This window comes from Proteus sp. G2618 (assembly GCF_009915995.1).
Classification (GTDB): Bacteria; Pseudomonadota; Gammaproteobacteria; order Enterobacterales; family Enterobacteriaceae; genus Proteus; species Proteus terrae.
Map to the genome: position 1 here is coordinate 1 of NZ_JAABNI010000016.1, position 57,671 is coordinate 57,671.

The 57,671-nt window shown below is 39.6% G+C and carries 48 protein-coding genes and 1 tRNA gene (1 of these 49 running past the window's edge); 32 read left to right on the forward strand and 17 right to left on the reverse strand.

Translation table 11 applies throughout. From position 1 onward, the window contains the following. From tnpA to caiF, 3 genes are all read left to right on the forward strand, one after another. A partial coding sequence (gene tnpA / locus GWJ01_RS08370) for an IS200/IS605 family transposase (RefSeq protein ID WP_161710604.1) occupies positions 1-303 on the forward strand: 303 nt, incomplete at its 5' end. 210 nt (positions 304-513) lie between these two features. Further along, positions 514-1,176 (forward strand): fructose-6-phosphate aldolase, encoded by a 663-nt coding sequence (gene fsa / locus GWJ01_RS08375; protein ID WP_109394930.1) that lies wholly within the window; start codon positions 514-516, stop codon positions 1,174-1,176. A gap of 817 nt (positions 1,177-1,993) precedes the next feature. Next, the gene (caiF, locus tag GWJ01_RS08380; protein WP_161710963.1) at positions 1,994-2,386 is read left to right on the forward strand and encodes a carnitine metabolism transcriptional regulator CaiF; all 393 of its coding nucleotides are present in this window, start codon (positions 1,994-1,996) and stop codon (positions 2,384-2,386) included. Between the two features lie 73 nt (positions 2,387-2,459). Here the strand turns inward: caiF and caiE are convergent, their stop codons facing one another. The 6 genes from caiE to caiT form a co-directional block, all read right to left on the reverse strand. Beyond that, on the reverse strand, positions 2,460-3,053 hold the full coding sequence (gene caiE / locus GWJ01_RS08385; protein WP_161710964.1) for a carnitine operon protein CaiE: 594 nt from the start codon (positions 3,051-3,053) through the stop codon (positions 2,460-2,462). A 39-nt stretch (positions 3,054-3,092) separates the two neighbouring features. Beyond that, on the reverse strand, positions 3,093-3,878 hold the full coding sequence (gene caiD / locus GWJ01_RS08390) for a crotonobetainyl-CoA hydratase (protein WP_098941836.1): 786 nt from the start codon (positions 3,876-3,878) through the stop codon (positions 3,093-3,095). A gap of 76 nt (positions 3,879-3,954) precedes the next feature. Continuing rightward, positions 3,955-5,511, reverse strand: coding sequence for a crotonobetaine/carnitine-CoA ligase (gene caiC, locus GWJ01_RS08395; protein WP_161710965.1), 1,557 nt, complete (start codon positions 5,509-5,511; stop codon positions 3,955-3,957). Positions 5,512-5,584: 73 nt separating this feature from the next. Further along, positions 5,585-6,805, reverse strand: a complete 1,221-nt coding sequence (gene caiB / locus GWJ01_RS08400; protein WP_109402394.1) for an L-carnitine CoA-transferase — start codon at positions 6,803-6,805, stop codon at positions 5,585-5,587. A 69-nt stretch (positions 6,806-6,874) separates the two neighbouring features. Then, complete coding sequence (gene caiA, locus GWJ01_RS08405; RefSeq protein ID WP_023582983.1) at positions 6,875-8,017, reverse strand: crotonobetainyl-CoA dehydrogenase; 1,143 nt, start codon at positions 8,015-8,017, stop codon at positions 6,875-6,877. A gap of 41 nt (positions 8,018-8,058) precedes the next feature. Further along, positions 8,059-9,573, reverse strand: coding sequence for an L-carnitine/gamma-butyrobetaine antiporter (gene caiT, locus GWJ01_RS08410; RefSeq protein WP_161710966.1), 1,515 nt, complete (start codon positions 9,571-9,573; stop codon positions 8,059-8,061). A 600-nt stretch (positions 9,574-10,173) separates the two neighbouring features. Between caiT and GWJ01_RS08415 the strand changes: the two genes are divergently transcribed. The 16 genes from GWJ01_RS08415 (at position 10,174) to GWJ01_RS08490 (ending at position 27,629) form a co-directional block, all read left to right on the forward strand. Then, positions 10,174-10,947, forward strand: a complete 774-nt coding sequence (locus GWJ01_RS08415) for an electron transfer flavoprotein FixA (RefSeq protein ID WP_109402393.1) — start codon at positions 10,174-10,176, stop codon at positions 10,945-10,947. 11 nt (positions 10,948-10,958) lie between these two features. Then, the gene (locus GWJ01_RS08420; RefSeq protein WP_109402392.1) at positions 10,959-11,897 is read left to right on the forward strand and encodes an FAD-binding protein; all 939 of its coding nucleotides are present in this window, start codon (positions 10,959-10,961) and stop codon (positions 11,895-11,897) included. A gap of 57 nt (positions 11,898-11,954) precedes the next feature. Further along, positions 11,955-13,247 carry an FAD-dependent oxidoreductase FixC gene (gene fixC / locus GWJ01_RS08425; RefSeq protein WP_161710967.1) on the forward strand — a complete coding sequence of 431 codons (1,293 nt, stop codon included), beginning with the start codon at positions 11,955-11,957 and terminating at the stop codon, positions 13,245-13,247. Then, entirely contained in the window at positions 13,244-13,531 is a 288-nt protein-coding gene (gene fixX / locus GWJ01_RS08430; protein ID WP_023582978.1) for a ferredoxin-like protein FixX, read from the forward strand. The genes fixC and fixX overlap by 4 nt, the downstream gene beginning before the upstream one ends. 85 nt (positions 13,532-13,616) lie before the next feature. Beyond that, entirely contained in the window at positions 13,617-14,939 is a 1,323-nt protein-coding gene (locus GWJ01_RS08435; protein ID WP_161710968.1) for an MFS transporter, read from the forward strand. A gap of 471 nt (positions 14,940-15,410) precedes the next feature. Further along, positions 15,411-17,048 (forward strand): AMP-binding protein, encoded by a 1,638-nt coding sequence (locus GWJ01_RS08440; protein ID WP_161710969.1) that lies wholly within the window; start codon positions 15,411-15,413, stop codon positions 17,046-17,048. 66 nt (positions 17,049-17,114) lie between these two features. Further along, complete coding sequence (locus tag GWJ01_RS08445; protein WP_075673865.1) at positions 17,115-18,350, forward strand: CaiB/BaiF CoA transferase family protein; 1,236 nt, start codon at positions 17,115-17,117, stop codon at positions 18,348-18,350. Positions 18,351-18,386: 36 nt separating this feature from the next. Further along, positions 18,387-19,214, forward strand: coding sequence for an acyl-CoA dehydratase activase (locus tag GWJ01_RS08450; protein ID WP_109394950.1), 828 nt, complete (start codon positions 18,387-18,389; stop codon positions 19,212-19,214). Continuing rightward, positions 19,211-20,452, forward strand: coding sequence for a 2-hydroxyacyl-CoA dehydratase subunit D (locus GWJ01_RS08455; RefSeq protein ID WP_109394952.1), 1,242 nt, complete (start codon positions 19,211-19,213; stop codon positions 20,450-20,452). The genes GWJ01_RS08450 and GWJ01_RS08455 overlap by 4 nt, the downstream gene beginning before the upstream one ends. After that, positions 20,452-21,585, forward strand: a complete 1,134-nt coding sequence (locus GWJ01_RS08460) for a 2-hydroxyacyl-CoA dehydratase subunit D (RefSeq protein WP_161710970.1) — start codon at positions 20,452-20,454, stop codon at positions 21,583-21,585. Before GWJ01_RS08455 ends, GWJ01_RS08460 begins: the two co-directional genes overlap by 1 nt. 80 nt (positions 21,586-21,665) lie before the next feature. Then, on the forward strand, positions 21,666-22,985 hold the full coding sequence (locus GWJ01_RS08465; RefSeq protein ID WP_072069069.1) for a GntP family permease: 1,320 nt from the start codon (positions 21,666-21,668) through the stop codon (positions 22,983-22,985). 90 nt (positions 22,986-23,075) lie between these two features. Further along, on the forward strand, positions 23,076-24,215 hold the full coding sequence (locus GWJ01_RS08470) for an acyl-CoA dehydrogenase family protein (protein ID WP_109402387.1): 1,140 nt from the start codon (positions 23,076-23,078) through the stop codon (positions 24,213-24,215). 53 nt (positions 24,216-24,268) lie between these two features. Further along, on the forward strand, positions 24,269-25,045 hold the full coding sequence (fixA, locus tag GWJ01_RS08475) for a putative electron transfer flavoprotein FixA (RefSeq protein ID WP_109402386.1): 777 nt from the start codon (positions 24,269-24,271) through the stop codon (positions 25,043-25,045). A gap of 11 nt (positions 25,046-25,056) precedes the next feature. Next, on the forward strand, positions 25,057-25,998 hold the full coding sequence (locus GWJ01_RS08480; RefSeq protein ID WP_109394960.1) for an FAD-binding protein: 942 nt from the start codon (positions 25,057-25,059) through the stop codon (positions 25,996-25,998). A gap of 63 nt (positions 25,999-26,061) precedes the next feature. After that, positions 26,062-27,348 (forward strand): FAD-dependent oxidoreductase, encoded by a 1,287-nt coding sequence (locus GWJ01_RS08485; RefSeq protein ID WP_109394962.1) that lies wholly within the window; start codon positions 26,062-26,064, stop codon positions 27,346-27,348. Beyond that, positions 27,345-27,629 carry a ferredoxin family protein gene (locus GWJ01_RS08490; protein WP_075673872.1) on the forward strand — a complete coding sequence of 95 codons (285 nt, stop codon included), beginning with the start codon at positions 27,345-27,347 and terminating at the stop codon, positions 27,627-27,629. The genes GWJ01_RS08485 and GWJ01_RS08490 overlap by 4 nt, the downstream gene beginning before the upstream one ends. A gap of 73 nt (positions 27,630-27,702) precedes the next feature. Here GWJ01_RS08490 and GWJ01_RS08495 read toward each other — a convergent pair whose 3' ends face one another. The 5 genes from GWJ01_RS08495 to GWJ01_RS08515 form a co-directional block, all read right to left on the reverse strand. Further along, positions 27,703-28,668 (reverse strand): helix-turn-helix domain-containing protein, encoded by a 966-nt coding sequence (locus tag GWJ01_RS08495; protein WP_161710971.1) that lies wholly within the window; start codon positions 28,666-28,668, stop codon positions 27,703-27,705. A 708-nt stretch (positions 28,669-29,376) separates the two neighbouring features. Further along, the gene (locus GWJ01_RS08500; RefSeq protein ID WP_161710972.1) at positions 29,377-34,311 is read right to left on the reverse strand and encodes a DNA repair ATPase; all 4,935 of its coding nucleotides are present in this window, start codon (positions 34,309-34,311) and stop codon (positions 29,377-29,379) included. 90 nt (positions 34,312-34,401) lie between these two features. Next, positions 34,402-36,597 (reverse strand): hypothetical protein, encoded by a 2,196-nt coding sequence (locus GWJ01_RS08505; protein WP_161710973.1) that lies wholly within the window; start codon positions 36,595-36,597, stop codon positions 34,402-34,404. A gap of 87 nt (positions 36,598-36,684) precedes the next feature. Beyond that, complete coding sequence (locus tag GWJ01_RS08510) at positions 36,685-37,320, reverse strand: OB-fold-containig protein (RefSeq protein WP_109402380.1); 636 nt, start codon at positions 37,318-37,320, stop codon at positions 36,685-36,687. Positions 37,321-37,609: 289 nt separating this feature from the next. Next, positions 37,610-38,257, reverse strand: a complete 648-nt coding sequence (locus tag GWJ01_RS08515; protein WP_109394968.1) for a CPBP family intramembrane glutamic endopeptidase — start codon at positions 38,255-38,257, stop codon at positions 37,610-37,612. A gap of 26 nt (positions 38,258-38,283) precedes the next feature. Between GWJ01_RS08515 and GWJ01_RS08520 the strand changes: the two genes are divergently transcribed. Then, a complete protein-coding gene (locus GWJ01_RS08520; protein ID WP_109394969.1) occupies positions 38,284-38,619 on the forward strand; it encodes a DUF4225 domain-containing protein in 336 nt (111 codons plus the stop codon). Between the two features lie 400 nt (positions 38,620-39,019). Here GWJ01_RS08520 and GWJ01_RS08525 read toward each other — a convergent pair. The 4 genes from GWJ01_RS08525 to aspA all read right to left on the reverse strand — a co-directional run bounded on the left by GWJ01_RS08525 (position 39,020) and on the right by aspA (position 43,057). Next, a tRNA-Phe gene (locus tag GWJ01_RS08525) sits at positions 39,020-39,095 on the reverse strand. A gap of 296 nt (positions 39,096-39,391) precedes the next feature. Next, on the reverse strand, positions 39,392-39,964 hold the full coding sequence (gene dicD / locus GWJ01_RS08530; RefSeq protein WP_109394970.1) for a division control transcriptional repressor DicD: 573 nt from the start codon (positions 39,962-39,964) through the stop codon (positions 39,392-39,394). Positions 39,965-40,148: 184 nt separating this feature from the next. After that, positions 40,149-41,474 carry an anaerobic C4-dicarboxylate transporter gene (locus tag GWJ01_RS08535; RefSeq protein WP_109394971.1) on the reverse strand — a complete coding sequence of 442 codons (1,326 nt, stop codon included), beginning with the start codon at positions 41,472-41,474 and terminating at the stop codon, positions 40,149-40,151. Positions 41,475-41,632: 158 nt separating this feature from the next. Further along, positions 41,633-43,057: an aspartate ammonia-lyase gene (aspA, locus tag GWJ01_RS08540; protein WP_109394972.1), complete on the reverse strand. Its 1,425-nt coding sequence runs from the start codon at positions 43,055-43,057 to the stop codon at positions 41,633-41,635. 374 nt (positions 43,058-43,431) lie between these two features. On the opposite strand from aspA, the gene GWJ01_RS08545 reads away from it, so the two are divergent. The 5 genes from GWJ01_RS08545 to GWJ01_RS08565 all read left to right on the forward strand — a co-directional run bounded on the left by GWJ01_RS08545 (position 43,432) and on the right by GWJ01_RS08565 (position 47,431). Next, positions 43,432-43,938, forward strand: a complete 507-nt coding sequence (locus tag GWJ01_RS08545) for an FxsA family protein (protein WP_109394973.1) — start codon at positions 43,432-43,434, stop codon at positions 43,936-43,938. A 169-nt stretch (positions 43,939-44,107) separates the two neighbouring features. Further along, entirely contained in the window at positions 44,108-44,401 is a 294-nt protein-coding gene (locus GWJ01_RS08550; protein ID WP_036914050.1) for a co-chaperone GroES, read from the forward strand. Between the two features lie 52 nt (positions 44,402-44,453). Continuing rightward, positions 44,454-46,100 (forward strand): chaperonin GroEL, encoded by a 1,647-nt coding sequence (gene groL / locus GWJ01_RS08555; RefSeq protein ID WP_036934353.1) that lies wholly within the window; start codon positions 44,454-44,456, stop codon positions 46,098-46,100. A 311-nt stretch (positions 46,101-46,411) separates the two neighbouring features. After that, a complete protein-coding gene (locus tag GWJ01_RS08560) occupies positions 46,412-46,762 on the forward strand; it encodes a hypothetical protein (RefSeq protein WP_109402379.1) in 351 nt (116 codons plus the stop codon). 324 nt (positions 46,763-47,086) lie between these two features. Next, a complete protein-coding gene (locus GWJ01_RS08565; RefSeq protein WP_023582946.1) occupies positions 47,087-47,431 on the forward strand; it encodes a DUF4156 domain-containing protein in 345 nt (114 codons plus the stop codon). Between the two features lie 104 nt (positions 47,432-47,535). Here GWJ01_RS08565 and GWJ01_RS08570 read toward each other — a convergent pair whose 3' ends face one another. Both GWJ01_RS08570 and epmB read right to left on the reverse strand, forming a co-directional pair. Then, positions 47,536-48,174: an NAD(P)H-binding protein gene (locus GWJ01_RS08570; RefSeq protein ID WP_161710974.1), complete on the reverse strand. Its 639-nt coding sequence runs from the start codon at positions 48,172-48,174 to the stop codon at positions 47,536-47,538. A 223-nt stretch (positions 48,175-48,397) separates the two neighbouring features. After that, positions 48,398-49,426: an EF-P beta-lysylation protein EpmB gene (epmB, locus tag GWJ01_RS08575; protein ID WP_161710975.1), complete on the reverse strand. Its 1,029-nt coding sequence runs from the start codon at positions 49,424-49,426 to the stop codon at positions 48,398-48,400. 44 nt (positions 49,427-49,470) lie between these two features. Here epmB and efp point away from each other — a divergent pair, with 44 nt between their 5' ends. The 7 genes from efp to GWJ01_RS08610 form a co-directional block, all read left to right on the forward strand. Continuing rightward, entirely contained in the window at positions 49,471-50,037 is a 567-nt protein-coding gene (gene efp, locus GWJ01_RS08580; protein ID WP_006536168.1) for an elongation factor P, read from the forward strand. Positions 50,038-50,765: 728 nt separating this feature from the next. After that, complete coding sequence (locus tag GWJ01_RS08585; protein WP_109394978.1) at positions 50,766-51,242, forward strand: RpiB/LacA/LacB family sugar-phosphate isomerase; 477 nt, start codon at positions 50,766-50,768, stop codon at positions 51,240-51,242. 159 nt (positions 51,243-51,401) lie between these two features. Continuing rightward, entirely contained in the window at positions 51,402-52,298 is an 897-nt protein-coding gene (locus GWJ01_RS08590) for a pirin family protein (protein WP_161710976.1), read from the forward strand. 320 nt (positions 52,299-52,618) lie between these two features. Beyond that, entirely contained in the window at positions 52,619-53,239 is a 621-nt protein-coding gene (locus tag GWJ01_RS08595; RefSeq protein WP_075673437.1) for a 4Fe-4S dicluster domain-containing protein, read from the forward strand. 1 nt (position 53,240) lies between these two features. Continuing rightward, positions 53,241-55,256 (forward strand): hydrogenase 4 subunit B, encoded by a 2,016-nt coding sequence (hyfB, locus tag GWJ01_RS08600; protein WP_161710977.1) that lies wholly within the window; start codon positions 53,241-53,243, stop codon positions 55,254-55,256. A gap of 12 nt (positions 55,257-55,268) precedes the next feature. Next, positions 55,269-56,219, forward strand: a complete 951-nt coding sequence (locus tag GWJ01_RS08605; protein WP_109394981.1) for a respiratory chain complex I subunit 1 family protein — start codon at positions 55,269-55,271, stop codon at positions 56,217-56,219. Between the two features lie 6 nt (positions 56,220-56,225). Then, a protein-coding gene (locus tag GWJ01_RS08610) for a hydrogenase 4 subunit D (RefSeq protein ID WP_075673439.1) crosses the window boundary here: on the forward strand, positions 56,226-57,671 show its 5' portion. 6 nt of this gene lie beyond the right edge of the window; the window shows 1,446 of its 1,452 coding nt (coding positions 1-1,446); it begins with the start codon at positions 56,226-56,228; its stop codon lies beyond the right edge, outside the window.

Sequence of the window (57,671 nt, forward strand, 5' to 3'; positions counted from 1 at the left end):
GAAATAATCGAAGGGCACCTTATGCCAGATCATGTTCATATGTTAGTGAGTATTCCACCGAAGATATGCGTATCAAGCTTCATGGGATATTTGAAAGATAAAAGTTCGTTGATGATCTTTGATAGACATGCCAATCTCAAATATAAATTTGGCAACAGAAAGTTTTGGGCGGAAGGGTTCTATGTCACAACAGTTGGACTCAATGAAGCCACAATTCAAAAGTATATCAGAGAGCAAGAAAAGTCGAATTTAATCTCGGATAAATTGAGCAATAAAGAATATGAAAACCCCTTCAAGGGGTAAGCCAAAGTAGCAAAGACACTGAGCTTGAACGAAGAGAAAGCAGCGTCATTTAGGCGCAGTCGGTAACAAGCCCTTATAGGGCAAGAGCAAACCACCCGTTTTACGGGTGGTTATGATTGGAACCACTAGAAATCCATCGCGCACAATGCTACTTTTTACGTTATACCTATAATTATTTAGCTTAAAAACCAACATTATTGAGGCGCGATTATGGAAATTTATTTAGATACAGCGGATATCGAAGAAGTCAGAAAACTCTCTCAAGTTCTTCCTATTGCAGGTGTCACTACCAATCCGTCTATTATTGCTAAATCAGCACAAGATATTGAAACGTTGTTACCTGAGTTAAAAGCGGCTATGGGTGGTAAAGGTCGGGTATTTGCACAGGTCATTGCCAGTGATGTCGATACCATGATTGAAGAAGCATTGCGTATCGGAAATATTGCGGATAATACCGTGATTAAAATTCCTGTTACAGAAGCAGGGCTTGTCGCTATTAAACAATTAAAGCAAAAAAATATGCTGGTATTGGGCACTGCAATTTACAGTGTGTCTCAAGGGTTAATGGCGGCATTAGCAGGCGCTGATTATATTGCTCCTTATGTGCATCGAATGGATAGACAAGGCTCTGATGGCGTAAGAGTGGTAAAAGAGTTACAAACTCTAATTACTATGCATAATTTACCCACAAAAATCCTAGCAGCGAGTTTTAAAACACCACGACAAGTGGTCGATTGTTTATTAGCAGGCGCTTCTTCAGTGACATTACCGATTGAGCTTGCTTACTCTATTATTCGTTCTCCGGTTGTGGATGATGCGGTAAATAGATTCGCCGATGATTGGCAAACTGCATTTGATCGTCGCCTTCTTTAGTAGGATCTACTTAGATGTTATATGATCAAGCGCTATTCTATTTATATAGCGCTTAATTGATATTTATTTGAGATAAGCGTAAATGAGTCTTATTTGAAATAATATTTCATTATTTTTAAATGAAAATAAATAGATAATCTTTATTGAAATAATCTTCTTTTATTAGTGATTTTAAATAGAGCGATCATCTGCTTATTCTTGCTAATTTTATAGGATTATATTATAGATGTATGATTTATAATTATTATTATCTGGGCTGATTATTGATAATATAATAGGTAAATGGGTATTAAAATTAAATTCTTTCCTATCACTCTATTTAATCTTTAATTTTTCTAATGAATATTTTATAGGCCTATCAGCAAGCGAAGATAAACAATTATTGATTTATATCTAATAATAAGCCACCTTTCTGGCAATCTAAATTAAAATCTATTATTATAATCTTAGTCTATAAATGGATTATTAATATAATCTATTTCTTTTTTATTTTGTTGATTAAAATGCTTTTAAAATCAATGTGATAAATCATGTTTTTAACGGTGTGTTTTATATTTTAATATTTAATTAATTTTTTGTTTTTACTCGGTTTAATTGTTATTACTTTTGATTTAATAACAAAATAATAAATTGTGACGGGCGTGTTAATTAAAGAGTTTGGTTGTTAAAAATAAACTAAGTATTATTTTGATGAGTCTGTTAACTTATCAAATTAACAGGGAAAACCGATACTCCGCGGTGCAATGATAATTAACATATATAGTTATTATCTTTATTTAGCGATAAATAAAATTTCATTTGTGATATTGGAGTAATTATGAGTGAAGAATACATGAGTAAGCCACTCTATCTGTCAATTGCTGACTGGGTTCAAGAGCAAGAACGTTGGGTAAGTGCAAAGGAAATTGCAAAAAAATTCGATATTCCTCAATGCAATGCAATTAATATCGTTTCTTACATTCTTTCTGATGTAAAAGAAATTGAGTGTGAAACGAAAAGTGTACCTAACCAACTAGAAGGTAGAGGCTGTCAGTGCCAACGGATGATCAAAGTCAGTCATATTGATCCTCAAGTTTATTCACGTTTAAAAGGCCATATTCAAGAAAAAAGTAGTCAAAGTTCTCCTGAAAAATTAGCAGCGATGATCCCTCATGGATTGAACCATGAGCAAAAATGGCAATGGATGTTGTCAAAATCTCAACGTCGCTAATTTACGTGACTTCCTTTCATGCTAAATAATTTGAATAATGACGACAGGCGCTCACAACGCCTGTCGTAGTTTGTTACTGACCTTTCGGCTTTACATCTGTTGTACCGTGTAAACGCGGGCGATTAGGTTCTGGTGCAGTTAATGGCGTAGCTTCAACTAAATTTTGACGACAACGAACAGCCAAGTCTTGATATTCGCGTGTGTTCATACGCTTCCATTCCATGTCATTATCAGTAATATCCCGCACATGTTTTGCAGGGCTACCAATCAGCATTTGCCGAGGTTGTCCTTGAAAGCCTGCTTTTACAAAGCTCATGGCGGCAACAATACTTTCTTCGCCAATCACTGCACCATCCATAATCACGCTGTTCATACCCACTAAGCTGTCACGCCCGATAATGCAACTGTGGAGAATTGCACCGTGTCCAATATGCCCATTTTCTCTAACAATGGTATCCATATCGGTATAACCGTGCATGATACAGCCGTCTTGAAGGTTGGCACCTGCTTCAACAATCAAGCGCCCATAATCCCCTCTTAGTGATGCCAAGGGGCCGATATAAACACCCGCACCGATAATCACATCACCAATTAATACAGCAGATGGATGAACATAAGCTGTTGGATGAACCACAGGAATAAGACCTTCAAACGCGTAGATACTCATCAGTTTTCCTCTTTGTTGTATTATCGAGATTAACGATAACTATCGACCTTTCCACTCAGGTGCGCGTTTTTCAGCAAAGGCTAATGGGCCTTCTGTGGCGTCTTCTGAATGTAAAACACTTGGGTAATGTTTTAGCACACCACTGCGCATGAGCTTGTAACCTTCCTCAATAGAAAGTTCGCTGGTAGCGCGGTAAATCTCTTTTAATGCAGCAACAGCCAGTGGGGCACTGTTGGCAATTTGGTCTGCAAGCTCGCGTGCGCTGTCCATAAGTTCAGCGGAGCTGACAACACGGTTTGCAATACCCCAACGCAGCGCTTCATCGGCATTCATGCGACGACCTGTCATCAACATCTCATTGACGATAGCGGGTGGTAAACGTTTAGGTAAACGCAGAACACCGCCGCTGTCAGGTACAATACCTAACTGTGCTTCAGGTAAAGCAAAAGAAGCATTGTCTGAACAAACCATCATGTCGGCAGCAAGTGCTAATTCAAAACCACCACCAAAAGCATAGCCGTTAACCGCAGCAATGACAGGTTTATCCAGATTGAAAAGCTCAGTTAAACCCGCAAAACCACCAGCACCAAAGTCAGCATCAGGTGCTTCACCTTCAGCCGCTGCTTTTAAATCCCATCCTGCAGAGAAAAAGCGTTCACCTGCACCTGTAATAATCGCGACACGTAAGTTAGGATCATCACGAAAACGCAGAAAAACTTCGCCCATTTCATGGCTTGTTTTCGCATCAATAGCATTCGCTTTTGGTCTGTCTAATACAATTTCAAGTACTGAACCACGAGTTGTTAGGTGTAATGACTGGCTCATGTTGTATTCCTTTTCGTCATCAAAAATAAGCATTTATGATTGAGGTTATTAATTTGTGGTTAAACCTACCTATGTCTTATTTCAAATGCTTTTTAATCACTTTTCCTGAGCAGTTACGAGGTAAGCCATCTCTAAATTCAACTTCAGAGGGGACTTTGAATTTCGCCATATTTTGCTCACAGAAATGGAAGAACTCTTCTTTACTCAAGGTCTCATTTTCAACCAGTACAACAAATGCTTTGATCGCTTCATCGCGAATGTTGTCAGGAACACCAATTACAGCCACATCTTGAATTTTAGGATGTGAAGAAATGATGTTTTCAATCTCAACACAAGAGACATTCTCTCCACCGCGTTTGATCATATTGCAGCTACGATCAACGAAATAGAAAAAGCCTTCATCATCACGATAACCATAATCACCAGTATGTAACCAACCATCAGGCTCTAAGGCTTTTGCTGTAGCATCAGGTCGGTTGTAATACTCTTTAAAAATAGTTTTTCCGGGTTCGCCTTTTACGCAAATTTCACCTACAACTCCATCAGGGACTTCATTATTTTGTTTGTCCCTGATTTGAGCTTGATAGCAAAAACCAGGTCTACCAATTGAGGGCCAACGGCGTTTATCGCCAGGTCTGTCACCAATTAAACCAACAATAGTTTCTGTCATGCCATAAGAGGTGAGTAATCGCACGTTAAAGCGTTCAAGGAAGGCATCTTTTTCTTCATCAGCAAGATTGAGGTAAAACATCACTTCACGTAATTTGTGTTGCTTTTCTTCTGATGAAACAGGTTGAGCCATTAAGGTTCTCATCATCATTGGAATACATTCCGTGACCGTTGCTTGGTATTTAAGGATCTGTTTCCAAAAGGCTCTGGCACTGTATTTTTCTAACAATACAAAGGTGGCCCCCACAGAAAATGCGGCGAGTGATGCAGTGCATTGGCAGTCAATATGAAAGGCAGGCATAACCGTAAGATAAATGTCGTCTTCACGTAATGCGTTTTGCCATGATGAGTAATAACCCGCAAAGCGTAGGTTATAGTGTGTGATAACTACGCCTTTAGGTTGAGACGTTGTTCCTGAGGTAAAAAGAATTTCAGCAGTGTCATCCACACTTAATGGTGTGTGATGATTAAGCGTAACAGGGTGCTTGGCTTTCTCTTTTAAAAAGTCGATAACGCCTTTTTCAGCAGGCAGACTGTTTTCTGTTATTAAAAACAGTTGCGTTAAAGGGCATTGTTCATCCTGCAACATAGGTTGGTAAATAGGATAGAAATTATCGCGAGTGATCACGTAATGAGCTTGGCAGTGATTGATTATCCATGCGCTCTCTTCATACATAAAGCGCGCATTAATTGGCACCATAACAGCGCCAATTTTTGCCAAGCCAAACCAGCAAAAGAAAAACTCAGGACAGTTATCAAGATGTAAGGCAACGTGATCGCCTTTTTTTATGCCACCAGCATGAAAAAGATTTGCGGTTCTATTTATCTCTTCATTTAATTCACTGTAGCTAAATTGTCTCACTTGTCCTTGTGCGGATTCAAAAATTAGCGCTGTTTTTGTACCATAAACCTCTGCCAAATCATCCCACATCTGACGTAAGTTTTGTTTGCCAATCACATCCATTAAACTGTTACCCTATCTTTTGCTGTAAATTCAGACATGCTTTATGCCTACACAAGGCCTGAATTTTACAGTGTTACTTTACGATTTTAGCCAGTCCCTTATCGACCAGCCCCCTGATTTGTTCTTCGCTATAACCGATATTTTTCAAAATCGCGTTTGTATCCATGCCGTGAGATGGCATACCACGCCATATTTTTCCCGGATTATTTTTGAATTTAGGCATCACATTCGGCCCTTTGCAGGTTTCGCCATTCATGGTTTGCCATTCGGTAATCGATTCACGCGCGACATATTGCGGATTGTCTTCAAGCTCTGGAATAGTCAGCACTTTAGCGCTAGCAATATTGAGTTCTGAAAGACGTTTGAGTACTTCTGTGATGGGTTGCTTAGCTAGCCATTCATCTAATTTGTCTTCAAATAATTGACCATGAGGGCAATTAATACGGTGAATAAGTTGAGTGCCTTCAGGCACTTCCGGTGTACCAAGCAGATGAGCAAGTCCGATATCTTTGAAGATTTCTTGAATTTGAGTGATACCGACAACTTCCATCACGATATAACCATCTTGGCAACGGTAAAGCCCACAACCGGCATAGTACGGATCTTTCCCTTTGGTCATACGAGGGCAGATTTCGCCACCATTGAAATAATCCATCATGAAGTATTGCCCCATACGCAACATTACTTCATACATAGCAATATCAATACTTTCGCCTTTGCCTGTTTGTTGAACTTTATACAGTGCCGCTAACGCAGAAGTGGTTGCGGTCATCCCTGAGAAATAGTCTGCGGTATAAGGGAAGGCTGGCATTGGCTGATCTTTGTCACCGTTTTGAATAAGGTAACCACTGAAAGCCTGAGCAATGGTGTTATAAGCGGGTAAGTTGGTATATTGCGGATCGCCATATTGACCAAAACCCGATAAATGAGCGATAACTAATTTAGGGTTATGTTCCCATAATACTTCATCCGTAATACCGCGACGTGCAAAGGCAGGGCCTTTACTTGCTTCGATAAAGATGTCGGTTGTTTCCATTAATTTTAGGAACGCATCACGACCTTCGTCTTTAAAGATATTTAACGATAGTGCATGAAGATTACGGCGAGAAAGTTGAGGGTAGTGAGGTTGAACGCGAATGGTGTCAGCCCATGCAACGTTTTCAATCCAAATCACTTCAGCTCCCCATTCTGCGAACATTTGTCCTGCGAATGGCCCTGCAATTTCAATTCCTGAAAACACAACACGAACCCCTGAAAGTGGGCCGAATTGTGGCATTGGTAAATGTTCTGTCATAGCATCACCTCGTAAGTGGTCTGAGTGAAAACCCTCTCATCATTTGATGAGAGAGTTATTCGTGATTAATTAGCGATACTGTTTAAGTACTGAACGTCCTAATGTCAGGATCTGCATTTCATCAGAACCACCAGATACACGGTCAACACGAAGGTCACGCCAGAAACGAGAAATACGGTGCTCGCCAGCAATACCGACACCACCAAGCACTTGCATTGCACTATCAACTACTTCAAACGCCGCATTTGCACAGAAGTATTTACACATAGCTGCATCACCAGAAGTGATTAAGTTGTTGTCACTCTTCCATGCAGTTTCATATAACATGTTGCGCATTGAATTGAGTTTGATCGCCATATGAGCGAATTTTTCTTGAATAAGTTGGAAACGGCCGATAGCTTCACCAAATTGCACACGTTGGTTGGCATAACGCGCTGCATCTTCAAATGCACACATCGCTGTACCGTAGTTAGTGAGTGCCACTAAAAAACGCTCGTGGTCGAACTCTTCTTTCACACGGTTAAAGCCGTTACCTTCACGACCAAACATGTCTTTTTCTTCAAGTTCAACGTTGTCGAAAGTGATTTCACAGCAGCTATCCATACGTAAACCTAGTTTTTCTAACTTGTTTACTTTGATACCCGGTTTGCTCATATCCACAAACCATTCAGTGAAGATAGGTTTATCTGGAGACGCTGAATCACGGCTCATCACAACAACGTAAGGGGTATAGGCACTACTAGTGATAAAGCACTTGCTACCATTGAGGTAAACTTTGCCATCTTTACGGGTATAAGTAGTTTGTAAGCTACCTACGTCAGAGCCTGCGCCGGGTTCTGTAATTGCAGAGTTCCACATCTGTTTACCCGTACCGCGGAACGCCATAATTTTATCAATTTGCTCTTGAGTCCCTTCACGCAAGACGGTGTTAAATCCACCCGGCAATTGATAAAGCACGTAAGTTGGCGCACCTAAGCGACCTAATTCCATCCAGATTGCCGCAACAGTAACAAAACCTGCATTTAAGCCACCGTGCTCTTCAGGGATAAGCAGATTGTCAATTTCCATATCCGCTAAGGCTTTGACAAAACGTTCTGGGTATTTACTTTCGCGATCACACTGTGCGAAATAAGCTTCCCAGTTTTCACTGGCCATTAATTCGCGGACACCGTCAACAAACAGTTCCTGCTCATCATTCAATCTAAAATCCATGTTAATAACCTCTTAATATGTCATTCTTTGCGTATAGCGGATCAGTCTTTCCAATGTACTTTGGCATCTTTAATAAAGGACAAGGTGACCATGATATTGACGAAAAATAGTGGGCATCCTCCAGCGATAATGGCGGTTTGAATTGGTTTTAAACCCCCAAGTGCGAGCAGAATGATGCCGATAACACCGACCAGCACAGACCAGCCGATACGCACTAATAAAGGTGGCTCAGAGCCTTCTTTCATAGAGCGACAAGTGGACATTGCTAGTGTGTAAGAACAGGCGTTAATTAAGGTGACAGTGGCAATAAAGCAGAGGATAAAGAAGCCCCACATTGTCGCTGTGCTCAACGGTAATGCCGCCCATGTCTCGATGATTGCGCGAGGTACACCGTATTGTTCAATCAGTTGTGGAATGTTGAGGATATTTTGGTCAATCAGTTGTATGGTGTTACCACCAAGAATTGTCCAAATTAACCAAGTTCCTGCGGTTAAACCTGAAACCATCCCTAAACATAATTCACGAACAGTACGGCCTTTAGAGATACGTGCTAAGAAGATACTCATTTGGATGGCGTAAATAACCCACCATGCCCAATAGAAGACAGTCCAACCTTGAGGGAATCCACCTTTACCGATTGGGTCTGTATAGAACAGAATACGAGGCATATACATCATCAATGTACCAACAGAGTCAGTGAAGTAATTGACGATAAAGCTCGCACCACCAACGATAAAGACCCAACCCAGCATTAAGAAGCTCAGGTAAGTACGAATATCACTGGCGATTTTCACCCCTTTTTGCAGACCGAATGCCACGCAAATCGCGTTTAATAAGATCCAGCAAGAGATAATAATGGCGTCTAATTGCAGGGTATGAGGAATACCAAATAAGTATTGAATACATTCAGTAACTAATGGTGTTGCTAAACCAAGGCTAGTTCCCATTGCCAGAATTAAAGCAACAAGATAGAAGTTATCAATAATGGTTCCGACGATCCCATTAACGTGTTTTTCACCAATTAACGGGGTTAAGGTGCTACTTGGACGGATAACTTCCATTTTGCGAACAAAGAAGAAGTAAGCGAATGCCACAGAAAGGAAACTATAAGTTGCCCAAGGTAAAGGACCCCAGTGGAACAAACTGTAAGCAAGACCAATTTCTTTAGCTTGAGTTGAGTAAGCTTCCATTCCAAAAGGAGGACTTGAAATATAGTAGTATATTTCAATCGAACCCCAGAAGAGGACGGCAGCGGATGTACAAGACGCAAACATCATAAAGATCCAGCTTGCGGTACTAAATTCAGGTTTATCTTCCCCAAGGCGTTTATTGGCATAACGACCGAAGACTAACCAAAACCAACCCCCGAACATAATGACCATGTACCATTCGAAGGCCCAACCCCAGACATTGGTAACATAGCTGAATACGGCATTAATCACTTCATTTGAAGCGTCAAGATCACGTACCGTTAGCCAGCATAAAATACCAACAATGATTAATGGCGGAAAAAAAACCTTCGGTTCTATTCCTGCCTTTTTATTATCTTTGCTCATAGGTAAATTTTCCAAATATATTTAACGCAGAAGTTTAAGTAGTGTTAATTCCTAATATCTAATAAAGCATTTGAGTTTATTTATGAGTATTTCGTCTATTGGTGTTTCATCATAATAGATAAATAAACTGATTGGCTAATCCACAAATCGATTAATGATGATGAATAATGGATATTATAAGAAATCCATTCTGTTATTCACTTCACACTATTCTTTTTGTCGATTTTATGTTACGTTTTATAACGTTTCGTTTTCATTATAACTGATTGATAATTATATCTATATCTTTGTATGTAATAGGGTTGTTATATTCTGTCTTTCAATATTGTTGATCTTGGTGGCAATATTGAACGTTAAATACCGTTATATTTATTATTTTCAATATTGTTGATCGATGTAGCAATATTGAAAGTTGTTCACTTCAATTAAAACTAATTTCAATATTGGTGATATGTTTAGCAATATTGAAACCTATCCGTTATTTATTTAGTAATGTTCAATATTGGTGACCTAGGTTTAATTTTTTAATCTCTTAATTGTGTTAATTCTATATTACATTGCCAGAGCAAATGACATTATTTATTAATTTCAGGAGATGTAATGAATATTATTACATGTTACAAGAGTGTTCCCGACGAGCAGGATATTACAGTAAATAGCGCAGACAGTTCGCTGGATTTTTCTCGTGCTAACACCAAAATCAGCCAATATGATTTAAATGCGATTGAAGCCGCTAATCAGCTTAAGACTCAACTTGATGGCATTCAAATCACGGCAATGAGCGTTGGTGGTAAAGCACTGACAAACGCGAAAGCACGTAAAGACGTTCTTTCTCGTGGTGCTGACGAACTCGTAGTTGTGGTTGATGACCAATTTGAATCCTCTTTGCCTTACCAAACAGCGGTAGCATTGGCGGCGGCGGCGACTAAAAAAGGTTATGACTTAATTCTTTGCGGTGATGGCTCGGCGGATCTCAGCTCACAACAAGTTAGTTTGCTGGTGGGTGAATTCTTAAATGTTCCTGCGATCAATGGTATTAACAAAATTGTTTCTCTTTCTAATGACTCAATTACGGTTGAACGTGAGTTAGAAAATGAGATAGAAACACTGACCATTCCATTACCTGCTGTTATCGCGGTTTCTACCGACATTAACACACCTCAAATTCCTTCGATGAAAGCCATTCTTGGCGCAGCCAAGAAACCTGTTCAGCAATGGAGTGTTGCCGATCTTGGTCTGGATGCGATTACTGTGCGTTCAGAGCAAAAAGTGGCGGCACCAAAACAGAAAGTACGTCAACGCATCATTATTGAAGGTGATGGCGATGATCAGATTGCTGAGTTGGCAGAACATTTACGTAAAATTCTTAAGTAATAGGGGGAGTTATGAGCCAGTTTTCAACTGTTTGGGTATTTAGTGATGCACTTTCCCGTTTACCAGAATTAGTGGGTGGCGCTTCTTCATTAGGACAATCTATCAATGTATTTACATTGAATGATGAACAAAGCGTTGCTGCTTTTAAATTAGGGGCAACAGAGGTTTTCCAATTAGAAGGTAAACCTGACGATCGCATTATTGAAGACTATGCACAGAGCATGGTTGAAACCATCAAACAAAAAGGTGATGCAGGATTAGTGCTACTGCCTAATACACGTCGCGGAAAATTATTAGCTGCACGTTTAGGCCACCGTTTAGAAGCAGTCGTTTCTAACGACGCCCAATCTTTAAAGGCAGATGGTGATGCATTAGTGGCAAAACACATGGTTTACGGTGGCCTTGCCTTTGGTGATGAAAGCCTGAAAACCCCTTACTGTGTGGTAACTGCAAGCGTGGGTGCTTTTGATGTTGCACCAGAAACTGGCGCTACAGGTAATGCACAAAAAGTCGCATGGATTGCTCCAGCTCAAACTATCGTTCGCAATTCAGTTCAACCACGCGCAATCAATGCGGTTGATTTAGATAAAGCGCGCTTTGTTGTCAGCGTTGGTCGCGGTATCGGTAGCAAAGAAAATATCGTTATTGCAGAAGAGTTAGCGAAAGCCATTGGTGCTGAAATCGCCTGTTCTCGCCCTGTTGCTGAAAATGAGAAATGGATGGAACACGAGCGCTATGTTGGAATTTCTAACCTGATGCTAAAACCTGAACTCTATTTAGCAGCAGGTATTTCAGGACAAATTCAACATATGGTTGGCGCTAATGGTGCACAAACTATTGTTGCTATTAATAAAGACAAAAATGCACCTATCTTCCAATTCGCTGACTACGGCATTGTCGGTGATTTAATGAAGATTTTACCTGCATTAACTCGTCAATTATCTAACTGATTTATTTAAGCAGGGAAGGAAACTTCTCTGCTGTTTATCGCAAATTCTGGAGATGTTATGTCCGATTCCGAAGATATTTTCGATGCCATTATTGTTGGCGCAGGATTAGCAGGATCTGTGGCTGCACTTGTTTTGGCAAGGGAAGGCGCACAAGTATTGCTAATAGAAAGAGGTAACTACGCTGGCGGGAAAAATGTAACCGGTGGTCGTCTGTATGCACATACCCTTGAGCGCATCATTCCTGAGTTTGCGCAAGAAGCGCCAGTTGAACGCGTGATTACTCATGAAAAATTGTCATTTATGACTGAAACCGGCGCAATGACAATTGATTACCAAAATACGGAAGGAAAGAGTCCAAAAACCGCCTCTTGGTCTGTATTACGTGGCGAGTTTGACCAATGGCTGATGGAGCAAGCCGAAAACGCGGGTGCGCAATGTATTACGGGCATTCGCGTTGATAAGCTCGTTGAGCGTGATGGCAAGATTGTCGGCGTTGAGGCAGACGGTGATGTGTTAGAAGCCAAAGCCGTGATCCTCGCCGATGGTGTAAATTCTATCTTGGCTGAACAGCTAGGGATGACAAAACGTGTTGTAGCTGAAAATGTGGCTGTGGGTGTAAAAGAGATCATCGAACTGCCTGAAAGTGTCATTAAAGATCGCTTTAATCTAAAAGATAACGAAGGTGCGGCTTGGTTATTTGCAGGTTCGCCTACCGATGGATTGATGGGTGGTGGTTTCTTATATACCAATAAAACCACGCTTTCTTTAGGTCTTGTCTGTGGGCTTCACCATATTAAAGACGCAAAAAAATCAGTGCCACAAATGCTGGAAGATTTTAAACAGCATCCCGTTGTTGCTCCGCTAATTGAAGGCGGAAAAATGGTGGAATATGGTGCACACGTTGTTCCTGAAGCTGGATTAAGAATGCAAAACGAATTAGTACGTGATGGCGTATTAATTGCTGGTGATGCTGCAGGGATGTGTATGAACCTAGGCTTTACTATCCGTGGCATGGATTTAGCGATGGCATCAGGAGAAGCCGCTGCAAAAACCGTGCTCTCTGCCATGGAGAAAAATGATTTTAGCAAGCAAACGCTAAATGAATATCTCAAACATTTAGAAGATGGCCCGTTACGCGATATGAAAGCCTATCAGCGTATGCCTGATTTACTTGATAACCCTCGTATGTTCACCGCTTACCCTGAAATGGTAGTTGGTATTGCAAAAGATCTCTTCACTGTAACGGGTGAAGCGCCAGTACCGATGCGCAAAACCATGATGCGTCATACCAAAAAAGTGGGCTGGATGAATCTGATCAAAGATGGGATCAAAGGAGTAAAAGCAATATGAGTTCTCCCGTAAATGTCGATGTCAAATTAGGCATCAATAAATTTAATGTCGATGAGGAAAATCCACATATCGTCGTTAAAGAGCAGCCTGATATGCAGGTATTGGAAACCTTAGTCAAAGCATGTCCAGCAGGTCTTTATAAAAAGCAAGAAGATGGCACCATCAGCTTTGACTATGCAGGGTGCTTAGAGTGTGGAACTTGTCGAATTCTTGGTTTAGATAGTGCGCTTGAAAAATGGGAATACCCACGCGGAACGTTTGGCGTGGAATATCGTTACGGATGATGTATCGCTACTTTTCTCCCAGTGCTGCTCCGGCCTGGGAGCTTTTCTTTTTTGCTTTATTTAGAAAAAATACCAGGACGCAGTCATGCAACCCAGAAACTTTGATGACATCCGTTTTACCTCTGTGCATCGTCGAGTGATGTTATGGGGGAGTGGCGGCCCTTTTCTTGATGGCTATGTATTAGTGATTATCGGTGTGGCGTTAGAGCAACTCACACCGTTATTACAGCTTGATACACAATGGATTGGTCTGCTTGGTGCGGCAACTTTAGCAGGGCTTTTTATTGGTACGTCACTCTTTGGTTATATTTGTGACAAAGTCGGTCGCCGTAAAATGTTCCTTGTGGATATTGTGGCTATTGCCATTATTTCTATTGCGACGATGTTTGTCTCCACGCCGGTGGGTTTGTTGGTGATGCGATTCCTTATTGGGATTGTGATTGGCGCCGATTATCCTATTGCGACCTCGATGATCACTGAATTTTCTAATAAAAAACAACGCGCTTTTGCTGTCGGTTTTATTGCTGCAATGTGGTATATCGGGGCGACTTGCGCCAACTTAGTCGGCTATCTTTTATATGATATTGCAGATGGTTGGCGTTGGATGTTGGGTAGTGCCTTTATCCCTTGCGTGATTATTTTAATTGGTCGCTTTGATTTACCTGAATCACCGCTGTGGCTAATACGCAAAGGGCGCATTAAAGAGTGTAATGAGATGATGATAAAACTCTTTGGTGAACCCGTAGTATTTGAAGCGGAAGATGCCAAAACAACGCGTTTTATCGAGTTATTTAATAAACGTCACTTCTCTTTTGTTCTGTTTGTTGCGGTCATTTGGACTTGCCAAGTTATCCCGATGTTTGCCATTTATACCTTTGGGCCACAGATTGTCGGTTTATTGGGATGGGATGCGGGAAGAAGTGCGGCACTGGGGAATGTGGTGATTAGCCTGTTCTTTATGTTTGGGTGTATTCCTGCCATGTTTTGGTTAAATCAAACAGGGCGACGTCCACTATTGATTGGTAGTTTTGGCATGATGACATTGGCATTATTGGTGCTAGGGGTTTTCCCTGATTTACCTATCTTATTTGTCATCTTAGCGTTTGCGACTTACGCCTTCTTTTCTGGTGGCCCCGGAATTTTACAATGGCTCTATCCTAACGAATTGTTTCCGACTGATATTCGTGCCTCAGCAGTGGGCATTATTATGTCAATAAGTCGTATCGGTACGGTTATTTCAACGTGTGCTCTTCCTGCCTTTATCGCCACTTATGGTATTAACACCACGATGCTGGTAGGGGCTGCGATCTCTTTATTCGGCATGCTAGTCTCTGTGTTGTTTGCACCAGAAACCAAAGAATTAACACTCAATCAAACCTCAACCATGCCAATGCGACGAGGAAAATAGTCTGTTTAATCGATGATTAATAAAATAAGTTAAGTGATTTAAATTACTTTTTATTTAGATGTTATAAAATTTAATCATTATTGTATTTGTTTTTATATTATTTTGATTTAAATTATAACGTCAATGTTTATTGATAAGATTTGTTTATATCTTAAAGTTAGATAAGTATATTTATATTAAAAAGAGAGTGTTTTATTATTTTTATTTAAATAAAACGACTCTCCTTTTTCTTTATTAAAAATAACACCTTTATAACGCCTTGGTTTCAAATTTATCTCATTGTTATTAATTACTCTTCAATTACAAATTATATTTAACCCACCAAATCTAGACCTCAATCACAAATCTCTCTCAGACTATTCAAATGACGAAAAACAGTTCGTTATTTACCAAGAATGAATAATTTCCCCTACCCAGAATAAGGTCATTACAGACGTAAACACCAGCAAAGAAGCGGTTGAGTAGGTATTTATGACCTTATTAGAAACGACAGTTAAAGAATGTCTAAACAATGTAGTAAAGCAACATGCTTTACAAATAGCCTTGATTGAAAGCCAAAGTAAAAAGACACTTTCTTGGCAACAATTACAACAAGAAGTAGAAAGTGTTGCGCGTGGTTTTTTAGCCATTGGTTTAAAAAAAGGTGATCGTTTAGGTATTTGGTCTGCTAATAGTAAAGAGTGGATAATTTGTTTTCTTGCCGCTGCTCAAATTGGTGTTCCTGTTGTTTGTATTAACTTTCATTTTAAGAAAAGAGAGTTATTAGATTTATGTCGATTAACCGGAATTAAAGCACTCTGTTTTTCTGATGGTTTTAAAAGTAATCATTTTATTGAGGTTATTAATTGTCTTTCTAAAAAAGCATCTGAAAATAAAGATGTATTACCCCAGTTATTTATTAGCATGGGAAATGAACATGCAGAAAAAGGTGTCTCTTTATCTCAATTAAAAGAAGTTAGCCAAAAAATATCAGATAAAGAATATCAACATGCGGTTGCACAAGTCAGTGTAAAAGATTTGCTGACTATCCAAATGACCTCTGGCAGTACAGCAATGCCTAAAGGTGTCATGTTAAGCCAATATAATGTCATTAATAATGCCATGCTGTCAGCACAACGCTTAGGTGTTATGCATGACGATGTAATTTGTCTTGCCGTTCCTCTGTTCCACTGTTTTGGACTCTCTTCTTGCCTCTTTTTTGCATTAACAACCGGATGCCAATTAGTTCTTCTCGATAACTATTGTGCTGAAGATGTTTTAAAAGTGGTGCAAGACTATCGTTGTACCGTTATGCACGGAGTGCCAACGATTTTTAGCCGCTTAATGAAGCATGAACAGTTTTCTCACTACGATTTATCTAGTCTTGATAAAGGTATTATTGCTGGGGCGAGTTTTCCTCCTGCGTTAATCGATGACATCGAAAATATCCTCGGCATGAAAGGGATCACCGTCTCTTATGGCCAAACAGAAGCTTCACCTTGTTGCACTCAAACTCTCCCTAATGATGCTTTAGAGATCAAACGCAGCTCTATTGGTAAGCCTTTACCTTTTGTTGAAATGAAAATTATCAATCCCAAAACAGGCAAACCGGTGCCAGTGGGCACTTTAGGTGAAATTTGCACGCGTGGCTTCCATGTAATGATGGGTTATGACAATGCGCCAGATAAAACTAAAGAAGCGTTAGACGAAGAGGGTTGGTTACACACGGGGGATATTGGTTATGTCGATGAACAAGGAAATTATCACTATGCCTATCGCATGAAAGAGATTGTGGTACGTGGCGGTGAAAATATCAGTCTTTGCGAAATAGAAGAAGCGATTGCTGAATATCTCGGTGTTGATGCGACAAAAGCATTTGGGATCCCGTCTGCTGATTTAGGCGAAGAAGTGATTGCCACTATTTGTGTGCAAAAAGGCCACAGCATTGGTGAAAGTGAATTACGTGAATTTCTACAAGAGCGACTGGCTCGCTACAAAATCCCCAAAGAACTCCATTTCTTTACAGAATTTCCTCATACCCCTTGCGGAAAAATTGATGTGCAAGCACTGAAATTGCAACTGGGTTATAGCGTTTCAATCAAGGATGAAAAAACCAAAGTAGCGGGTTAAGTGACAACGGATTTATCCACATTCTGACAACAGCAGTATGAAGCCTAAAAATAATTAGGAGAAGAAATGACAAGTCATAAAGCATTGGAAGGCGTCACCGTAGTTGAGTTGGCGACCTTTATCGCAGTACCCGCAGCGGGTCGTATTTTAGCTGATATGGGGGCGAACGTAATCAAAATCGAATCTCCAAGTGGCGATAACTTACGCTATACCGCACCAACAGAAGGTCGCCCATTAGATCAACATGAAAACACCAGTTTTGATTTAGAAAACGCCAATAAACGTGGGATCGTGTTAAATACGAAAACAGAAGCAGGGAAAAAAATCCTGTTTGAACTGTTAGAAAAAGCAGACATTTTCTTAACTAACTGGCGTCCCGGTGCAAGAGCACGCGCAGGTTTAGACTATGAAACGTTAAAACAACGTTTTCCAAAGTTAGTGTACGCTAGCGTGACAGGTTATGGTGATGAAGGCCCAGATAAAGACTTACCAGGATTTGACTACACCGCATTCTTTGCGCGTGGTGGTATTTTAGGCTCGCTGTACCAAAAAGGCACAGTACCTATGAACGTGATCCCAGGACTTGGCGATCACCAATGCGCATTAGGCTTGGTTTCAGGTGTGTTAGCCGCTTATATTCGTGCTAAAAATATCGGTCAAGGTGAGTATGTTTCAACTAACTTACTGCATACCTCAATTTATACCCAAGCAATTATGATCCAAGCGGCACAATACCCTGACTATGGTCAGCCGTATCCAATCGATCGCCGTAATACCACCAGCCCATTTATTCTGGCTTATAAAACAAAAGATGACCGTTTTATTCAAGTCTGTATGCCTGTTTACGACGCTTATTATCCAACCTTTATTTCTTGTATTGGTCGCCCAGATTTAGCTGAAGACGCACGTTATACCCGTCTACAAGAAGTGGCAAAAAATAATCGTTCTCCTGAATTATATGACCTGATTTGGCAACAAGTTGAGCAAAAAACAGCGTCAGAGTGGGCAGATATTTTCACCAAAAACGATATCCCATTCAGCATTGCCCAAACTTGGGAAGAAGTGTTGGAAGACAAACAAGCTTGGGCAATTAACACCTTCTACAACATGAAATACAAAAATGGCAGTGAAAAAGCCTTAGTTCGTCCACCAATTGATTTCTTAGAGAGTGGTTTACCTGAATATCGCCGTGGTCCTTTGTTAGGTGAAGACACACCGTCTGTATTAGCTGAATTAGGGTATAGCGCTGAAGAAATAGCAAACCTTGAAGCCAATAAAGACGTGATGACGTGGAAAGAATAATCCACTTACATTTTTAATTTTCAGGAGAGCAAAGGCATGCAACAAGACATTTTCACAATGGGCGTTGATATCGGATCGTCTGCATCAAAATGTATCATCATGAAAAATGGTGACACTATTGTCGCGAAGTCGTTGGCATCAGTCGGTGCTGGGACATCTGGCCCTGAAAAAGCGATCAATGAAGTATTGTGCCAATTTGGTGGCGATCTCAGTCAGATCAGTTGGATCTGTGCAACAGGATATGGCCGTAATTCTCTGAAAGAAGCCAATAAAGAAGTGAGTGAACTGAGTTGTCATGCGAAAGGTGCACACTTTCTTTTTCCGGGCGTGAAAACGGTGATTGATATCGGGGGTCAAGACGTTAAGGCACTTCATATGGATGGTGCCGGCCGTTTATTAAACTTTGTGATGAATGATAAGTGCGCTGCTGGTACAGGACGCTTTCTCGATGTGATGTCGCGAGTATTAGAAACCAAAATTTCCGATCTTGCTCAAGAGGGCGCTAAGTCCACTAAAAAAGTCACGATTAGCTCAACCTGTACCGTGTTCTCTGAATCGGAAGTTATCTCCCATCTCGCAAATAACGAAACAATACCCGATGTGATTAATGGTATTCACCGCTCTGTAGCTAGCCGTATTGCTGGTCTGGCAAAACGGGTCGGTGTTGAAGCCCCTGTTGTTATGACAGGCGGTGTTGCCAGTAATTTTGAAGTTGTTCGTTATGTTAGCGAAGAGTTGAACGCCTCTATCTCCACCTCTCCATTATCGCAATACAACGGGGCGATAGGCGCCGCCATTTATGCCTTTGAAGCGTACCGCCATCAACTGGAAGACGATGCGTTAACAATAGGAACATCAAAATGAGCAATGTAGATATGAATGCGCCGGATTATATTCCTGCGAAAAAACGACTGCAAAAAATCGCTGCTGATGCTTATCAGCGTGCGTGGGACGCGAAAAACAGCGGTGAAAAAATAGGGTGGTGTGCCTCTAACTTCCCTCAAGAAATCGCTGAAACATTAGGTTTATGTGTGGTTTACCCTGAAAACCAAGCCGCTGCAATTGCAGCGAAAGGTGCGGGTTTAAAAATGTGTGAACACGCAGAAAGCATGGGATATTCCAACGATATCTGTGCTTATGCTCGCATCAGCCTCTCTTACATGGATATTAAACAGTGTGAAGAGATGGATATGCCACAGCCAGACTTCTTGCTGTGCTGTAACAACATCTGTAACTGCATGATCAAATGGTATGAAAATATCTCTTATGAGCTGAATATCCCGATGATCCTTATCGATATTCCTTATAAAAATGACTATGACACCGATGATGTCACGGTGAAATACGTTCAAGCTCAATTTGATGATGCGATTAAACAACTCGAAAAAGTTACTGGCAAAGTCTTCTCCGAAGAGAAATTCAAAGAAGTTTGTGAGATCTCACAACGTACAGGGCGCGCATGGTTAAAAGCGGCAGAATATTGCCAATATGAACCGTCTCCAATGAATGGTTTTGATCTCTTTAATCACATGGCTGTTGCGGTTTGTGCTCGCGGTAAATTAGAAGCTGCACTGGCTTTTGAGCAACTGTGTGAAGAGATGGAACAAAACATCAAAGAGAAAAAATCGACTTATCGCGGAGAAGAAAAATACCGTGTTCTCTTTGAAGGTATCGCCTGCTGGCCTTATTTGCGTGCTACATCGACTCCGTTAAAAGAGCAGGGTATCAACGTTACCGCTACTGTTTATGCGACCGCATTTGGTGTGATTTATCAAAACAGCGACGAGATGATGCGTGCTTACTCTTATGTTCCTAACTGTGTCTCTGTTGAGCGTGCTGCGGATATGCGTATTGACGTTAGTCGTCAGAATAAAGTGGACGGCGCGATTATTCACGTTAACCGCAGTTGTAAGCTCTGGAGTGGCATTATGCCTGAAATTGAGCGCCGTATTCGTCATGAACTTAAGATCCCAACAGTGACTTTTGATGGAGACCAAGCTGATCCTCGTGTTTTCTCTGAAGCGCAGTATGTCACCCGTGTTGAAGCATTGACTGAAATTATGGCTGCTAATAAAGCAGAAATGAAAAAGGGAGACATTTAATGAAAACATTAACGGAGTTGTTTGATGAGTTACAAGCCGTGGTGGATAACCCTGTTGCTCAATTAGAGGATTTTATTCGCAGTGGCAAAAAGGTTATTGGTTGTTTTCCTGAATATACCCCGAATGAAATTGTCTATGCGGCAGGTATGGTGCCTTTTGGTATTTGGGGTGCAGAAGGACGTGAGATCTCAGAAGCGAAGAAATATTTCCCTCCTTTTTATTGTGCGTTAGCGCTTTCTTCTCTTGAAATGGGATTAGATGGTGCGCTGAATAAACTATCAGCAGCCATAATTCCTTCTTTGTGTGACACCTTAAAATGCTTAGGGCAAAACTGGAAAGCTGGTGTGCCACAAGTGCCTTTTATCCAACTGGTGCATCCACAAAATCGCAAAACCCCAGCAGGTATTGCTTTCTTAACCGAACAATACAAAAAAATTGCACTGCAATTAGGGGAAATTTCAGGTCAGCCTGTGACAGATGATGCACTGAAAAATGCGATTCATCTGTTTAATCTGCGTCGTGCCGCGTTACGCGAATTCTCAGAGATGGCTGCACTTCATCCAAACTTAATCACACCACAACGCCGTAATACCGTGATCAAAAGTGGTTACTTTATGGATGTCGTTGAACATACAAAAGCCGTTGAAGCCATTGTTGCACAATGCAAAACCTTATCCCCAGAACCTTGGAAAGGGCACAAAGTTGTTGTGACAGGCATTATTGCGGATAGCCCTTCTATTCTACAAATTTTGGCTGATAACAAGATGGCGATTGTGGCGGATGAAGTCGCACATGAGTCTCGTCAGTTCCGCCAAGATATCCCTGAAAACAAAGCACCTTATGAAGCGATGGCAGAGCAAATCGCTCAGCTTGAAGGGTGTTCGCTTTTGTATGATCCAGAGAAAAAACGCGGTCGTTTAATTGCCGACATGGTGAAAAACACGGGTGCTGATGGTGTCGTTTATTTGCTGACGAAGTTTTGTGATCCCGAAGAGTTTGATGCCCCTATTGTGAAGAAATTCCTCGATAGAGAAGGCATTCCTTCCATCATTATCGAAATCGATCAGCAAACTAAAACATATGAACAGGCAAGAACGGCACTGCAAACTTTTGCAGATGTGCTTTCTGCTTAACAACGTTAACCAATAGTCACAAAAGACCTGCGTAATGTACGCAGGTCAATTGAACCCTAACACATATAAGTGGGGCAATCATGGGTATTATTTGTTTAATCATCGGGCTAGCGATATTAATGATTATGTGTATGAAAGGCATACATATTTTCATTTCTGTCTTTACCACTAGCCTGTTTCTTGCTGTGACTGCATGGCTTGTATCACCAGATATGCTTAATCCTGTCGATGCACTATTACAAGTGTATACCGGCGGATTAGGTGGTTATTTTGGCAGCTTCTTCTTCATTTTCGTACTCGGTGCGATTTTTGGCAAACTAACCGCTATCAGTGGCGCTGCTGATAGTGTTGCCTCTTTTATTATTGGTAAATTTGGTGAAAGAGCCGTTATTCCTTCATTAGTTGCGGCTTGTGCCATTTTAGCCTATGGCGGTGTTTCAGTGTTTGTTGCACTGTTTACCGTTTATTCAATGATGGTGAGTTTATTCCGCAAAGCGAATCTTCCTCGCAGACTTATTCCGGCTGTTTATTTTGCAGGTGCGGGTACGTTTGTGATGATAATGCCAGGATCACCACAAATCCAAAACCTTATCCCAATGAAATTCTTAGGTACTTCGGCTACTGCTGGTTTAGTACCGGGTATGTTGACTGCACTGTTCCAAGTCACCTTAGTTATTATTTATCTCACTTGGTTATTTAAGCGTGTAAAAGCAAAAGGCGAAGGCTGGGTTGAAGACGAAAAAACTGCAAAAGCAGAGGAAGGTAAGAAAGATCGTCAGCTACCTAATGTGCTAGTCGCATTACTCCCTATGCTTATTCTGCTTGTCGTGCTGAATATCCTGAAATGGGATCCTGCTATTGCACTGTTCTGCGCGATTATTGCCGCTTTAATTGTGTACTTACGCTACCTCGATTGGAAAAAACTCGTCCCTAATTTAGCCGCAGGAACGATGGAAGGGGTGACCTCCCTCTTTAACACGGCGGTTATTGTTGGGTTTGGTGCGTTAGTTATGACCTTACCTGCGTTCAAAGAATCATTCCAAGCAATTGCTCAATCGGGTCTTAATCCACTTGTTGTGACTGCAATTTCAGTCGGTGCCTTGGTATTTATCAGTGGTTCAGGCTCTGGTGCGTTAAGTATTGCTATGCCAATGATTGCGGCAATGTTCCCGGCAACTGTGGTTGATCAAGGCTCCTTACACCGTGTAGCCACAATGGCATCTATGAGTACAACACCTCCATTTAACGGATTGATTATTACTGTCTTTAGCGTCTGTGGTGTCAGCCATAAAGAGGGATACGGTCCTGTGGGTACATTAACCCTCGCTATCCCACTGTTAGCCATGATGTTTATGTTGCTGCTGTACACCTTTTTACCTGCATCTATAGCGACGATGTAGAAATAAACCCATTAATGCGTGCGATAAGACGACAAACGTGAAGTCGCACGCCATAGAGATAACCATAAATATTCTCAGAGGAAAATAAACATGGATTTTCAGCTAACAGAAGAACAAGTCCTGATCCGCGATATGGTCAGAGAGTTTGTTGAAAACGATATTAAACCAATTGCAGGTGCAATTGATAAAGAGCATCGTTTTCCAAGTGAAAGCATCGCCCCGATGGCTGAATTAGGACTCTTTGGTTTCAATATTGATGAAGCTTATGGTGGTACAGAGGCGGATGCAATTAGCTATGTATTAGCAACAGAAGAGATGGCAAAAGTCAGTGCCTCTCACGCGATGATCATGGGTTCACAATGCTCTTTAACGGGCCCAATTATTCAAAAATATGCTAATGAAGAGACTAAAGCACGCATTTTACCGGGCGTAGTGTCTGGCGAAAAATTAGGGTGCTTCTGTTTGTCTGAACCAAGCGCGGGTTGTGATGCTGCGGCTCAAGAAACAACCGCTGTTCGCCAAGGCGATAACTATGTAATTAATGGCTCTAAATTGTGGATCACCGCAGCACCTCAAGGTGCGTTCTTTATCGTATTTGCTATGACAGATAAAAGCAAAGGCGTTAAAGGGATCACTGCATTCTTAGTTGAGCGTGACAACCCAGGTATCAGCATCGGTTTACCTGAAGACAAAATGGGGATGAACGGTTCTGAAACCTGCTCTGTGAGTTTTAGTGATTGCGTTGTTTCAGCCAGCGCCATGTTAGGCGAAGAAGGTAAAGGCTTTAATATCGCGATGGAAACCTTAGATGGTGGGCGTTTAAGTTGTTCTGCGCTTGCATTAGGGATCGCGCAAAGTGCATTAGATGCCACGATTGCTTACACCAAAGAGCGTATTCAATTTGGTAAACCAATTGCTGCTAATCAAGGTATTCAATGGGTATTAGTGGATATGGCAACCCGTGTTGATTGCGCACGTATGCTGGTTTATCGCGCTGCGGCTGCCAAAATGGCAGGTCTTCCTTATACCCGTGAATCTGCTCAAGCCAAACTTTATGCAGCAGAAGCTGCCACTTATGTGACTCAAAAAGCCGTCCAATTACATGGTGGTATGGGTTACACCAAATCCTATCCTGTTGAACGTCTGATGCGTGAAGCAAAACTCACCGAAATTTTTGAAGGCACAAGTGAAGTGCAACGCATGGTTATTGCTAAACATATTTTAGCGTAATGAGATTTGAGCTTATTAATTTGTTGCATTGTGCAAAACGGAGAATGTGAATTATGAAACTTATTGCCTGCTGTAAGGTTGTTCATGACGAACAAGACATCACAACACGGCCTGATCGTACACTCGCAACCGATAATGCGGGTTTAAAAATTAGCTTGTATGACTTGAATGCCATTGAAACCGCAGTAGAAATTGCCTCTACCCTTGGTGATAGCACTGTAACTGCATTAAGTGTGGGTACAGGTGCAATGGTTGAAAACGCGAAGATCAAAAAAGATATTTTATCGCGTGGCCCTGATGCATTAACACTGGTTGCAGATGATGCATGTAGCGCTCTTTATTCAACGGATACTGCCAATATTATTGCGCAAGCGGCACAAAAAGTTGGTTTTGACTTATTAGTTTTCGGCGAAGGTTCTGGTGACTTATACGCTCAACAAACAGGTTTAGCGGTAGGTGAATATTTAGGTTTACCTTGTGTCAACGCAGTAAACAAAATCACCGTTGAAGGTGACAAAATCATTGTTGAACGTGACTTAGAAAATATCACGGAAGAACTAGAGCTGACATTACCTGCCGTTGTGTGTGTCACTTCAAGTATTAACACACCAAAGCTCCCTTCAATGAAAGCCATTTTAGCAGCAAATAAAAAGCCTGTTGAAAAGCTGGGTTTGGGAGATATCGGTATTGATATTTCTGCTCTGACTGTTGTGCAAACACAAGTTTGTGCACCAGAACAGACTGATCGCCTTGGCATTATTTTAGAAGGTGATTCAGATGAAAATATTGCCACTTTTGCTGAACATTTACGCCAAGCGGTTAATCAATAAGGAGATTAAAAATGGCTAGTTTACTACCTACTACCTTTGTTTATGCCGAAAAAGCGGATGATTTAGCAAAGCTGATTGCGTTTGCTCGTGGTCTTGGTGAAAAGGTTAATGTGCTGTTTATTGGTGATGATGAAAGTACGCGTGAATGTGTCAATTTAGGCGCTGACTGTGTTTATTGTTTCGCACCACAAGAAGGTGTAATTGCTGAAGATTATGCAGCCTCTTTTGCCGCCATTATTAAAGAAGCGGGCGCGAATGCACTGGTTCTCCTTGCTTCATCAAAACGTGCAAAAGCGATAGCAGCTCGCCTTGGCGTGACGTTAAAAGCTGGTGTTATCAGTGATGCATTAAGTCTTGCTATTGAAAACAATACCGTGATTGCGACACACCAAGTTTATGGTGGTTTAGCACATGCTAAAGCAGAAATTCGCTCACCTTATGCGATTGCCACTGTGGGCAGTGCACTTGATGTTGAACCCATCAAAGACGCACCCAATGCACCTGTGGTGCAAAGTGCCTTTATCGCCCCCGCACATACATTAAAAGTGTTAGCTCGTAAGCCAAAACAAGGCAGTACCGTTGATTTAGGTAAAGCGCATTGTGTTGTTGGTGTTGGACGTGGTTTTGCTAAGGCAGATGATATTGCATTAGCGTCAGCATTAGCGAAAGCCCTTCAAGGTGAAGTGGGTTGTTCTCGTCCAATCGCTGAAGGTGAAGGCTGGATGGAACACGATCGCTACATTGGTGTTTCAGGCGTGACTTTAGGTGCAGATGTTTATGTTGCTGTCGGCATTTCAGGGCAAATCCAACATATGGTTGGTGTGGATAGAGCAAAAATCATTGTTGGTATCAACAAAGATAAAAATGCCCCAATTTTCAACATGGTGGATTACGGTATTGTTGGCGACCTCTACAAAGTGTTACCTGCATTAACCGCGAAGCTTGGCGGCTAATCACCGTAGGTCGCTTAGTGATAATTTGCTAAGCGACCACACATAATAAAAGGATAGGAAAGTATGTCAGACGATATTTTTGACGCCATTATTGTGGGTGGTGGACTTGCTGGTGGTACTGCTGCCTATGTATTAGCACAAGCAGGGTGTGATGTTTTAGTAGTAGAGCGAGGTAATTTCGCTGGCAGTAAAAATATGACAGGTGGGCGTTTATATGCACACAGTCTTGAAAAAATCATTCCCAATTTTGCCCAAGAAGCCCCTGTTGAACGGCTTGTGACACGCGAAAAAATTTCCATGCTAACGGAAACCGATGGAGTCACTTTAGATTATCAACACACTCAACAAGAAGAGGAAGCCGCGCGCTCTTATACGGTATTGCGTTCTTCATTTGATCAATGGTTAATGGAAAAAGCAGAAGACGCTGGCGCACAAGTGATCACAGGTGTTCGTGTCGATGAAGTGTTGGTAAAAGATGGCAAGGTGTGTGGCGTAAAAGCGGGTGATGATGAAATTGAGGCTCACGTTGTTATTCTCGCTGATGGTGTTAACTCATTATTAGCAAAACAGTTAGGTATGACACAAAAAGTTAATCCTCATACCGTGGCTGTGGGTGTTAAAGAGTTATTGGAATTCTCGCCACAACAAATGGAAGATCGATTTGGTTGTACTAATGATGAAGGTTTAGCTTGGCTTTTTGCTGGCGCACCATCAGGCGGATATTTAGGTGGTGGATTCTTATATACCAATAAAAATACCGTTTCTTTAGGCCTTGTTTTAGGGCTGCATAATGTCGATAAATTTGAAAAAACGGTTCCTCAATTATTAGAAGATTTTAAACAACATCCTGTTGTTGCACCACTTATCAAAGACGGCAAATTATTAGAATACTCAGCGCATATGGTGCCCGAAGGTGGCATGAATATGGTATCTGAATTAGTTAAAGATGGTGTATTAGTTGCGGGAGATGCTGCTGGATTTTGCCTTAACGTTGGTTATACCGTAAGAGGGATGGATCTAGCAATTGCCTCTGGTGAAGCGGCTGCAAAAGCAGTATTAATGGCGAAAGAGCAAAACAGCTATAACCAAAAAGAATTAAGTTGCTACCAATCTTTATTAAATGACAGTTTCGTCATGAAAGATATGAAATTATACAAAGACTTACCTTCTTTCCTTGATAATACAAGATTCTTTACGGATTACCCGCAAATGGCTGCCAATGTCATGCATGATTTATTCGTGATTAATGGCCCAGAAAAACCTGTGCGTAAGAAAATACTGTCTCAAGTTAAGAAAGTCGGTGTGATGAACTTAATTAAAGATGGATTTAAGGGGGTACGTTCTTTATGAGTCAAGTAAACGTAGACGTTAAATTAGGCGTCAATAAATTTAATGTGGATGAGGAAAATCCACATATCGTTTTAAAGGATGATATCGATCCTGCACAATTTGAAATCTTAATGAAAGCTTGCCCCGCAGGGTTATATAAAAAAGATGAAAAAGGACAATATCTTTTTGATTATGCAGGATGTTTAGAGTGTGGTACTTGCCGTGTTTTATGTGGCGATACAATTTTAAAAAAATGGGAGTATCCGTGTGGCACATTAGGCATTGAGTTTCGTTACGGCTGATGTGATAACTTTTATCTCCTCCCTCTAGAATAACCTCCAAAATGTAAACTAGGGGGGGAGGTAATTAGTTTATTTATCTTAATGAGTGTATTTTCCGATATTCGGAAGGTGTCATAAAAAATTCGGATTTAAATTTTCGACTTAAATTAGAAATATCGCTAAATCCACATTCATAGGCTAACTGTGTAATATTTTTCTCTGCCAAGAGAGGATTCACTAAAGCCGTTTTATAATTCTCAAGACGTTTTTGGTAGATCCAACGAAGTACAGAGGTATTTTGTTCTTTAAATAACATTTGTAAATAGCGCACGGAGATCCCACAAGCATTAGCACATTCATTTACACTGAGATCAGGATCAGAAAGATGTTGCTCAAGATAATGCTGAGCAAAATAAAATAGTGTTGATCTTCCTAAGCTTTGCGGTGGTGTTGCAATACTGTATTCACTGAAAGCAGATGTAATTAAATTCAATAAAATATCAGCAAGTTGCTGTGCATGTTGTGGTGGCATTGAATCTAAGAACGGAATATAGCGCATCACAAAGCTATAAACGAGAGAGCCGGTAATACTATTACCACGTATCGCTCTTGCGGTGAGATTTTGGGTATTACCTAAACGTGATGCCAATTTCTCTCTTGGGATCAAAATTTTAAATAATGAGTAATCGTTATCAAAAGACCATGATACGGGTCTTGCCATATCAAAAATACAAAAGTCGCCTTGCCGTAAAAATGCAGTTCTTCCATCTTGAGTAAGGTGGCTGGTTCCTGAACGCTGTATCTCAATTTGAAAATGCTCTTCTAAGCTCAGTTTATGAGTTAAAGGACGGCTACTCGCCCAATGCCCATTAGACTCTAGCTGAATAAAGCGAATATTTTTCACCTTCTGCTCAACGATATTGGCATAAAATCGAGAATGAGGAGGTAATTCGACTTCATTGCATTCATAAGACGATAAAAAGCGGTCTTTTATTGTATCCCTGAATACGGAAAACCGATCTACGTCAGGGAGTTCCCGAGTCGTAAACATGCTTTTCATAGTACGCCCACTTTTATTGAAAGTATTTTGTTGTGTTGCTACTCGTCAGGTATAAAAATGGCTTAAACCAGACAAAAATAGAATAATTTTTCGATAACTTTAATCTAAAAATTAGAATAGTAAGTTTAAATAATTATTAATGAAGATATCTATTATCTTCCTTGTTAATAAATTGAAGACTATATATTTAAAATTTTTTAATCTATTTAAACTAAAGTCATGTAAATTATAGAGTTAATTTATAGCATTTTTGATGCTATCATTTCTATGCTATTAATCCTAAGTTAATTTTCTATCTTTAGAGAGAGATCTCATAAATAAATTAAGAGTGATTCTTATTAATATCTCGTTTATTTCATTCTTTTCAGAGTGTGAGTTAATATGGATTTTATGTACTGGATATAATCATTTGTTAAATAATATTGTTATTTATTGTTAATCATAGCGTTATTAATTATATAAAATATAATTAAATTTCTATAAATTTAATTATTAATAGAATTCATAATATATATTACAACAATTCTTCCTTTGATATCATGATTTATTAATAGTAAATATATTTAATCTTAACGATGTTCACGCTTTCATTTGTTGTGAACAAATCAATATAGTGAACGTGAAATAGGTTTTTCGATTTATAAAACATTATTTATGTAGTATTTAGCCCACTAAAATAAGTGGGCTAAACATGACTATTTTTTATCTTTAACGTAGACCTTGCACACTTTCCACCAAATTGGCTAACTGTGATACTACGCGGTCGCCAATATCAGCGTTATCACCACCCAATGCTTTATTACGCATAAAGTCTTTCTTGATTTGTGCCCAACGAATGGTGTCTTTTTCGGTTAATTTTCCACGTAACTCAGCAAGTTTTAATAAGTTCTCTTCAGCACCTGTTGTTAGCAGTTGTGCTTCACCAAGATAGTGATCGTCTAGCAAGCGTTCAATTTCTTCATCATTCATTACCGCAGATACTTTCTCACTTAATTTATTCATATTGCGGTAACTACCTTGCAAGCGGAATGCTGGCTCTGTGCGATATTTATCTGATTGAGCAGCGCTGGCAATATATTGCTGATTCACTTTTAAGATAACGTTTCGTAAGGTAATTAAGTGTTTAAGTACCATCACTATTTCGTTAATTTCAGCATCTGAATATGGGTAACTTAATGTGTTGGTAGAAACGGATCTCCCCATTGCTTTATCCACTAAAACATAGAGATCGTTAAGATCACGCAGAGCCAGTGGTGCTAATACCGCATTAGATGTTAGGCTGTTTTCGATATAACTGAGCGCAAAGGCTTCATCCATACCACCTAATACTTCACCTAAGTTATAAATATCAGCACGGTTAGCCAGCATATCAGGAATACGGAAGACTTCGCCTGATTCGGTATAAGGGTTTCCTGCCATCACGACACAGAATTTTTTGCCACGCATATCATAGGTTTTGGTTTTTCCTTTCCATACCCCTTCAATACGTCTTGTTCCATCACACAGTGAGATAAATTTTTGTAAGAATTCAGGGTGAGTATGCTGAATATCATCCACATACAGCATAACGTTATTACCCATTTCTAGCGCTAAGTTGAGTTTCTCAAGCTCTTGTCTTGCTGTTGCGTTGGGCGCTTGCTCCGGATCGAGCGATAGCACGTTATGTCCTAACGCAGGACCATTGATCTTCATAAAAATAAGACCTAAACGTGCGGCTGCATATTCCATTAATGTGGTTTTGCCGTAACCTGGAGGGGAGATCATTAATAATAATCCCATTAAATCGGTGCGCTTACCTTCTCCTAAAGCACCAATTTGTTTTGCCATATTGTCGCCAATAATAGGTAAATAAACATCATTAATCAGCTTGTTACGGACAAAAGAGCTTAACGGTTTGGCTTTAAATTCATGTAGTTTTAAGCGCTCACGTTCATCACTGACTATTTTCTGGCGCAAGGTGAGGTACTGTCGAAATGCAGGAATAAAGTTCTTTCTCTGCCCACGCATTCGACTGAAATAATCATCTAAACTGAGTGATAACGCTTGATTTTCAATCGTTGGGTGAGAGCCTAATAGTCCTGTTACTGTAAAGTATAAATCGGCTTCGCTATAACGGGCTGATGCGACTTTATCTAAAATAATGATAGCGATAGCACCCGGAATATAAGGCGTAAGATCGGTATAATCAGGTAGAGAGCATAACCCTTGTAGCCAATTTTGGATCAGTGCCCAACGCTGTGCGTATCGCGTACCTAAATTTTGTTGTGAACGATTAAAGTCTATCCACATATGGGCTTCTTCTAATCGACTTTGCAGTGCAATCACTAGCTCTTTAGCGTATTTGCTATAAACCAATTCAATGGGTGTTCTCGCCAACGCAAAGCTTAAATATTCAGAGGCTTGTATCGGAATATAGTGTTCGCACTCAATCGGATTATCATGAAGGAATAGGCGTATATCCGCTTCAATTTCAGCTTGCAGGTCGGTTAATGCGTCATCTGTATGGAATAATTGCTGAATATTCAGTGCTGTTCTTGCACGTTCAGGCCACAAGGCAGGGTATTGCTCATTTTGTTTGGTTTCCCAAAATAGTGCGGCTACTGCGCGTGCAGTGGGGTTATAACGTAGAAGATCGGCACTTTCACCTATTGGGATCAGCTTTTTCAATATAGCTATCGCATCGTGATCGTGGATCCCTTTTTCATAGCCTTCTTTATAACGTGGCGTTGCGAAATCACGCACGAGCTTTTCCAGCTTTTCTGGAATAGTGAGTGCTTCTTTTAGCGTTTCGTAATCAAGACCATCTTGACGTTTTGCTGCCGCATAAATAATGGAGTAAGCAAGGTATTCTGCGCGATAAACGGTGTCCGATTCAGACTCAAGTGAAGCATTCCAATAAGGTTGTAATTGGGTAAGTTCTGCATTTTCAATCGGCTCTTGGTAATCCGTTCCTGTCAGGTATAACCAGAGTTTATCTTCTTTAGGTAAGATTGTGAGATCAAGCTCTTGCGTATTAACACTAAAACGATGGCGAGGCCCTAATTTAATGATATTGCCACCGTCTTCAAAAATATCAGTTTTATCGCGCAGAATACGAATAGCCTGATCACGAGAGGATTTTAGACGCGCATCAATATCATCAGCTTTGACGTTATCATTGATTTCTCTTAGTTTTTCAATGATTTCCCGTGTTTTTAATGAGAGTGGATCGGATGCAAAAAATGCATTTAACTCATCTTGTGATTGCAAACGAGAAGTACGACGTTGCAGATTTTCCAGCAAGCGATTTGCTGCAGTAAGCAGGCTTTGTGAGCGACGTTGACGATCATCAAGCAGTACTTGTTTGTGCGACTCAAAAGTTTCTACTAACTCTTCACGTTTAGCGAGAATATCATCAAGAAATTCATCATGATGACTAAATTGGCTTTCAAGTTCTTCTAATTGAAGCAATAAGCGAGAAAGTTGATCGTCACAACGTTCAGGATCGGTTGCAAGGGATAATGCATTGGTGATCCCTTGGCTAAATAAACGAAATTGTGCGCCAAATTGTGCCACGCTTTCGACACTACTTTGTGATTTTCGTTTTTGTTGTAGTCGAGCGCGAGATTGGTTTAGTTGAGCATAGATTTGTGAAATCGCATCAATAATATGGGTTTGTTGAGTGACATCTTGGAATGTTAAAGAAGCCATTAAGTTAGAAAGCATATCCAAATCAGTGGACATTTTTTCCATGTCATTCATCGGGATATCTAGCTGTGCGCTGTTTTGCGCTTTTTCAATGAGATTTTCAAAGGTAACAAGCTGAGTTTTAAACGGTTGTAATGCTTTATCACTGGCAAGAAACAGCGCTGTAGCTTGAGAAACGCGTTGCTGAGTTTCCGTAATTTCCGTTTCCATCGCGTTGAGCTTGGTTAAATCCATATAACGGAATTCACGCAATGAAATCAGATGCCCACGATGAGTATTCAGTGAATTTAAGCTATCAACAAATTGTTGTATATCAGTCCAGCTATCAGGCAGTGTTAGGGCGAGTAGTGATTTTTGGCGATTAACGGCTTCAAGCATGGATTTCGCAGATTGCTGACGAATACTTTCTACTTTTTCATATTCATCAAGCACTAATTCGCTGGTTTGAGCGATATCTTTGAGGAGTTTTCCAATACCTAAACAGTGCTCATCGTTAAACCAATAATAGAGATCTAATAAATTTTTAGGTTGTGAACTAAGCTGTTCATAACGAGCAATAGAAACTTGATTACCTTCAATTTCTTTTGCGACATGTAATATTTCAGAGATCCCTCGTACTAAATCGGCATTACCAATACGGCCGTAAAAACCATTACGAGGAGGCTGTTTATCGGCAAATTCTTCAGAATAGAAGGGAGTTTGCCAAACTTGCATTGGATGAACGCGTGTTGCTTCTTCGCCTTCACCTTCAAACAGCACCATTTTCCCGTCTTCGAGCATCGCATAGCCATGGCCAACTAAAGGCACAGCAAGTTTGCGCTCAATCATATTGTAATTGAAAAGCGCAAGGCGACCTTGTGAAGGTGAGTAGAAAACATATAACACGTCTTCACCATTAGGCGAACGGCGTAGGCGGCGAAAATACATACCTTCCATCGGTTGATCAAAGGTTTTGTATTCACCATTTTGCAGGTAATAACCGCCAGGGAAAATAATGCCATGATCTTCAGGTAGTTGAACACAAGCTTGTCCAATTGCATCAATGCGTTGGACGGTTTGTGCCAAAATGTTGTAGACCAAATAACGCCAATTTTCTTCTCGATACGGTAAGATTTTTAACAGAATTAAACTGCCTGTTTGAGCATATTCAATTTGTGCATCATCGAGAGATTGGTTTTTATCTAATACGGCTTCACGATAAATACCTAAACCATCTTCCGTATTATTTTCACATTTGACCGTTAGATCGCCACCGGTTGTTTCGACAAAAACGGTATCAAGAATATTGATATGAGGAAAACGACCATTGACCGTATCTTCACGTTGGGTTTTCGTCCATTCAAAATCATAAGCAGGGGGAAGAGCGATATCTCGCTCACCACGATTATCAATATATTCAATATGTTGCTTATCACTTGAAATTGACCAACGAAAAACACGCACATCAGTAATACGAGCACCAATCTGGAAACTGGCGAGTAACTTTCCGTCACGCTCAACTAGCTGTAATAGTTGCGTATTTTTATAGTAAGTATAGAGCTCAGTAAAATCTTGAATAAAGCGATTGTCGTTTAAGAACGTATTTTCATAAGGTACGGCTTCAACATCAAACTCGCCCTCATTTTCAATTAAACGATAAAGTGAAAAAACATCTTCAAGATGTGTTTCACGTTTTAATCCAAGGAAAACGTTATAACCAAATAGTAACCACTCACCTACACGAACAATATCTCTGGCTTGGCAGTTATTTTCAGTGCGAATACGAATACGGCCAATAATATCCATTTGGCTTTGACCAAATTCATCTAAGCGATGCTGATTGAGCTCAGTGGCTTTTTGATGAAGTTGTTGGCCTTGTTCAGTGAGGCGTTTGCGTAAAATTTCATACGCACCACCTTGTGCAACGGCGCTATCGAGTATTTCCTGCTCGCGATTCGTATCCAGAATGTCAGACATGGTATAACGGATTTCCTTGGCTTAAACGATAAAAACAAAAGAAAAGACACAGAGATAAGCGCTATGCCTTTTCACCTCCTTTAAATGAAATTATTCTTCTTTAGAGGAGTCTGATTTAGTTGTCACATCTTTAATTAGCTGACTGGCGCCTTTTGTTGCCATAAATCCATTAATTAAATCTTGAACTTCAGGATTTTTTAATAAAGAAGCGATATCGAGTTTTTTATCTTGTTGAGTACGGTTAATCAGCTTTTCAACGTTCTCTTTGGCAAAACTGCTTTTATCCATAAAACCATCAACAGCTTTACCTAAACTTAATGCTTTAGAGAAGGTATTAAAGAAGTTGCCATCACCACCCACAATTTCAATATTGGTTTTGCTTAGAGCGGCTGCCAATACATCAGCTTGTTCGCGTGCAATTTCTTTGTTGGCTTCAATAGAGGCCATTGCTTGTTCAAATTGTTTTTCAAGGCGCATGCGGAACTCTTCATGCGAACGAGCCGTATCGCTAAGGTGATCCATCGATTTAAATTTATCAGTTAAACCATCGGCTTCTGCTTTCAAGCGTTGGCGAATAACTTCGGCTTGTGCTGAACCTAATTGGCCTTCACCGCGTGCTTGAGCTGCGAGTTTTTCTTCAAGGATCTTAGCATCCGCTAAACCGAGTTTTTCTTTCGCATTAGCTTGTTGCTCTTCACCACGCGCTTGAGCGGTTAATTTTTCTTCCAAGATTTTCGCTTCTGCAAGGCCTTGTTGTTGCTGGGCTTGTGCTTTAGCTTCCATCACTTGTGCTTCAGTTAAGCCTTTTTCTTTCATACCTCGTGCTTCTGCTAATAGTTTTTCAGCGGTGACAGTAGCAAGCACTAAACCTTCTTTCTCTTCAGCTTCCGCAGTTGCTTGACGTACACGAGCTTCAGCAAGACCTAATGCGGCATGCTCTGCTTCAATACCTTCAGCTAAACGTTTTTTTGCTTCGGCTTGTTTGACAGAGGCTTCTAACTCCGCTTTCGCCATGGTACTGATTTCTTCAGCTTTATGTTTCGCACTAGATTCATCTGCTTCAGCTCTTTTTACTTGGCGAACTAAAGACTCTTCCGCTTCCGCTTGCGCATTAATCACAGTGACTTGGCGCATACGTTCAGCTTCTGAGATTTCACGTACTTCTTTAATGCGTTCTTCTTCTTGAGCTACGGTTTTTTCTACGGCAACACGTTCGCGGATCACATTAGAGATATTTTTACGCTCTTCTTCTAACGCTTTTTCTTTCTCAATACGTTGCAATTCAACTTCACGTTCACGAGCCACAATTTCTAACTCACGCGCACGATTTACACGCTCTTGTTCAATAGTGACTGCGCGAGTACGATTTTGTTGTGCAACTTCCACTTCGCGCATACGATTTTCTTCGCGGATCTCAATTTCTTGTTGAGTCTGAATACGAGCCTGTTCTGCTTTAAGACGCTCTTCTTCTTGAACGCGTAGCGTTTCTGAAGATTCACGAGCGCGAATATTGTCGATTTCTCGTTTCTGGCGTGCTTCTGCATCGGCTTGTTGGCGCTCTAAAGCCAGACTTGCTTCGCGAGTTTCGACATTTTTCTTTTGTATAGCGAGTTCTTGATCGCGCTCTTTTTGGTTGGTTTCAATATTATGAATGGCGGTAATTTCCGTGATTTTACGAATACCTTCAGAGTCAAAAATATTATTAGGATCAAGCGCTGATTTCGGGGTTTGTTCTAAATAGTCGATAGCAACGTCTTCTAATGCATAGCCGTTTAGATCTTTACCGATGACATCAACAATGCGATCTCGGAAATTTTGTCTATCTTCAAAAAGCTTCGACAGTTCAAATTGTTTACCTACGGTTTTTAATGCTTCAGAAAATTTGGCACTAAAAAGAGTACTGACTGCTTGATGATCTGAAGCTCTATCAACACCAATGGCTTTCGCGACTTTTAGTACGTCTTCGGTGGTTTCATTAACACGTAGATAGAAAGCAACCGTGATATCTGCACGTAAGTTATCCTGACAAATCAGACCATCTTTGCCACGACGGTCTACTTCTAACGTTAAAAGAGAAATGCGCATAAACTCTTTTTTGTAGATAACAGGATAAACCAATGCACCCGTAAAATGGACTTTAGGTTGTGAGGTCATATCGTTGACAATTAAGGCTGTACCTTGAGGCACCTTAATATAGAAAGCCTTAAATAATCCAAATAGCCCTAAAATAATTAGGATTGCGAAACCAACGACAGTTAAGAAAGGCATAACGAAAGCCAAATCCATACTTTTTTCTCCATAAGTTCAGACGATACCGTCATTTTTTAATAGTGTTTGTCTGCTAACTAAATTGTATTTCATCAAATGTGGATATTAGCGATGAAATTCATCTTCCGTTACGACTTGATAGCTGTGAGTGGATGCGTCATAACTAATAATAATGACGCTATCACCTCGTTTAATATTTTCTGTTTCAGGAGCTCTAATTTGCAAAATTAAACCCGCACCACCGTCTTCTAAAACGGCTTCACCTTTATTTTCTGCAACATGTGCTGAACGCACTATGGCTAACTTACCTACCAATTGGTGTACTGATTTAGGCTTATTACGTGACATCAGTTTTTTACGAATGGGTTTTAAACATATCGCAGTAAGATTAAGTGCAATAAAAGAAGTAATGATTAAGGCAATAAAGCCCGTTAAATAACGAATAAAGCTTGTTTCAATAGCATTGATAATCCAATAATTAGTAAAATAACTGATAAACCAGCCAAAAAGGGTAAAGAAAGTTAAAATAATGGTGACAGGAATACCCGCTAATCCTAATTTAGTTAACCAACCTGCAAGCCCTGTTGCATCAACATTGATATCTAATTCACTATCAATATTAAATAAATCAATATCTAATAATCCAAATGCAGCACAGAGCCAATAAAAAGAGATAATAATAAGTAATGCACTAAAAATAATGCTAGGAAAAGCTAAGCTATTTTGGAAAAACAAATTCATAAAGGTTCTCTTAATTAAGAAAATAGCAATATTGTTGTTATATTAATATTGCTTATCATATGTTAACTCATTGAAAGTACATGTCGTTATAATCACATTCTTCTTTTATATTTTTTATATATACTTAATATAACCTATTGAGATCATTATAAATAATATTCGATATTGTTGTATATAGAATCAGACCATTCTCTAAAAAACAATAAAAATATTTTCATCTAATTATTGTCATTTATTTTTAGTGGATAAGTGTTTTGTTATAAAAATAGAAATTTATTAAATAAAAACGCTATAAAATTAAAAAAATAATACTGATTGTGTTGTGTATTCCATGTAGCAATATCGGCGCAATTAATGAACGAGTTCCTATTCTGATTTGGCAAAAAATAACACCCACAACAAAAATAAGGATAAACGTAGTAATTGACTCATATTGAGTGTGCATCGCTGCAAATAGAAGTGACGAGATAATAATCGCTATCCATTTGCCTATATTGCCATACCACATACCTGCATTTAGTAGAAAACCTCTAAAAATGATTTCTTCAGTAATGGGGGCGATAAAGATAACAGAAAGGGCAAATAAGAAGAAGGCAAAGCCTGAAATAGACTCAATCTCTGTAATCCATGAATCATCTTCAGAGCCTAAAAATAGGCTAATAAAATATAATCCCACTAAGGCTAAAAAAGGGGCTTTTAGTGTGCTCCATTGAAGATGGCCTAACGGCATTAATTTAATATTTTTTTGATAAGCAAACCAAATAATCAAGCAGTAGGGGAGGTAAATAAAAAAACTTACCAATGAGATGATATAAGGTGATTGAAATAGTGCAACAGGAGAGGGAGTCAGTAATAGACTAAACGATGAGAAAAAATAACCTACAAAGGCAAGTACGCAAATAAAGGAATGAGAGAGTCGGTCTTTGGGAAATTCCATTTTTGTTGATCCTTGGGACTATACTGATGAAGTCGTTCTATTTTTATAATGGTTCAAATTATAAAGGTTTTGTAAGAAAAGAGCATGAAGGAATATTTGAATTATTAAGATATAAGAAAATACTTAGAAGTTTAGTTTATGGGGAATTGCTTTCTGGTTATAAATTATATATGGGAGTTCTACGTAAAGATGTCTGGAAATTGTTTTATTATATAAATACTGACAATGTTTATAACCATCAACAAGCGAGTGGTTTTCCTTTGTTTTTTATAAACACAAAGGATTTATATCTTAATATTGGTGTGAAAGAGAAACAAAGGATAGCTATAGTAATGAGAAATGCCATTATTAAACTAGCATGAGTGTTATCTGAATTAAGATAAATAGCCAAGAATAGTGTGAATATGGTAATAAAAAATAGAAAGATTAGTCTAAAAAAACATTTCCCAGATTGAATACTTCAGTTTGAATACTATTACTTGATCTTTTTGAGAATTTTTTATTCTATAAATATCTTTTAGAGTGAATCCACTTTTTAGCATCAATGCTTCAATTCCATTTTTCATAATCTATCTTCCTTATCCTTATATGAGGTAAATAAATTTGAACTAGCATATTATTAATAGTGTTTATCTATTTTGATCTGCTTTCTAATAGATAGGAATGAGGTAGGTAGAAAAGGGAAGCGGTATTTAGTAAGAATAACAATTAGTTTAGTCTATAAAAGCAAAAAACCAGCCCTAAGGCTGGTTTTTCTAAAGATGGTGCCCGAACTCGGAATCGAACCAAGGACACGGGGATTTTCAATCCCCTGCTCTACCGACTGAGCTATTCGGGCTAACGAGGCGCATTAAACCGTATTCAGCGTGATGCGTCAACGTCTTTTTAATAAAAAATTCAAAAATAAGTTTGTTTGCTTTCTTTTTATTCTATTCGAGTTTAAATTTTCATCACAAGCTATTTTTTAGTAAAAAATGCTTAAATAACAATCAGTAAAGATATTCACTTTTTTGCATATCAAAGAGAAAACTTTCTCTTTTTTTGATGATTTAATTTATTTTTCACTACTCAACAGATAGAAATTGAGTACAAGCGAAAAAATAACTCATTTCTTTCGTTTTCCAACACTCAAAACTAACTTAGTGCACCATTTTTACGGCATTGAGCAATCTTAAGAATATCTTCCGCCAATAATTTTGCTGTAATAATATCATCAGCGTGATGATTCACCATTAAACGGCTTAAACAGCCTTCTAAGATGAGTTCCATCTGTTTAGCAACTAACTCACTATCTTCGATATCAAGCTCGCGTAGTAGCGTTCTAGAGTAATCAAATGAGCTTTGCTTTTGGCGTTGGCTTAATTGGTGAATTTGAGAGTGCTCATCAGGATATGCGCTACAAGCCGCTACGAATAGACAACCGGGAAAACGGTTTTTCTCTAAACGCATCGCCAGTTGATCATAACGAGCCAGTAATTTTTGTTCGATAGTCAGTTCTTCATCTAGCATGACTTGGCGTTGCCAAATATCAATTTGCTGTCCGTGGTGGCGAAGACAATCAAAAATCAATGCGTCTCTATTAGGCCAGAAAGGGTGAAGGTCAGATTCATTGATACCCGAATTTTGAAGAAGCTCAGGTAAAGTCGCCGCTAAGCCATATTGCTCTAGCTGGATAAGTACGTGGTCTAATAACGCTTCACGTTGCACGGAAATCTCCTTAAATCACGTTGTCGCGAAAACATCATAATTAGCAGACTTTAACTAAAAATGAAAGCAAGGAGCGAGAGGGGAAAAAGAAAATACCCCATCTTACGACAGGGTATTTTCTTGTTTTTTTATTTCTTGTAAGCGCTAGGCGCTTTTTTGCAATGTTTTAATTTTTTACTTCAAACTACAGGATCATACCGCCGAAGAGGAAACCAAATCCGACAGCTAATACCACACCAATTGTACCTGGAATAAAGAATGGGTGGTTGAAGACTAATTTACCGATACGAGTTGTACCTGTGTCATCCATTTGAACTGCCGCAACCAGTGTTGGGTAAGTTGGTAGGATGAACAGACCAGAAACCGCAGAGAAAGAAGCAATTGCAGTTAATGGAGTTACACCTAGAGCTAAAGCCATTGGCATCAATGCTTTTGCTGTTGCTGCTTGTGAATATAACAGTGCAGAACAGAAGAAGAAGATAACCGCTAATAACCAAGGATGGCCAGTGATTAAATCACCTGCAGTCAGTTTGATCCAATCAATGTTACTTGAAACGAAAGTATCACCTAACCATGCAACACCCAGAATACAGATACATGCACTCATACCTGCTTTAAAAGTACTTGAGTTGAGGATAGTATCCGTTTTCACTTTACAGAAGATAGTGATAAGGGTTGCAACACTCAGCATGATGATAAGAATGGCGTTAGTGGTATTCATTAACGGCTCTTTCACGATACCTAAACTTGGGCTGTTGATAACAGCATAAGTTACAACGCCGATAACACCCAATAAGAACAGCATTACAGACGATTTAGCACCAGGTAATGTTTCTCTACGTTCTTGGCTACCACGTAATTCAACCAGACCTTGTTCTAAACGTTCACGATAAACCGCATCATCTGATAGTTTTGAGTTAAATACCCAAGAGATGATGAAGGACATCAGAATGATTGCAAGGAAAGTTGCTGGTAATAAGATAGATAGCAAAGTGATGTAGCTTACTGTATTACCTTCACCGACCATTGCTGGGTTTTCCATGACAGATGCCATGTAAACAACAGCAGCAGAGATTGGAGATGCAGTAATACCGATTTGAGCTGCAACAACACCAGTTGATAAAGGACGGCAAGGTTTGATGCCTTGTTCTTTTGCAACTTCTGCAATAACTGGCAGTGTTGCTAAAGAGATGTTCCCTGTACCTGCAAATAGAGTTAAGAAATAAGTCACAATTGGCGCAAGAATTGTGATGTATTTTGGATTACGTCTTAACAGTTTTTCAGTTTGGCCGACAAGGTAATCCAAACCACCAGCAACCTGCATCGCAGAGATTGCGGCAATAACAGCCATAATGATGGAGATAACATCAAAAGGGATTGAACCAGGTTTAACACCGATAGCAGCTAAAACTAAAACCCCTAAACCACCGGCAAACCCGATACCAATTCCCCCAAGTCTCGCACCGAGGAAAATGGCCAGCAGAACGATAATCAATTCTACGGCTAACATAGCGTTTACTCCTTGAGATAATTAAAAAAATGAGAAAGATAAGTTAAATTTTTGTTTTTACAATCAAGTAAAAAGGCACGTCTCTTAAAGAGTCCGTGCCTTGTGTTTTTAAGAGCTCATTCTTATGTTTAACAGTGTCATGTTATAAAACACAATTATTAATCATCGAAGCGTTTTGCTTTGTAAGCCGGGTTTTTTAAGTTCTCAACAGAGAAGATATCATCCAGTTGTTCTTCGGTTAATAAACCGCGTTCTAGAACAACTTCACGTACACTCTTACCTGTTTCAGCACAAATCTTACCAACGATGTCGCCGTTATGGTGACCGATGAATGGGTTCAGATAAGTAACGATACCGATTGAGTTGAATACGAAGTGTTCACAGATTTCTTTATTCGCAGTGATACCATCAACACATTTTTCTACTAAGTTACGGCAAGCGTTACTTAACAGAGAGATTGATTCGAACATTGCTTGACCGATTGCTGGTTCCATTACGTTTAATTGTAATTGACCTGCTTCAGCAGCCATTGTTACACATGTGTCATTACCGATAACTTTAAAGCAAGCTTGGTTAACAACTTCTGGAATTACTGGGTTTACTTTAGCTGGCATGATTGAAGAACCTGCTTGTAGTTCTGGAAGATTGATTTCTTTCAGACCTGCACGAGGACCAGAGGACAGTAAACGTAAGTCATTACAGATTTTAGACATTTTCACAGCTAAGCGTTTTAATGCGCCGTGAACCATTACATAAGCACCACAGTCAGAAGTTGCTTCAATTAAGTCTTCTGCTGGAACACAAGCTAAACCAGTTACTTCTGCTAGTTTTTCAACAGACAGTTTTTGGTAACCCGGTGCTGTATTCAGACCAGTACCGATAGCTGTTGCACCTAAGTTCATTTCTAACAGTAACTCAGCAGTGCGTTTCAGGTTTTTGATTTCTTCTTTCATCAGTACAGAGAAAGCGTGGAATTCTTGACCTAAAGTCATTGGTACAGCATCTTGTAATTGAGTACGACCCATTTTCAGGATATCTTTGAACTCAATCGCTTTTCTATCAAAACCTGCTTTCAGCAGTTCGATAGATTCGGTTAATTTGATAACAGAGTTATAAACCGCTACACGGAAACCACAAGGATAAGCGTCGTTTGTTGATTGGCTCTTATTGACGTGGTCATTTGGGTTTAAGTATTGGTATTCACCTTTTTGATGGCCCATTAATTCCAGACCGATGTTTGCGATAACCTCATTGGTATTCATATTTAATGAAGTACCAGCACCGCCTTGGAATACATCAACTGGGAATTGATCCATGTGTTTACCTGTTTCTAATACTACGTCACAGGCTTTGATAATCGTATCAGCGATTTCACGAGGAATAGTGTGAAGTTCTTTGTTTGCTAATGCAGCAGCTTTTTTCACCATTACCATACCGCGGATGAATTCTGGAACATCATTGATGGTACGATCACTGATGTAGAAGTTTTCAATTGCACGTAAAGTGTGGACGCCATAGTAAGCATCAGCAGGAACTTCTCTTTTACCTAACAGGTCTTCTTCGATACGAGTTTTATTTGACATGAGAACCTTCTTATTAAAATTTTAACTGTCTAGTTATGCGCTTGTTAATAAAATATATCGTTAACGGTTAATAATGTAATATAACTTACCGTTTTGCTTGGTACTGACACGATCATATTCGGGTTGTGAACAAATACCTTTAAGCTGGATCACTTTATAAGTAAATAACGTCTAAATATTTTATTTTTGTGATCTATCTCATGGATTTTACAGTTCTACTTCTCTTTTTAACGCCCCTTGAAAAGGAGTGTTAGGCTCCCCATTATTATGTAGATAAACTAAGAAAAAGCGAGTTCGTAAACCATCACCTTAGATGTAGTTCACACTCCTTTCTATTAATAATATGAATCTTTTTTTATAAAAAGGAGAACCAAGTGCGTTGGCTCCCATTAATTGTTATCTGCCTTCTTATCTATGTAGAAGCTGTTATTTTCGTCAATGTGGCATCTTCTATTGGCGTTCTTACAACACTATTCCTTGTGGTGCTAACTTCTTGTGTTGGTGTCTCACTGGTAAAAAATCAGGGCGTAAAAAATATTGCTTCAATGCAACAAAAACTCGCAGTAGGTGAAGTCCCCGCAGCAGAAATGGTGAAAAGCATTTCGTTGATACTGGCGGGTATTTTATTGTTGATCCCTGGCTTCTTTACGGATTTCTTGGGCTTGCTGTTGTTATTACCACCATTGCAAGCGCTATTAGTGACGAAACTGATCTCTCGAATTCGAGTTTATTCAGCAAGTCATGGTCAAAGTGGATTTTCTTCTAATCAGAATGGAACAACATTCGAAGGCGAATTTCAGCGTAAAGAGGATTCACCGAGTAACCAGCTGAATAATAAGGCTGAAGATCAGGATAACGACCATTTTTCTGACAAAAAATAATTAGCCCAAAGCATAATCAACTGAAATGGGGAAAATTTGAAAAAAAATCACACTTCTCCCCTTGAAGTTTTACCGGATGCCCCCACCTGTATCGTCATGGTACTGGTTCATCTTGGGCACTGGTATCAACCTTAATCCTGATATGGACTTTTTTATAGGAGCACTATTAATGAAGATTCGTCCATTACATGACCGTGTTATTGTTAAACGTAAAGAAGTCGAAGCTAAATCAGCAGGCGGTATCGTACTGACTGGCACAGCGGCGGGTAAATCTACTCGTGGCGAAATTTTAGCCGTAGGTCAAGGCCGTATTATGGAAAACGGCGACGTTAAACCGCTGGATGTTAAAGTTGGCGATATCGTAATTTTTAACGACGGTTATGGCGTTAAAACAGAAAAAATTGATAACGAAGACGTGCTTATCATGTCTGAAAGCGACATTTTAGCAATTGTAGAAGAATAATTTTTCTCTTTTAAGATCTTCTTAAACTGAACGAATTCAAAGGAAATATACGATGGCAGCTAAAGACGTCAAATTCGGTGTAGATGCTCGTAATAAAATGTTACGTGGTGTTAATGTTCTTGCAGATGCAGTTAAAGTAACTTTAGGTCCTAAAGGTCGTAATGTTGTTTTAGATAAATCTTTCGGCGCACCTGTTATTACTAAAGATGGTGTATCTGTTGCACGTGAAATTGAACTCGAAGATAAATTCGAGAACATGGGTGCACAGATGGTGAAAGAAGTTGCTTCTAAAGCCAATGATGCGGCAGGTGATGGTACTACAACTGCAACAGTATTAGCACAATCAATCATTGCTGAAGGCTTAAAAGCAGTTGCTGCTGGCATGAACCCAATGGATCTGAAACGCGGTATCGATAAAGCTGTTATTGCAGCAGTCGAAGAATTGAAAAAACTGTCTGTTCCATGTTCAGATACTAAGGCGATTGCTCAGGTTGGTACAATTTCTGCTAACTCTGATGAAACTGTCGGTACTCTGATCGCGCAAGCAATGGATAAAGTAGGTAAAGAAGGTGTTATCACCGTTGAAGAAGGTACTGGCTTAGAAGATGAGCTAGACGTTGTTGAAGGTATGCAGTTTGACCGCGGTTATCTGTCTCCTTACTTCATCAACAAACCAGAAACAGGTACAGCAGAATTAGAAAACCCATTCATTCTGTTAGTTGACAAAAAAGTTTCTAACATCCGTGAATTACTGCCTGTATTAGAAGCCGTTGCTAAAGCTAACAAACCTCTGCTTATCATTGCAGAAGATGTTGAAGGTGAAGCACTAGCAACATTAGTTGTGAACAACATGCGTGGTATTGTTAAAGTTGCTGCTGTTAAAGCACCTGGCTTTGGTGATCGTCGTAAAGCAATGCTGCAAGATATTGCAACATTAACTAACGGTGCTGTGATTTCTGAAGAAATCGGCATGGAGTTAGAAAAAGCGACATTAGAAGACTTAGGTCAAGCAAAACGCGTTGTTATCAACAAAGACACAACAACGATTATTGATGGTTTAGGTGATCAAGACGCAATCAGCGGTCGTGTATCTCAAATCCGTCAACAAATCGAAGATGCAACTTCAGATTATGACCGTGAAAAATTACAAGAACGCGTTGCTAAATTAGCTGGCGGTGTTGCAGTAATTAAAGTTGGTGCTGCAACTGAAGTTGAAATGAAAGAAAAACGTGCTCGTGTTGACGATGCTCTGCATGCAACTCGCGCAGCAGTTGAAGAAGGCGTTGTTGCTGGTGGTGGTACTGCTCTGGTTCGTGTTGCTAACGCTCTGCGTGAGATGGTTGGTGATAACGAAGAACAAACAGTAGGTATCCGCGTTGCATTACGTGCAATGGAATCTCCAATGCGTCAAATCGTTGCTAACGCAGGTGAAGAGCCATCTGTTGTTGTAAACAACGTGAAAGCGGGTGAAGGTAACTACGGTTATAACGCTGCAACTGATGCTTACGGCGATATGATTGATATGGGTATCTTAGATCCAACTAAAGTTACTCGTTCTGCACTGCAATTTGCTGCATCTATCGCAGGTCTGATGATCACAACAGAAGCGATGATCACCGATTTACCTAAAGACGACAAAATGGATTTAGGTGGCGCTGGTGGTATGGGCGGCATGGGTGGAATGGGCGGCATGATGTAATTCATCAGCTAACTGTTTTACATAAAAAACCCGAGCTTAGGCTCGGGTTTTTTTATGCCATTTTATTTCAGAATTATCAGATAATTTATTTTTTCTATAATTAGAAATAACTTATTCTTTATAACTAGACAACAAATCGTTTTTATTGCCCGCTTAAAAAATATTTAAATAAATTGGGATGTTTACCATGTCTGTTGTCGCCATTGTGATTATCTTTCTTTTTGCTGTGATTGTGAGTGTATTTATCTCTCGATTGCTATTAATCATACTGTTCACCTTTCCCAACCTGTGATCTCGCTATCTTTATTGCAATGGGTGTTATTCTCTGTTCATTATTGATAGCCACGATTGCACATGTTAATGAGTTAATTAACCAGACTTGTGAAGATCTTGATGAGATGTCACTACGCAATGAAGCCGGTTCGCATTTATTAGAAATTTATAGTCGTTGTCTTGATAGTGAAGATAGTGTGCAAGAAGGCGCTTTTGATCTGAAACGCTTGTTTAGCATGGAACGCCAGTTGTCACGCAGTGCGTTAAAAATGGAGCGTGATACATTACAGCAGTTACGTAAATTACGTCATACTAGCGAGCATATTTTTCATTGTTTACGCCATGAATTAGATTTAAAAGAAGAAACGTTGAATCATCATTTGAGTTAATTTGGCCAATATCATCTTCAGATAGTGGTTTTCTGTCTGAAGATTTTTAAAAAATGAACGAATTATGTGTTCATTCTCGCACTGTATAGACCAAAAATAAGCCAGATCGTTTTAAAAGCATAAAAGCGGTGTAGAATAGAGGCATTGTTGCTTTGTCTATCTCAAAGCCGAATTTGTACGTTAAAATAAGTTTGAAGCGAAAATAATATCTTAAGGCTATTGGCTAATGTGAGATAGTAATGATGATTTATTTTTGCGCATAAGAGGGATGACAAGGTATATTGTTGTCTTGACTAAACGGACACTCAAATAAATGAGGGGATCATGCGAATTAAATTGTTATTGGGAGCTGCTGCAGCGTTATTACTAGCAGGCTGTTCTGCAACAAACACATTAAGCACTGCTGGCTCACAGGTACAAATCACTGATACGCAACCAGGCAGTGAATGCCAATTATTAGGAACAGTGACAGGTGTTCAAAATAACTGGTTATCAGGTTCCCGTACTGAAAGCCAATCACTGCGAGGTGCTGCTAACGACTTACGTAATAAAGCAGCCGCAATGGGTGGTAACGTTATTTTTAACGTTGGTACTGGCGCAGGTAGCTTTGTTGATAGCTTTGCACCATTAGATAGCAAAATGAGTGGGCAAGTTTATAAGTGTCAGTAATTGAATACGTGGTTACTTTTTAAGTACCAAGACCTGACCTCAATACTTTTTTCTTTGGGGTCAGGTTTGTTTTTTTTATTATTAAGGGCAGCTCTATTGAGTATTTAGATCTGCTTAATAGCCTCTTTTATCTCGATATCACCATCTAATATTGGAATACATTTTTTAAAGGTGTTCTTCTTATCTAAAATTTCAGCAAGCGTTAACGCTACATTATCAATAGATATTTTGCCATCAGCGGGTATTTCTTCTTTTTTTGTACAGATCTTATGTGTTCCTGAATGTTCAGTTAAATAACCAGCTTGAATTATTGTGTAATCGAGGTTGGTCTGATTGATCAGATAAAGATCTGCAAAATATTTAGCAGTAAAATAATCAATTAATGTGGTCCATTTATCAGGTAATAAAGAATTTACTGCACTAAGCATGATATATCTTTTTATACCTTTCTCCATGGCAATTTGCATGGTTTTTACGGCACCATGTAGATCAACTTGTAATAGATCTTCCCCTCTAGAACCTGTTGTAAAATAGATGGCATCTAAATGTTCAGGGAATTTATGAGAAATGGAAGACAAAGGTTTTGTGATATCTAGTTCAATTTCACGATAATGTGAATCTTTGATTTTAGATGAGTGTGAGATTTTTCTGGTAGTTCCGATGACATGGTGTCCATTAGCTAATAATGTCCCAACTAATTTATGCCCAACTCGTCCTTTTGCACCGATTACCATTATGTTCATATTTTCTCCTCAATACTATTTAAGTGTTCACTGATTTAAAAGACAAAAAAGCACCCAATAAGGTGCTTTTTCATAATGAAAGAAAGTGAACATAACTTAATTAGATAAATGATTTTTATGAAAATCACCACCAAACCTATCTTTATAGTGTAGTCACTTTTGTGTGATTCTGTTGGGTTAATTATATAATCTAAACATAAATAGTATCGGTTAACATCAGGGATCACTCTTGACGTAACCCTAAATCAAGTAACGTCTTACTCGGTTCACCGCCAATTTCACGCGTGAGTTTGGGCACCATATAACCGGAAACTAAACTCATCAGTACTTTCATAATTTCTCTCGCTTCACTATCTGGCACCATAAAGTGAGCAGCACCTTGTACTTTATCTAGAACGTGTAAGTAATACGGCATAACACCTGCATCAAATAGTGCACGACTTAAATCCGCAAGGACTTCAGCACTGTCATTGACACCGCGTAATAACACACCTTGATTCAATAAAGTGACATTGGCATTTTTTAGCTTTGCACAGGCTTCTCTCAATGCGTCATCAATTTCATTAGCGTGATTGATATGCAGTACCATGATATTTTGCAAACGTGATTGTTGTAAGCGCTGACATAGTGCATCAGTGACGCGAGCAGGAATAACCACAGGTAAGCGAGAGTGGATACGTAAACGTTTAAGATGAGGGATCGCTTCTAGGTGTGTTATTAACCAATCAAGCTCATCATCTTTCGCCATAAGGGGGTCTCCCCCAGAAAAGATGATTTCATCGAGTTTTGGGTTATTTTTGATATACTCTATTGCCTTTTGCCAATTAGCTTTGTTTCCTTTGTTATCTTCATAAGGAAAATGACGACGAAAACAGTAGCGACAATTGACAGCGCAACCACCTTTGACCAGAAGCAATGCACGATTCTGATATTTATGTAATAAACCTGGCACCGCATTTTGTTGCTCATCTAACGGATCCGTAGAAAATCCTGGTGTTATGGTAAATTCAGCATTTGCAGTTAATACTTGCAAAAGTAATGGATCGTTAGGATCGCCTTTTTTCATGCGTGCAACGAATTCACGGGGAACCCGTAGCGGAAAAAGCCGTCGCGCCTGAGCCCCTTTTTGGAGATCAGCGTGATGTTCCAATGCTAAAAGTTGGAGTAATTCAACAGGATCACTGATTGCCTGCGCGAGTTGTGTTAACCAGACTTCTCTGGTGGGGTGATTATGAGTTACAATGTGTGCCATTTTTTGGCTATGCCATTTTAAATTAAAAAAGTTAGAGGATATTCATGGCTTCTTATAATACCAACGATTTTCGTTCAGGTCTTAAAATCATGTTAGATGGCGAGCCAGCCGTCATTACTGAATGTGAATTTGTTAAACCAGGTAAAGGTCAGGCATTTGCTCGTGTACGTCTGCGTAAACTGATCTCTAACAAATTACTGGAAAAAACATTTAAATCTACTGATTCAGCAGAAGGTGCTGATGTCATGGATATCAACTTAACTTACCTGTACAACGACGGTGAGTTCTGGCATTTCATGAACAACGAAACTTTCGAACAATTAGCAGCAGACGAAAAAGCTGTTGGCGATAATGCTAAATGGTTGATCGACCAAGCTGAGTGTATCGTAACACTGTGGGATAATCGTCCTATTGCTGTTATTCCACCAAACTTTGTTGAATTAGAAATCGTTGATACTGATCCAGGCCTGAAAGGTGACACCGCAGGTACAGGTGGTAAACCAGCAACATTAAGCACTGGTGCTGTTGTTAAAGTTCCACTGTTTGTACAAATCGGCGAAGTTATCAAAGTTGATACTCGTTCAGGTGAATACGTATCGCGCGTAAAATAATCGAGTAAATTATTTTACTGAGTGCAACGTTAAGCACAATAAATAATTACCGCAGATAATGTTAAATATCTGCGGTATTTTTTTATTTTAATTTATAAATATTGATTAATAGGTAGTATTTTATTTCTAAAAATTTGAGTGATTTGTATTACTATATTATTTAATTTTTTGTGTTATTATTTTGTTTCTGATTTATTTATCCCTTCATTATTTCTGATGCCCAAATAGAATACCGTATTCAATATTGGAATTGCTAAAAAATAACCGTTTTCTTAAAATGGGGGTGTAGGTTATTTAGGTAAAGATAATCCACAGCAATATTTATTTAAGTTATTTTGACTTTCCTTTAAGAGATATTGAAGAGTATAGATAAAAACATTAATCCTGTAATATTATTGATCTTTATTTTATATTTTAGTTGTACTAGGGAAACCCTTTCAATATAGACATTTACTTTGATATATCTCTTTTGTTTTTTTATTAATTCAATTTATTACATAATAAGTTTAGCTTATTTTATAGGCTAAATACCTTTTTATGGAATGAATTTCCATTTCTTTATTTCTTCTTTTTTTGTAAATCCTCCATACTTAAACACAAATAATAGAATTTTAATCTATACTTTATTTAGGTTAAATATAAATAATATTCTTTGAATTTATTTTAAATTTGAATGTTATCAATTAGTTATATTTAACAGTGGTGCTTGAGTTATTTTAGGAGGCTATATGGAAAATAGAACGATTATTATGGGCGCTGATCCTTCAGGATTTGAACTTAAAAATACGATTAAATCGTATTTGTTAGAAAAAAATTACACAATAAAAGATCTCACAGAATCAGGCCCTATTGGCTATTGTGATGTAGGTGATAAAGTTGGTTCAATTATTTCTGAACATCCTGAATATATTGGCTTTGTTTTCTGTGGTACAGGAATGGGGGTGAGTATTAGTGCGAATAAACATAAAAATGTTTATTGTGGTGTATGTGAAAGTGTCACGACAGCCCGTTTTTGTAAGGTCATTAATAACTGTAATATGATGGCAATGGGCGGCTTATTAATAACACCGTTTAAAGCTAAAATGATGGTTGATGCTTATTTATCAGCAACCTTTACAGAAGGTTTTTCTGAAGCAACACCAGAAGATTTACAATCTGGCTTAAATTCAATGAGACAAGTAGAAAAGAAAATTTATAAAATTTAAGTCATTATTATTATTCACTTTTATAAGCCTGAATTATCAGGCTTATTTTTTTACTTAAGTGATATATTTTGCTTATTAAATAGATAAAGGTTTAGTATCTATACTAGATAATAAATAAAGCATTTTATGGCTTAACAATGAATGAAAAGTAGGTGAACAATGGAACATCAACACTCTGATGCAGTAAATGCCCCATTACGTATTACCTCTAAAACCCGTGATGTTGGAGGGATTGAGACTTATCGTGCTTTACCTGATAAAAAACAACGATTAGTTGGACCTTGGTGTTTTCTCGATCATTTAGGCCCCACTGTTTTTAATGATACTGTCGATAGATTAGCTATTTCTCCACATCCCCATATTGGCTTGCAAACTTTTACTTGGATGTTAGAAGGGGAGATTTTGCATCGCGATAGCCTCGGTTTTCAGCAAGTTATTCGACCTCAACAAGTAAATTTAATGACAGCAGGTCACGGTATTAGCCATTCAGAAGATAGTCACGGCGATAAAAAAGAAGTCCATCTGGCACAATTATGGATAGTGCTACCAAAGGATAAAAGAAATATGCCACCGCGCTTTGATCACTATCCTGCTCTCCCTAAATGGCAAGCTGATGGCGCTGACTTCACGTTACTAATCGGTGATTACCAAAACTACAATTCCCCCGTATTATGTTTATTACCCATAGTTGGCATAGATATTATGGCAAAACATGCCACTCGCATTCCTTTATCATTAAATCTTAAATATGAATATGGGCTTTTTGTCTTAACTGGAGAAATGACAATAGAAGGGGAAAGTTTTGCTGCGAATGAACTTGCTTATATTGGAATACAAAGCTCTGAATCATTAACGATTGAACTAAGTGATAATGCTCAAATTCTTTTCTTAGGTGGTGAACCTTTAAATGAAAAAATTTTGATGTGGTGGAATTTTATTGGTCGTAGCAAAGAAGAAATTCAACAAGCAATCACTGATTGGAATGCAGGCAGTGGGCGTTTTGGTAAAGTGGTTAATGATGAAAGAACACCACTGGTATCGCCTTTAATGCCTTAATTTTATGTTATAAAAGAAAATATTAATATTACGTATTTGAACTTAGCTGAGTTATCTAAAGATAATTCAGCTATTTTTTTTCTATGCTCCGCCATTTTTGATATCTAATCATAGTGACGACAAAATTGTTGTTTAGAACTCACCACTTACTGTCAACGTCATTATTGTCGATACGTCATTCTTAATCGCTTTTTATATTTCTATCTCAATGATTTTTATCGTAAATAAATTAGATCCTCTCTTGGCATGAAATATGCTTTATCTAAAGAAAAATTGACGACAGTAATGCTGTTAAACGTTTTTCTCGGAGGATGTGGCGAATGAATCGCTTTGTAATTGCAGAGCCACAACGATGCATAGGGTGTAATACCTGTATGGCAGCTTGTTCAGAAGTTCACCAAGCTGTGGGTTTACAGGCGCATCCGCGTCTTACAGTGGTAAAAGTGGAGGATCAGACAGCACCGATGCTTTGTCGGCACTGTGAGGATGCTCCTTGTGCTCGCGTGTGCCCAGTCAATGCCATCACTCATGAAGATAATATGATCTTTCTTAATGAGAGCCTGTGTATTGGCTGTAAGTTGTGTGGTCTGGTTTGTCCTTTTGGTGCAATTACACCATCAGGCAGTAAACCCGTTAACTTACCGGCTGTTTTTGAACACTTTGTGCCTGAAGAAATGTTGGCTGATGTACCAGCAAGCCTTCCAACAACCAACCCATTCCTTGCATGGAATGTGGGTGTCCGCGCAATCGCAGTGAAATGCGATTTATGTGCTTTCTCAGATGAAGGCCCTGCTTGTGTCAACGTATGTCCAACCGATGCATTGCATTTAGTTGAAGAAGACAAACTTGAAGAGCAGATGAAAACGCGTCGCTTAGGCTCAGTGATGGAACCAATTACCAGTCTTGACGATTTATCTACTTTGACACAGGAGCGGAAGTAATATGGAACCTCTTCAGTTACTGCTGTGGTCAGTCATCCTGTATGTTGTTGGTGGCGTTATTGCACTGTTTTTAAAAAAACAGGAAGGGTTGGCAATCCTTATTTCAGGGATCAGCGCAATCATTGGTGGTGTCTTAGGTATTTTAAGTGCATTACCGGTTATTTTGGGTGGTGAAATCGCGACTTTTACCGCTGCAGGCCCTTTCGATTTTGCAGCCTTCGTGGTGCGTATGGATATGTTAGGCGCCTTTATGGTGTTCGTCATTTCATTATTGGTCAGCGTGTGTGCACTTTATTCTCTTGCTTATGTACAAGAATATAAAGGACGTGGCGCTTGGAGCATGGGATTCTTTATGAATCTGTTTATTGCTTCTATGGTTGGCTTAGTTGTGATGGATAATGCGTTCTATTTTATTATCCTATTCGAAATGATGTCACTGGCTTCTTGGTTCTTAGTTATTGCTGACCAAGATGACGAATCTATTCACGCAGGTTTACTTTACTTCTTTATCGCTCACGCAGGCTCTGTATTAATCATGATTGCCTTCTTCTTGATGTGGCGTGAAAGTGGTAGCCTTGATTTTGATTCATTCCGTCAACTCTCTCTTTCTCCAGCAATGGCCTCTGTGGTGTTCTTACTGGGTTTCTTTGGTTTTGGTGCCAAAGCCGGTATGTTGCCTTTACACAGTTGGTTACCAAAAGCTCACCCCGCAGCACCTTCACATGCATCGGCATTAATGTCAGGTGTCATGGTTAAAATTGGTATCTTTGGGATAATCAAAGTCGGTATCGATTTATTAGGTGCCACAGAAATGTGGTGGGGAATTGTTGTTCTTGGGTTTGGAGCTGTTTCTTCTGTATTAGGTGTTATGTACGCCTTAGCAGAGCATGATTTAAAACGTTTACTTGCATGGCATACCGTTGAAAATATCGGCATCATCTTAATGGGGGTTGGTGTTGGCATGGTAGGAATGGCAACAGACCATCCTGTTATTGCTGCACTTGGTCTGCTAGGTGCTTTATATCACTTGTTAAACCATGCGGTATTCAAAGGATTATTATTCCTCGGTGCTGGCGCCATTATTAACCAAATTCACACTCGTGATATGGATAAGATGGGGGGGTTAGCCAAACTGATGCCTTACACTGCAACGGCATTCTTAATTGGTTGTATGGCGATTTCCGCGTTACCGCCATTAAATGGTTTTGTTAGTGAATGGTATACCTATCAGTCTCTATTCACGATGAGTCACGAAGGTAACTTTGTGATGCGCTTAAGTGGTCCTATTGCCATTATCATGTTGGCAATTACAGGGGCATTAGCGGCAATGTGTTTCGTGAAAGTTTATGGGGTTAGCTTCTGTGGCGGCCCTCGTAGTGAACAAGCAACAAAAGCAAAAGAAGTACCACTACCAATGACGATTGCGATGGGTTTATTAGCGCTTTTCTGTGTTGTGTTGGGTGTGGGTGCTGCTTTTGTCGCACCGATTATTGCAAATATTGCAATGTCTCTTAGTGAAACTAGCGCATTAACTGTAGCTCAAGGCTCAATGCTTGTTCCTGATGCTGCATCGCAAGCAATGTTCTCTCCAGCATTAACATTTGTTTTATTAATTGCTTTACCGCTTATCCCATTCCTGATTTATCTCGGCCTGAAAGGCAATCAACCAGCATTTCGTCGTAAAGGTAATCCTTGGGCGTGTGGTTATGTGTGGGAAAAAGATATGGCAGTGTCAGCAGGTGGCTTTACTCAAGCATTACGTAGCATGTTTGCACCACTTTATCGTATGCGTAAACAACTTGATCCATCTCCATTGCTGTCTCGTGGTTTTAATAAAACACAGCTCGGTGCTGAAAAGGTCGAACCATTCTGGGATGAACGCATTATTTATCCTCTGGTTCGTGGTATCCAACGCTTTGCAAAACGTATCCAATGCCTACAAGGCGGGGATTTCAGACTCTATTGTCTATACGTTGTCGCGGCGCTGGTCATCTTGCTTTTAGTCATCGCAGCGTAAGGAGAGGGACTTATGACTTTCCAAGAAGCACCTACGTTAATGATGGGAATATTCGCGCTAATACAAGCACTCTTTTTGTTAGCGATAACCCCATTATGTACAGGTATTTCGCGCACAATTCGCGCCAAGATGCATTCGCGTCGAGGCCCCGGAATTCTGCAAGATTATCGAGATATCTTTAAATTATTTAAACGTCAATCAGTAGCACCTGAGCAATCTGGTGTGATCTTCCAAGTGATGCCATATGTGTTACTCGGAAGCATGCTGGTGGTTGCTATGGCACTGCCTGTCTTTACAGCAACATCACTGTTTGCAGGTGCGGCGGATCTTATAGCACTGATTTATCTGTTTGCTCTTTATCGTTTCTTCTTCTCTTTATCTGGTTTGGATTCAGGAAGCCCATTTGCTGGTATTGGTGCTAGCCGTGAATTAACACTGGGTGTGTTAGTTGAGCCTATCTTAGTGTTATCACTAATTGTGGTGGCTTTAATTGTGGGTTCAACCAACGTTGGTACTATCAGTGCAACACTGGCTCAAGGTTGGATATCTCCAACTGCAACACTGTTAGCTTTATTAGCTTGTGCTTTTGCCGCATTTATCGAAATGGGCAAAATGCCATTCGACGTTGCGGAAGCCGAACAAGAGTTACAAGAAGGGCCATTAACTGAGTATTCAGGCTCTGGTTTTGCGATGGTGAAACTGGGTCTTGGTTTAAAACAAGTGGTAGTGGCTGAACTGTTCTTAGCCATATTTATTCCTTTCGGTAAAGCAACAGAATTCACCTTTATTGCATTGATCATTGCGTTAGTTTTAATGGCAGTGAAATTGTTAGTGGTGTTTGTATTAGCGTCATTGGTTGAAAACAGTTTAGCGCGTGGTCGCTTCTTACTGACTCACCATGTGACATGGTTAGGATTCGGTGTTGCGGCACTGGCTCTTGTTTTCTATTTAACCGGTCTATAAGGAGCGATGATTACAATGGAAAATATAGCTCTTGCGACCTTACTCATCCCATTTGCGGGGGCGTTGATTACGTCCTTAATGCCAAATCGGATGGCGAAGTGGTTATGTACACTATTCGCTTTATTAGCCACATTAGGAACGGTTGTTTTAGGTTGGCAGTTCCTCGCTGAAGGTAAAGTCGATACCACAATTACGCTAGTACAATATGGTGATGTTGCGCTCTTTGGTTTTACCATTGACCGTGTCAGTACATTGATTGCTTTCGCTGTTGTGTTCTTAGGATTGTTAGTGAGTTTTTACTCTACTGGCTATCTGACCAATGGCAACCGTGAGCATCCACATGATGGTACTCGTCGCTATTATGCCTTCTTGCTGATTTTTATTGGTGCAATGGCGGGTTTAGTCCTTTCATCGACTATTTTAGGTCAACTCCTGTTTTTCGAAATCACAGGGGGATGTTCTTGGGGATTAATCGGCTACTACCAATCTGAAAAATCACTTCGCTCAGCAATGAAAGCGTTGTTGATCACTCACGTTGCTTCAATCGGTCTTTATCTTGCGGCAGCAACCTTGTTTGTGAGTACAGGTACCTTTGAGTTAACCGCAATTGCAACCTTAGATGAACCAACCAAATTGATTGTGTTTGGCGGAATTCTCTTTGCTGCTTGGGGTAAATCAGCTCAATTACCACTGCAAGCTTGGTTACCTGATGCGATGGAAGCACCAACTCCTGTGAGTGCTTACTTACACGCAGCATCAATGGTAAAAGTCGGTGTTTACATCTTTGCTCGTGCGATTATGTCAGCAGATGGTAATGTCCCTCATCTTATTGGTTGGGTGGGTATTACCATGGCGGTTATCACGTTGATTTATGGCTTTATGATGTATCTGCCACAAAAAGATATGAAACGCCTGTTAGCATGGTCAACCATTACTCAGCTCTCTTATATCTTTCTTGCATTATCTATTTCTATCTTTGGACCGCGTGAAGCGTTTGAAGGCGGTATCGCTTATATCTTTAACCATGCCTTCGCTAAAAGCTTGTTCTTCTTAGTTGCGGGTGCGTTGAGTTATAGCTGTGGTACTCGTATGTTGCCTCGCTTAAAAGGGTTAATTAACAAATATCCATTATTGGGTGTGGGTTTCTGTGTTGCCGCATTGGCAATCGCAGGTGTTCCACCAATGAATGGCTTTTTTAGTAAATTCCCAATTTTTGCCGCAGGTTTTGAACTGTCGAGTGTTTTCTGGGTGATGACACCAATTATGGTGCTAGTACTGATTGAATCTGTTGCTAGCTTCACTTGGTTTATCTACTGGTTTGGTCGTGTTGTTCCTGGCAAACCAAGTACAGAAGTTGCACAAGGGCAACCTGTTCCTATGGCAATGCAAATTGTGATTGGAATACTAATTGTGATGTCCTTTGCATCCAGTGTTATCGCAGTCACTTGGCTA

Excerpts from the sequence above, each read along its gene's own strand:
- fsa (WP_109394930.1), top strand. The coding sequence starts at position 514 with ATGGAAATTTATTTAGATACAGCGGATATCGAAGAAGTCAGAAAACTC.
- caiF (WP_161710963.1), top strand. The coding sequence starts at position 1,994 with ATGAGTGAAGAATACATGAGTAAGCCACTCTATCTGTCAATTGCTGAC.
- caiE (WP_161710964.1), bottom strand. The coding sequence starts at position 3,053 with ATGAGTATCTACGCGTTTGAAGGTCTTATTCCTGTGGTTCATCCAACA.
- caiD (WP_098941836.1), bottom strand. The coding sequence starts at position 3,878 with ATGAGCCAGTCATTACACCTAACAACTCGTGGTTCAGTACTTGAAATT.
- caiC (WP_161710965.1), bottom strand. The coding sequence starts at position 5,511 with ATGGATGTGATTGGCAAACAAAACTTACGTCAGATGTGGGATGATTTG.
- caiB (WP_109402394.1), bottom strand. The coding sequence starts at position 6,805 with ATGACAGAACATTTACCAATGCCACAATTCGGCCCACTTTCAGGGGTT.
- caiA (WP_023582983.1), bottom strand. The coding sequence starts at position 8,017 with ATGGATTTTAGATTGAATGATGAGCAGGAACTGTTTGTTGACGGTGTC.
- caiT (WP_161710966.1), bottom strand. The coding sequence starts at position 9,573 with ATGAGCAAAGATAATAAAAAGGCAGGAATAGAACCGAAGGTTTTTTTT.
- GWJ01_RS08415 (WP_109402393.1), top strand. The coding sequence starts at position 10,174 with ATGAATATTATTACATGTTACAAGAGTGTTCCCGACGAGCAGGATATT.
- GWJ01_RS08420 (WP_109402392.1), top strand. The coding sequence starts at position 10,959 with ATGAGCCAGTTTTCAACTGTTTGGGTATTTAGTGATGCACTTTCCCGT.
- fixC (WP_161710967.1), top strand. The coding sequence starts at position 11,955 with ATGTCCGATTCCGAAGATATTTTCGATGCCATTATTGTTGGCGCAGGA.
- fixX (WP_023582978.1), top strand. The coding sequence starts at position 13,244 with ATGAGTTCTCCCGTAAATGTCGATGTCAAATTAGGCATCAATAAATTT.
- GWJ01_RS08435 (WP_161710968.1), top strand. The coding sequence starts at position 13,617 with ATGCAACCCAGAAACTTTGATGACATCCGTTTTACCTCTGTGCATCGT.
- GWJ01_RS08440 (WP_161710969.1), top strand. The coding sequence starts at position 15,411 with ATGACCTTATTAGAAACGACAGTTAAAGAATGTCTAAACAATGTAGTA.
- GWJ01_RS08445 (WP_075673865.1), top strand. The coding sequence starts at position 17,115 with ATGACAAGTCATAAAGCATTGGAAGGCGTCACCGTAGTTGAGTTGGCG.
- GWJ01_RS08450 (WP_109394950.1), top strand. The coding sequence starts at position 18,387 with ATGCAACAAGACATTTTCACAATGGGCGTTGATATCGGATCGTCTGCA.
- GWJ01_RS08455 (WP_109394952.1), top strand. The coding sequence starts at position 19,211 with ATGAGCAATGTAGATATGAATGCGCCGGATTATATTCCTGCGAAAAAA.
- GWJ01_RS08460 (WP_161710970.1), top strand. The coding sequence starts at position 20,452 with ATGAAAACATTAACGGAGTTGTTTGATGAGTTACAAGCCGTGGTGGAT.
- GWJ01_RS08465 (WP_072069069.1), top strand. The coding sequence starts at position 21,666 with ATGGGTATTATTTGTTTAATCATCGGGCTAGCGATATTAATGATTATG.
- GWJ01_RS08470 (WP_109402387.1), top strand. The coding sequence starts at position 23,076 with ATGGATTTTCAGCTAACAGAAGAACAAGTCCTGATCCGCGATATGGTC.
- fixA (WP_109402386.1), top strand. The coding sequence starts at position 24,269 with ATGAAACTTATTGCCTGCTGTAAGGTTGTTCATGACGAACAAGACATC.
- GWJ01_RS08480 (WP_109394960.1), top strand. The coding sequence starts at position 25,057 with ATGGCTAGTTTACTACCTACTACCTTTGTTTATGCCGAAAAAGCGGAT.
- GWJ01_RS08485 (WP_109394962.1), top strand. The coding sequence starts at position 26,062 with ATGTCAGACGATATTTTTGACGCCATTATTGTGGGTGGTGGACTTGCT.
- GWJ01_RS08490 (WP_075673872.1), top strand. The coding sequence starts at position 27,345 with ATGAGTCAAGTAAACGTAGACGTTAAATTAGGCGTCAATAAATTTAAT.
- GWJ01_RS08495 (WP_161710971.1), bottom strand. The coding sequence starts at position 28,668 with ATGAAAAGCATGTTTACGACTCGGGAACTCCCTGACGTAGATCGGTTT.
- GWJ01_RS08500 (WP_161710972.1), bottom strand. The coding sequence starts at position 34,311 with ATGTCTGACATTCTGGATACGAATCGCGAGCAGGAAATACTCGATAGC.
- GWJ01_RS08505 (WP_161710973.1), bottom strand. The coding sequence starts at position 36,597 with ATGGATTTGGCTTTCGTTATGCCTTTCTTAACTGTCGTTGGTTTCGCA.
- GWJ01_RS08510 (WP_109402380.1), bottom strand. The coding sequence starts at position 37,320 with ATGAATTTGTTTTTCCAAAATAGCTTAGCTTTTCCTAGCATTATTTTT.
- GWJ01_RS08515 (WP_109394968.1), bottom strand. The coding sequence starts at position 38,257 with ATGGAATTTCCCAAAGACCGACTCTCTCATTCCTTTATTTGCGTACTT.
- GWJ01_RS08520 (WP_109394969.1), top strand. The coding sequence starts at position 38,284 with ATGAAGTCGTTCTATTTTTATAATGGTTCAAATTATAAAGGTTTTGTA.
- GWJ01_RS08535 (WP_109394971.1), bottom strand. The coding sequence starts at position 41,474 with ATGTTAGCCGTAGAATTGATTATCGTTCTGCTGGCCATTTTCCTCGGT.
- aspA (WP_109394972.1), bottom strand. The coding sequence starts at position 43,057 with ATGTCAAATAAAACTCGTATCGAAGAAGACCTGTTAGGTAAAAGAGAA.
- GWJ01_RS08550 (WP_036914050.1), top strand. The coding sequence starts at position 44,108 with ATGAAGATTCGTCCATTACATGACCGTGTTATTGTTAAACGTAAAGAA.
- groL (WP_036934353.1), top strand. The coding sequence starts at position 44,454 with ATGGCAGCTAAAGACGTCAAATTCGGTGTAGATGCTCGTAATAAAATG.
- GWJ01_RS08560 (WP_109402379.1), top strand. The coding sequence starts at position 46,412 with ATGGGTGTTATTCTCTGTTCATTATTGATAGCCACGATTGCACATGTT.
- GWJ01_RS08565 (WP_023582946.1), top strand. The coding sequence starts at position 47,087 with ATGCGAATTAAATTGTTATTGGGAGCTGCTGCAGCGTTATTACTAGCA.
- GWJ01_RS08570 (WP_161710974.1), bottom strand. The coding sequence starts at position 48,174 with ATGAACATAATGGTAATCGGTGCAAAAGGACGAGTTGGGCATAAATTA.
- epmB (WP_161710975.1), bottom strand. The coding sequence starts at position 49,426 with ATGGCACACATTGTAACTCATAATCACCCCACCAGAGAAGTCTGGTTA.
- efp (WP_006536168.1), top strand. The coding sequence starts at position 49,471 with ATGGCTTCTTATAATACCAACGATTTTCGTTCAGGTCTTAAAATCATG.
- GWJ01_RS08585 (WP_109394978.1), top strand. The coding sequence starts at position 50,766 with ATGGAAAATAGAACGATTATTATGGGCGCTGATCCTTCAGGATTTGAA.
- GWJ01_RS08590 (WP_161710976.1), top strand. The coding sequence starts at position 51,402 with ATGGAACATCAACACTCTGATGCAGTAAATGCCCCATTACGTATTACC.
- GWJ01_RS08595 (WP_075673437.1), top strand. The coding sequence starts at position 52,619 with ATGAATCGCTTTGTAATTGCAGAGCCACAACGATGCATAGGGTGTAAT.
- hyfB (WP_161710977.1), top strand. The coding sequence starts at position 53,241 with ATGGAACCTCTTCAGTTACTGCTGTGGTCAGTCATCCTGTATGTTGTT.
- GWJ01_RS08605 (WP_109394981.1), top strand. The coding sequence starts at position 55,269 with ATGACTTTCCAAGAAGCACCTACGTTAATGATGGGAATATTCGCGCTA.